This window comes from Bradyrhizobium sp. R2.2-H (genome assembly GCF_004346455.1).
Classification (GTDB): Bacteria; Pseudomonadota; Alphaproteobacteria; order Rhizobiales; family Xanthobacteraceae; genus Bradyrhizobium; species Bradyrhizobium diversitatis.
In genome coordinates, this window is sequence record NZ_SMBR01000011.1 from 168,600 (window position 1) to 223,317 (window position 54,718).

General features: G+C 64.7%; 59 protein-coding genes, 1 tRNA gene and 1 other RNA gene (2 of these 61 only partly in view). 35 read left to right on the forward strand and 26 right to left on the reverse strand.

Going from position 1 to position 54,718, the window contains the following annotated elements:
* The 3 genes from EDE08_RS26890 to EDE08_RS26900 form a co-directional block, all read right to left on the reverse strand.
* Window positions 1–90, reverse strand: the 5' portion of a protein-coding gene (locus EDE08_RS26890; protein ID WP_131871763.1) for an ABC transporter ATP-binding protein. The gene continues 738 nt to the left of window position 1, outside the view; only the first 90 of its 828 coding nucleotides appear in the window; the start codon lies at window positions 88–90; its stop codon lies off the left edge, out of view.
* On the reverse strand, window positions 87–1,130 hold the full coding sequence (locus EDE08_RS26895) for an ABC transporter substrate-binding protein (protein ID WP_131871764.1): 1,044 nt from the start codon (window positions 1,128–1,130) through the stop codon (window positions 87–89). Before EDE08_RS26895 ends, EDE08_RS26890 begins: the two co-directional genes overlap by 4 nt.
* Before the next feature lie 303 nt (window positions 1,131–1,433).
* Window positions 1,434–1,814, reverse strand: coding sequence for a transposase (locus EDE08_RS26900; RefSeq protein ID WP_165936204.1), 381 nt, complete (start codon window positions 1,812–1,814; stop codon window positions 1,434–1,436).
* Window positions 1,815–2,008: 194 nt separating this feature from the next.
* Between EDE08_RS26900 and EDE08_RS26905 the strand changes: the two genes are divergently transcribed.
* The 3 genes from EDE08_RS26905 to EDE08_RS26915 all read left to right on the forward strand — a co-directional run bounded on the left by EDE08_RS26905 (window position 2,009) and on the right by EDE08_RS26915 (window position 4,227).
* Window positions 2,009–2,947 (forward strand): acetamidase/formamidase family protein, encoded by a 939-nt coding sequence (locus tag EDE08_RS26905; RefSeq protein WP_131871766.1) that lies wholly within the window; start codon window positions 2,009–2,011, stop codon window positions 2,945–2,947.
* 111 nt (window positions 2,948–3,058) lie between these two features.
* Entirely contained in the window at window positions 3,059–3,517 is a 459-nt protein-coding gene (locus EDE08_RS26910; protein ID WP_131871767.1) for an Rrf2 family transcriptional regulator, read from the forward strand.
* A gap of 26 nt (window positions 3,518–3,543) precedes the next feature.
* Window positions 3,544–4,227, forward strand: coding sequence for a class I SAM-dependent methyltransferase (locus tag EDE08_RS26915; protein WP_131871768.1), 684 nt, complete (start codon window positions 3,544–3,546; stop codon window positions 4,225–4,227).
* 25 nt (window positions 4,228–4,252) lie between these two features.
* On the opposite strand, the gene styB is transcribed toward EDE08_RS26915, so the two are convergent.
* A complete protein-coding gene (gene styB, locus EDE08_RS26920) occupies window positions 4,253–4,738 on the reverse strand; it encodes a styrene monooxygenase NADH-dependent flavin reductase subunit StyB (RefSeq protein WP_131871769.1) in 486 nt (161 codons plus the stop codon).
* Between the two features lie 23 nt (window positions 4,739–4,761).
* The gene (styA, locus tag EDE08_RS26925) at window positions 4,762–6,012 is read right to left on the reverse strand and encodes a styrene monooxygenase subunit StyA (RefSeq protein WP_131871770.1); all 1,251 of its coding nucleotides are present in this window, start codon (window positions 6,010–6,012) and stop codon (window positions 4,762–4,764) included.
* A gap of 102 nt (window positions 6,013–6,114) precedes the next feature.
* Here styA and EDE08_RS26930 point away from each other — a divergent pair, with 102 nt between their 5' ends.
* The 4 genes from EDE08_RS26930 to EDE08_RS26945 all read left to right on the forward strand — a co-directional run bounded on the left by EDE08_RS26930 (window position 6,115) and on the right by EDE08_RS26945 (window position 9,760).
* Window positions 6,115–7,044: a LysR family transcriptional regulator gene (locus EDE08_RS26930; RefSeq protein WP_131871771.1), complete on the forward strand. Its 930-nt coding sequence runs from the start codon at window positions 6,115–6,117 to the stop codon at window positions 7,042–7,044.
* Between the two features lie 30 nt (window positions 7,045–7,074).
* Window positions 7,075–8,097 carry an LLM class flavin-dependent oxidoreductase gene (locus EDE08_RS26935; RefSeq protein ID WP_131871878.1) on the forward strand — a complete coding sequence of 341 codons (1,023 nt, stop codon included), beginning with the start codon at window positions 7,075–7,077 and terminating at the stop codon, window positions 8,095–8,097.
* Between the two features lie 99 nt (window positions 8,098–8,196).
* Window positions 8,197–8,658: a DUF2846 domain-containing protein gene (locus EDE08_RS26940; RefSeq protein ID WP_131871772.1), complete on the forward strand. Its 462-nt coding sequence runs from the start codon at window positions 8,197–8,199 to the stop codon at window positions 8,656–8,658.
* Window positions 8,659–8,686: 28 nt separating this feature from the next.
* Window positions 8,687–9,760: a M48 family metallopeptidase gene (locus EDE08_RS26945; RefSeq protein ID WP_131871773.1), complete on the forward strand. Its 1,074-nt coding sequence runs from the start codon at window positions 8,687–8,689 to the stop codon at window positions 9,758–9,760.
* A 369-nt stretch (window positions 9,761–10,129) separates the two neighbouring features.
* On the opposite strand, the gene EDE08_RS26955 is transcribed toward EDE08_RS26945, so the two are convergent.
* Both EDE08_RS26955 and EDE08_RS26960 read right to left on the reverse strand, forming a co-directional pair.
* Window positions 10,130–11,449, reverse strand: a complete 1,320-nt coding sequence (locus EDE08_RS26955; protein WP_131871775.1) for an aminotransferase class V-fold PLP-dependent enzyme — start codon at window positions 11,447–11,449, stop codon at window positions 10,130–10,132.
* Between the two features lie 346 nt (window positions 11,450–11,795).
* A complete protein-coding gene (locus tag EDE08_RS26960; RefSeq protein ID WP_131871776.1) occupies window positions 11,796–13,940 on the reverse strand; it encodes a GumC family protein in 2,145 nt (714 codons plus the stop codon).
* A gap of 167 nt (window positions 13,941–14,107) precedes the next feature.
* On the opposite strand from EDE08_RS26960, the gene EDE08_RS26965 reads away from it, so the two are divergent.
* Entirely contained in the window at window positions 14,108–15,046 is a 939-nt protein-coding gene (locus EDE08_RS26965; RefSeq protein ID WP_245524897.1) for a cobaltochelatase CobT-related protein, read from the forward strand.
* 63 nt (window positions 15,047–15,109) lie between these two features.
* Here EDE08_RS26965 and EDE08_RS26970 read toward each other — a convergent pair whose 3' ends face one another.
* Entirely contained in the window at window positions 15,110–16,732 is a 1,623-nt protein-coding gene (locus EDE08_RS26970; protein ID WP_131871777.1) for a gamma-glutamyltransferase family protein, read from the reverse strand.
* A gap of 21 nt (window positions 16,733–16,753) precedes the next feature.
* Window positions 16,754–18,064, reverse strand: coding sequence for an aspartate aminotransferase family protein (locus EDE08_RS26975; protein WP_131871778.1), 1,311 nt, complete (start codon window positions 18,062–18,064; stop codon window positions 16,754–16,756).
* Window positions 18,065–18,162: 98 nt separating this feature from the next.
* Here EDE08_RS26975 and EDE08_RS26980 point away from each other — a divergent pair, with 98 nt between their 5' ends.
* Window positions 18,163–19,026: a LysR family transcriptional regulator gene (locus tag EDE08_RS26980; RefSeq protein ID WP_131871880.1), complete on the forward strand. Its 864-nt coding sequence runs from the start codon at window positions 18,163–18,165 to the stop codon at window positions 19,024–19,026.
* A gap of 30 nt (window positions 19,027–19,056) precedes the next feature.
* Here the strand turns inward: EDE08_RS26980 and EDE08_RS26985 are convergent, their stop codons facing one another.
* Window positions 19,057–20,100, reverse strand: coding sequence for a zinc-binding dehydrogenase (locus EDE08_RS26985; RefSeq protein WP_131871779.1), 1,044 nt, complete (start codon window positions 20,098–20,100; stop codon window positions 19,057–19,059).
* A 13-nt stretch (window positions 20,101–20,113) separates the two neighbouring features.
* The gene (locus EDE08_RS26990; RefSeq protein WP_131871780.1) at window positions 20,114–20,800 is read right to left on the reverse strand and encodes a class I SAM-dependent methyltransferase; all 687 of its coding nucleotides are present in this window, start codon (window positions 20,798–20,800) and stop codon (window positions 20,114–20,116) included.
* 309 nt (window positions 20,801–21,109) lie between these two features.
* On the opposite strand from EDE08_RS26990, the gene EDE08_RS26995 reads away from it, so the two are divergent.
* From EDE08_RS26995 to EDE08_RS27005, 3 genes are all read left to right on the forward strand, one after another.
* Window positions 21,110–21,436, forward strand: a complete 327-nt coding sequence (locus EDE08_RS26995; RefSeq protein ID WP_131871781.1) for a hypothetical protein — start codon at window positions 21,110–21,112, stop codon at window positions 21,434–21,436.
* A 136-nt stretch (window positions 21,437–21,572) separates the two neighbouring features.
* The gene (locus EDE08_RS27000) at window positions 21,573–21,953 is read left to right on the forward strand and encodes a BA14K family protein (protein ID WP_207913104.1); all 381 of its coding nucleotides are present in this window, start codon (window positions 21,573–21,575) and stop codon (window positions 21,951–21,953) included.
* Window positions 21,954–22,192: 239 nt separating this feature from the next.
* On the forward strand, window positions 22,193–22,984 hold the full coding sequence (locus EDE08_RS27005) for a phytanoyl-CoA dioxygenase family protein (RefSeq protein WP_131871782.1): 792 nt from the start codon (window positions 22,193–22,195) through the stop codon (window positions 22,982–22,984).
* On the opposite strand, the gene EDE08_RS39165 is transcribed toward EDE08_RS27005, so the two are convergent.
* Window positions 22,945–23,244 (reverse strand): hypothetical protein, encoded by a 300-nt coding sequence (locus EDE08_RS39165; RefSeq protein WP_245524898.1) that lies wholly within the window; start codon window positions 23,242–23,244, stop codon window positions 22,945–22,947. The genes EDE08_RS27005 and EDE08_RS39165 overlap by 40 nt on opposite strands.
* A 47-nt stretch (window positions 23,245–23,291) precedes the next feature.
* Between EDE08_RS39165 and EDE08_RS27015 the strand changes: the two genes are divergently transcribed.
* Complete coding sequence (locus tag EDE08_RS27015; RefSeq protein ID WP_131871783.1) at window positions 23,292–24,206, forward strand: AraC family transcriptional regulator; 915 nt, start codon at window positions 23,292–23,294, stop codon at window positions 24,204–24,206.
* Window positions 24,207–24,315: 109 nt separating this feature from the next.
* Complete coding sequence (locus tag EDE08_RS27020; RefSeq protein ID WP_131871784.1) at window positions 24,316–25,065, forward strand: SDR family oxidoreductase; 750 nt, start codon at window positions 24,316–24,318, stop codon at window positions 25,063–25,065.
* A 128-nt stretch (window positions 25,066–25,193) separates the two neighbouring features.
* Here the strand turns inward: EDE08_RS27020 and queD are convergent, their stop codons facing one another.
* Window positions 25,194–25,550 carry a 6-carboxytetrahydropterin synthase QueD gene (gene queD / locus EDE08_RS27025; RefSeq protein WP_131871785.1) on the reverse strand — a complete coding sequence of 119 codons (357 nt, stop codon included), beginning with the start codon at window positions 25,548–25,550 and terminating at the stop codon, window positions 25,194–25,196.
* A gap of 272 nt (window positions 25,551–25,822) precedes the next feature.
* Window positions 25,823–26,740 (reverse strand): LysR family transcriptional regulator, encoded by a 918-nt coding sequence (locus tag EDE08_RS27030; RefSeq protein WP_131871786.1) that lies wholly within the window; start codon window positions 26,738–26,740, stop codon window positions 25,823–25,825.
* A 142-nt stretch (window positions 26,741–26,882) separates the two neighbouring features.
* On the opposite strand from EDE08_RS27030, the gene EDE08_RS27035 reads away from it, so the two are divergent.
* From EDE08_RS27035 to EDE08_RS27060, 6 genes are read left to right on the forward strand one after another with little or no spacing between them, the layout of a single operon-like run.
* A complete protein-coding gene (locus EDE08_RS27035) occupies window positions 26,883–27,893 on the forward strand; it encodes an ABC transporter substrate-binding protein (RefSeq protein ID WP_131871787.1) in 1,011 nt (336 codons plus the stop codon).
* Between the two features lie 5 nt (window positions 27,894–27,898).
* Window positions 27,899–28,633, forward strand: a complete 735-nt coding sequence (gene rutB, locus EDE08_RS27040; protein ID WP_245524899.1) for a pyrimidine utilization protein B — start codon at window positions 27,899–27,901, stop codon at window positions 28,631–28,633.
* The gene (gene rutC, locus EDE08_RS27045; RefSeq protein ID WP_131871789.1) at window positions 28,630–29,016 is read left to right on the forward strand and encodes a pyrimidine utilization protein C; all 387 of its coding nucleotides are present in this window, start codon (window positions 28,630–28,632) and stop codon (window positions 29,014–29,016) included. Before rutB ends, rutC begins: the two co-directional genes overlap by 4 nt.
* Window position 29,017: 1 nt before the next feature.
* Window positions 29,018–29,815, forward strand: a complete 798-nt coding sequence (locus tag EDE08_RS27050; protein ID WP_131871790.1) for an ABC transporter permease — start codon at window positions 29,018–29,020, stop codon at window positions 29,813–29,815.
* A 32-nt stretch (window positions 29,816–29,847) separates the two neighbouring features.
* Window positions 29,848–30,639: a pyrimidine utilization protein D gene (gene rutD / locus EDE08_RS27055; RefSeq protein WP_131871791.1), complete on the forward strand. Its 792-nt coding sequence runs from the start codon at window positions 29,848–29,850 to the stop codon at window positions 30,637–30,639.
* Entirely contained in the window at window positions 30,636–31,445 is an 810-nt protein-coding gene (locus tag EDE08_RS27060; RefSeq protein WP_131871792.1) for an ABC transporter ATP-binding protein, read from the forward strand. The genes rutD and EDE08_RS27060 overlap by 4 nt, the downstream gene beginning before the upstream one ends.
* Before the next feature lie 114 nt (window positions 31,446–31,559).
* On the opposite strand, the gene EDE08_RS27065 is transcribed toward EDE08_RS27060, so the two are convergent.
* Window positions 31,560–31,636: transfer RNA gene (locus tag EDE08_RS27065), tRNA-Arg, on the reverse strand.
* A gap of 266 nt (window positions 31,637–31,902) precedes the next feature.
* A complete protein-coding gene (locus tag EDE08_RS27070; protein WP_165936218.1) occupies window positions 31,903–33,345 on the reverse strand; it encodes a sensor histidine kinase in 1,443 nt (480 codons plus the stop codon).
* A gap of 407 nt (window positions 33,346–33,752) precedes the next feature.
* Here EDE08_RS27070 and rpmH point away from each other — a divergent pair, with 407 nt between their 5' ends.
* From rpmH to dapE, 10 genes are all read left to right on the forward strand, one after another.
* A complete protein-coding gene (gene rpmH, locus EDE08_RS27075; RefSeq protein ID WP_008542748.1) occupies window positions 33,753–33,887 on the forward strand; it encodes a 50S ribosomal protein L34 in 135 nt (44 codons plus the stop codon).
* A gap of 26 nt (window positions 33,888–33,913) precedes the next feature.
* A complete protein-coding gene (gene rnpA / locus EDE08_RS27080) occupies window positions 33,914–34,300 on the forward strand; it encodes a ribonuclease P protein component (protein WP_061879588.1) in 387 nt (128 codons plus the stop codon).
* Window positions 34,301–34,316: 16 nt separating this feature from the next.
* Window positions 34,317–36,167, forward strand: coding sequence for a membrane protein insertase YidC (gene yidC / locus EDE08_RS27085; protein ID WP_131871794.1), 1,851 nt, complete (start codon window positions 34,317–34,319; stop codon window positions 36,165–36,167).
* Window positions 36,168–36,321: 154 nt separating this feature from the next.
* Complete coding sequence (gene yihA, locus EDE08_RS27090) at window positions 36,322–36,975, forward strand: ribosome biogenesis GTP-binding protein YihA/YsxC (RefSeq protein ID WP_131871795.1); 654 nt, start codon at window positions 36,322–36,324, stop codon at window positions 36,973–36,975.
* Entirely contained in the window at window positions 36,975–37,340 is a 366-nt protein-coding gene (locus tag EDE08_RS27095) for a DUF423 domain-containing protein (protein WP_131871796.1), read from the forward strand. Before yihA ends, EDE08_RS27095 begins: the two co-directional genes overlap by 1 nt.
* 107 nt (window positions 37,341–37,447) lie before the next feature.
* Window positions 37,448–38,335 (forward strand): acetylglutamate kinase, encoded by an 888-nt coding sequence (argB, locus tag EDE08_RS27100; protein ID WP_028176345.1) that lies wholly within the window; start codon window positions 37,448–37,450, stop codon window positions 38,333–38,335.
* A gap of 155 nt (window positions 38,336–38,490) precedes the next feature.
* A complete protein-coding gene (locus EDE08_RS27110) occupies window positions 38,491–39,477 on the forward strand; it encodes a DUF1036 domain-containing protein (RefSeq protein ID WP_131871798.1) in 987 nt (328 codons plus the stop codon).
* 203 nt (window positions 39,478–39,680) lie between these two features.
* Window positions 39,681–40,373, forward strand: coding sequence for a pyrimidine 5'-nucleotidase (locus EDE08_RS27115; protein ID WP_131871799.1), 693 nt, complete (start codon window positions 39,681–39,683; stop codon window positions 40,371–40,373).
* A 263-nt stretch (window positions 40,374–40,636) separates the two neighbouring features.
* Window positions 40,637–41,482: a 2,3,4,5-tetrahydropyridine-2,6-dicarboxylate N-succinyltransferase gene (dapD, locus tag EDE08_RS27120; protein WP_131871800.1), complete on the forward strand. Its 846-nt coding sequence runs from the start codon at window positions 40,637–40,639 to the stop codon at window positions 41,480–41,482.
* 10 nt (window positions 41,483–41,492) lie between these two features.
* A complete protein-coding gene (dapE, locus tag EDE08_RS27125; RefSeq protein WP_131871801.1) occupies window positions 41,493–42,659 on the forward strand; it encodes a succinyl-diaminopimelate desuccinylase in 1,167 nt (388 codons plus the stop codon).
* 137 nt (window positions 42,660–42,796) lie between these two features.
* Here dapE and EDE08_RS27130 read toward each other — a convergent pair whose 3' ends face one another.
* The 4 genes from EDE08_RS27130 to def form a co-directional block, all read right to left on the reverse strand.
* Window positions 42,797–43,132, reverse strand: coding sequence for a GIY-YIG nuclease family protein (locus EDE08_RS27130; RefSeq protein ID WP_131871802.1), 336 nt, complete (start codon window positions 43,130–43,132; stop codon window positions 42,797–42,799).
* A 23-nt stretch (window positions 43,133–43,155) separates the two neighbouring features.
* Window positions 43,156–43,893, reverse strand: coding sequence for a tRNA pseudouridine(38-40) synthase TruA (gene truA / locus EDE08_RS27135; protein ID WP_131871803.1), 738 nt, complete (start codon window positions 43,891–43,893; stop codon window positions 43,156–43,158).
* A gap of 120 nt (window positions 43,894–44,013) precedes the next feature.
* Complete coding sequence (gene fmt / locus EDE08_RS27140) at window positions 44,014–44,937, reverse strand: methionyl-tRNA formyltransferase (protein ID WP_131871804.1); 924 nt, start codon at window positions 44,935–44,937, stop codon at window positions 44,014–44,016.
* A gap of 203 nt (window positions 44,938–45,140) precedes the next feature.
* On the reverse strand, window positions 45,141–45,668 hold the full coding sequence (def, locus tag EDE08_RS27145) for a peptide deformylase (protein ID WP_131871805.1): 528 nt from the start codon (window positions 45,666–45,668) through the stop codon (window positions 45,141–45,143).
* 171 nt (window positions 45,669–45,839) lie between these two features.
* Between def and EDE08_RS27150 the strand changes: the two genes are divergently transcribed.
* On the forward strand, window positions 45,840–47,039 hold the full coding sequence (locus EDE08_RS27150) for a DNA recombination protein RmuC (RefSeq protein ID WP_165936207.1): 1,200 nt from the start codon (window positions 45,840–45,842) through the stop codon (window positions 47,037–47,039).
* A gap of 141 nt (window positions 47,040–47,180) precedes the next feature.
* The gene (locus tag EDE08_RS27155; protein ID WP_131871807.1) at window positions 47,181–48,536 is read left to right on the forward strand and encodes an AmpG family muropeptide MFS transporter; all 1,356 of its coding nucleotides are present in this window, start codon (window positions 47,181–47,183) and stop codon (window positions 48,534–48,536) included.
* Window positions 48,537–48,538: 2 nt separating this feature from the next.
* Here the strand turns inward: EDE08_RS27155 and EDE08_RS27160 are convergent, their stop codons facing one another.
* The 6 genes from EDE08_RS27160 to ffs form a co-directional block, all read right to left on the reverse strand.
* Entirely contained in the window at window positions 48,539–48,913 is a 375-nt protein-coding gene (locus EDE08_RS27160) for a molecular chaperone DnaJ (RefSeq protein WP_131871808.1), read from the reverse strand.
* Between the two features lie 99 nt (window positions 48,914–49,012).
* Window positions 49,013–49,447 (reverse strand): hypothetical protein, encoded by a 435-nt coding sequence (locus EDE08_RS27165; protein ID WP_061879601.1) that lies wholly within the window; start codon window positions 49,445–49,447, stop codon window positions 49,013–49,015.
* Between the two features lie 27 nt (window positions 49,448–49,474).
* Window positions 49,475–50,077: a recombination mediator RecR gene (recR, locus tag EDE08_RS27170; RefSeq protein ID WP_131871809.1), complete on the reverse strand. Its 603-nt coding sequence runs from the start codon at window positions 50,075–50,077 to the stop codon at window positions 49,475–49,477.
* 242 nt (window positions 50,078–50,319) lie between these two features.
* Window positions 50,320–50,640, reverse strand: coding sequence for a YbaB/EbfC family nucleoid-associated protein (locus EDE08_RS27175; RefSeq protein ID WP_061879603.1), 321 nt, complete (start codon window positions 50,638–50,640; stop codon window positions 50,320–50,322).
* Between the two features lie 25 nt (window positions 50,641–50,665).
* Window positions 50,666–52,480: a DNA polymerase III subunit gamma/tau gene (locus tag EDE08_RS27180; RefSeq protein ID WP_131871810.1), complete on the reverse strand. Its 1,815-nt coding sequence runs from the start codon at window positions 52,478–52,480 to the stop codon at window positions 50,666–50,668.
* A gap of 94 nt (window positions 52,481–52,574) precedes the next feature.
* Window positions 52,575–52,671: signal recognition particle sRNA small type (ffs, locus tag EDE08_RS27185), an RNA gene on the reverse strand.
* Between the two features lie 187 nt (window positions 52,672–52,858).
* On the opposite strand from ffs, the gene EDE08_RS27190 reads away from it, so the two are divergent.
* The 3 genes from EDE08_RS27190 to EDE08_RS27200 form a co-directional block, all read left to right on the forward strand.
* Window positions 52,859–53,704, forward strand: coding sequence for a transporter substrate-binding domain-containing protein (locus EDE08_RS27190; RefSeq protein ID WP_131871811.1), 846 nt, complete (start codon window positions 52,859–52,861; stop codon window positions 53,702–53,704).
* A gap of 121 nt (window positions 53,705–53,825) precedes the next feature.
* Window positions 53,826–54,488, forward strand: a complete 663-nt coding sequence (locus tag EDE08_RS27195) for an amino acid ABC transporter permease (RefSeq protein ID WP_131871812.1) — start codon at window positions 53,826–53,828, stop codon at window positions 54,486–54,488.
* A protein-coding gene (locus EDE08_RS27200; protein WP_131871813.1) for an amino acid ABC transporter ATP-binding protein crosses the window boundary here: on the forward strand, window positions 54,485–54,718 show its 5' portion. It continues 573 nt past the right edge of the window; the window shows 234 of its 807 coding nt (coding positions 1–234); the start codon lies at window positions 54,485–54,487; its stop codon lies off the right edge, out of view. Before EDE08_RS27195 ends, EDE08_RS27200 begins: the two co-directional genes overlap by 4 nt.

The following is a 54,718-nucleotide window of genomic DNA, read 5'->3' on the forward strand; positions in this document are numbered from 1 at the left end:
CGCGACGTGCTCGACGACGAGCGGGGGAGCGGTGCCGTTCACGGCCTCGCCCTCACCAGGCCTTGCGTGTGTGGCAGCCTCAACGCTCATTTCAGGCTGGCAATCGCCTTTTCGGCAAACGAGTTGTCGATGATCTGATCGAACGGGACTGATCCCTTGGCGTTGCCGAGGTAGATCTGCATGTCCATCAGGTTCTTCCACTGATCCTGCTTGGTGATGACCGACTGCGCCGGGATGAGATATTTCAGCTCGGCGTCGATCGCCTTATCGACGACGTCGCCGGGAAGATCGGGGAATTCCTTGCGGGCGACCTCCTTGGCGAAGGCGGGATCGGCATAGGTCTTGCGCGAGGCCTCCTCGAAGGACGTGACCAGCGCCTGCACCATTGCAGGGTCCTTCTGGAGCGTCGAGGGCAGCACCATGATGCCGGTGTTGCAGAACGGCCCGACATAGTTCGAGAAGTCGAACACGACCTTGGCGCCTTGAGCCTCCGCGGCGGCGACGCTCGGCTGATAGGCGACCGCCATGTCGGCCTGCCCGGCCAGCATCGCCGCGATCTCGGTGCCGGGATTGACCGGAACGATCGTAGCGTCGGTGCCCAGCTTCAGGCCGGCTTTCTCCAGCATCCGCTTGGTCACGCTGAAATTGGTGTTGGGCTCCGGCGAAGTGACGATCTTGAGACCCTTGAACTCCTTCGGGTCGGTGATCGGTTTGAGCGTCTTGGACACCCCAAAATAGTGCGCACGCTGCACGACCGTACCGACCACGACGCCGGGGCCGCCGTTCTCGCGGGAGATCTGCGCCATGGTCGCATCGCCAATCGCGAAATCCGCGGAGCCGCCGAGCACCGCCGCAAAGGTCTGGGTGTCGCCGCCGGCGGCGGTCACCTTCATGTCGAGACCGTTCTTCTTGAAGATGCCGGCATGCATGCCGACGTAGAGGTTGATGTAGCCCAGATTGTGCACGGCCTCGCTGAAGCGAACGGTCTTGAGCTCGGCGGCGGAGGCAATGCGGGATCCAAGCAACGGCGCGGCGCCGATTCCAGCGGCGACAACGGAAGAGGCGGCAAGGAAGGTGCGGCGGCTGAGCGCACGGCTGCTCGGCGGAGCGGGACGAACACGGTCGGTCATGGCGCTGACTTCTCCAGGGAAATGCGGGGCAGCCCAAAGACTAGGCGCCGACTGCTCCGCATCAAGCCGAAATAAGCGACGCGATTTGCTTGCGATTTGGCGCGGCCCGTCAATATGTCACGCCATTGACGCAGAGTGCCGGTGCATGGCCTGAAGACGCGGCTTTGCTGCCCGCCGCATCATCGCGCTGCCGAATTCAGCACCGCGCGCGAATGGTTTTCGTCATTTCTGACATTTTGACTGCATAAAAGATTTGCAGGCCGCGCAGCGTATAGCCACGCCGTCCGCGACGGCCGCACGCGACTACGGATTGACGCGCACCGAGGAGAAGCGGCCAGTCAAAGCCCCTCCGCATTTTTCGGCCGCGATGCGGCTCGCCCGGGTCGGCTCGCGCGGCATCGCCGGGGACTGCAAAGGAACTTCGTCCTTCCTGACGCCGCCATCCGACTTGCGCAGAAGTTCGAAGAGATTGTTGACCAGCCCGCGCAAACGCAGATTCTCCGATTTCAGATCGTTCATCCGCTGGACGGCGGGAACATCGAGCGTGCCGAAGTTGCGACGCCACCGGTAGAAGGTACGTTCTGTGATGCCGGCGGCCTTGCAGATTTCTGCAATGGACACCCCGGAACTCGCCTCGGCGAGGAGATGAATGATCTCATTCTCGGTGAATCGGGATCGCCTCATCGTTCTCTCCATCGGCCCGTCATTTGCAGAGGCTCGAACGCCGGCCCCGCGCCGGGCCTGAGGTCAGTATAGCCGAAGGATTGCCGGCGCCTAGAATATCCGAGAACGATTTTGCCGGTCGCAGCCGTGGCGATCCGGGGCGAATTGCTCTTGGAGCCCAAAACCGTCCGAACAGCTACGCCTGGAGTCGTCCAATGCAGCGCCGCCACGAGATACCCGCCACGCCCGAAAACATGGTGTGGGGCTATTTGGACTGCAACACGCCGCCTGTGCTCGAGGTCAGTTCCGGCGACAGCGTTACGTTGCACAGCTTCCCGGCCGGCGGAAAGGAAACGCTGCCGGACGATCGGTCTTTGATCCCCGAGGACTATCTGCTCGCCCTGAATACCATGCAGCCCGGGCCGGGGCCTCACTTCATCACCGGGCCCGTCTATGTGCGCGGTGCCAATGTCGGCGATGCGCTCCAGGTCGACATCCTCGACGTGAAGGTGCGCCAGGACTGGGGCTTCGTGTCAGTCCTTCCTCTGCTCGGAACGCTGCCGGACGAGTTCACGGATTATGAAACGATCCATCCCAGGATCGACCGCAAGCGCGAGGTCTGCATCATGCCGTGGGGCACCGAGATCCCACTCGCTCCCTTTTTCGGCATCATCGCCACCGCCCCGCCACCGAGTTGGGGCCGTTGCGGCTCCCCCGTTCCGCGCGCGTTCGGCGGCAACATGGACAACAAGGAGCTGCGGGCCGGCACGACGCTGTATCTGCCGGTGTTCAACGAGGGCGCATTGTTCTTCGCCGGCGACGGCCACGGCGTGCAGGGCGACGGCGAAGTCTGCATCACCGCGCTCGAGACCGGCGTGACCGGGACATTCCGCCTGACCGTGCGCAAGGACATGGATATCAAATGGCCCTTTGCCGAGAGCGCGACGCATCTCATGTCGATCGGCCTCGACGAGGATCTCGACGATGCCGCCAAGCAAGCGGTCCGGGAAATGGTCAAGCATGTCTGCGCACGGACGAACCGAACGCGCAACGAGGCCTACATGTTGTGTTCGCTGGCCGGCAATCTGCGCGTCACCCAACTCGTCGACGGCAACAAGGGCATTCACATGCTGTTGCCGAAGGCGCTGCTATAGCGGCCCGCCCAGGCACCGAAAATCATCTTAAAGCACGGCTATCGCCGGCGTGGCCCCGCCATGCGTCGCCGGCGGCTTGACTTTTGCCGATTATGTAACATATACAGTTACATGAAACGCGACAGCCGACTATCCGGCGTGCTCCATGTGCTGCTGCACATGGCGCAGCAGCCTGGACCGTTAACGTCCGAGACCCTGGCCAAGGCGATGGACACCAACCCGGTGGTCATCCGGCGCATCATGGCGGGCCTGCGCGATCTCGGTTACGTCCGCTCCGAGAAGGGGCATGGCGGCGGCTGGACGCTGGCGTGCGACCTCTCGAAGGTATCGCTGCGCGACGTCTATGCCGCGCTCGGCAGTCCCTCGCTGCTGGCCATGGGCAACCGGACCGAGTCGCCCGGCTGCCTCGTCGAGCAGGCGGTCAATGCCGCGCTCGACCAGGCCTTTCACGATGCGGAGGCGCTGCTGCTGTCGCGGCTCGGCGAAGTGACGCTGGCGATGCTGGGCGAGGACCTTCGCAAGCGGCTCGGGTCTCGAAAGATCCACGATATCAGCGCGCATCGCGCGTGAACGGCTCCATTCACGGGGACACTATCATGACCGACATTCAAGCCGCATTCTCGGACCCGCAATTCGTGGCGAGATACACCGAAGGGCCGCGGCGCTTCGTGCCGGGCTATGAGTCCATGCAGGCCATGACGGCAATTCTCTTGGCCGAGCGCGCGCGCGACGATGCGCGGATCCTCGTCCTTGGCGCCGGCGGCGGCCTGGAACTGAGGACGTTTGCGCAGGCGCATCCCACCTGGCGCTTCGATGGCGTCGACCCGTCCGCGGCGATGCTGGCACTGGCCGGGCAGACCCTGGGAGAGTTGGCCCCGCGTGCACGCTTTCATGAAGGTTATATCGACGATGCCCCGGAAGGACCGTTCGACGGGGCCACCTGCCTCTTGACGCTGCACTTCGTCGACGTCGAAGAGCGGCGCCGCATCGCCTCGGAAGTCCGCCGCCGGCTCAAGCCGGGCGCAGCCTTCGTGATCGCGCATCTGAGCGCGCCCGATGGCGAGAGAGAACGTCCGCGATGGCTGTCGCGGTACTCCGCGTTCCTGGCGGCGTCCGGCGTCGAGCCCGAGCAGGCAGCGGCTGCGAAGGATGCTGTCACCAATCATCTGCGCATTCTGGCGCCCGCGCAGGACGAGGCGATCTTGCGCGAGGCCGGCTTCTCCGACCCGACGCTGTTCTACACCGGATTCGCCTTCCGCGGCTGGGTGGCGTACGCCTGAGCGCACGCGAAACGACGCGCGAGCGTCATCGATCCACCGGCGCCCCCGGACCGAGATGATAGCGGCTGGAGAAGAACACCAGCGGCGTGGTGTCGCGATGGTCGCAGGCCGACACTTCTGCAATGATCAGCGTATGGTCGCTGACGTCGACGTGACGCGTTACCTCGCAGGCGAACCAGGCGATGCAACCCTTCAGACGCGGCAGGCCGTCGACGATGTCGTAGTCCGGCGTGGCGCCGGTGTTCGGCTGGCTCGCGAAGTGCCGTGAGAGGTCCCGGCCATGGTCGGGCAGGACGTTGACGCAATAACGTCCGGTCGCCGAGATCGCGCGATGCGTGCGGCCGGGCATGACCGAGACCAGCACGGTCGGCGGCGACAGGCTGACGGTGACGAAGCTGTTCGCGGTCATGCCGCAGACGCGGCCGTGCTCGTCCAACGCGGTCAGCACCGCGACCCCGGTGGCAAAGCGCGAGGCGGCCTCGCGGAAGGAGGCAGGATTGGCGCGCTGCATGTCGCCTCCGGTTCGCATCGCTCTCACGCAATGGCCCTGACCGGCTCTGGCGGCGCCGACATGCGTTCGATCCAGGCCTGGATGCGCTGCGGCGTGGAGATGCGGTCCCACTGCCGGTCCGGATAGTTGAAATTCTCCGTGAACTCGTTCGCCAGCGCCGGATTCTGGCTCATCGCGCCGATCAGCATGCCCAGCGCTTCGGTCGGCGGCTGCAGCATCACATTGGTCCAGCGCGAGGCCGCCAGCACGCGATCCTGCCGCTTCAGGTCGATCTTCTCGCAGAGGCGCGCGTCCAGCGCATCGGCGTTGACAATCTCCTCGCCGAGCACGAAGGCCGCGTAGGAGGCGACATTGGCGCCCTGGCCCATCATGGGATCGACGATGGCATGGACGTCGCCGAGCGCGATCGCGCATTTGCCGTCGTCGAATTCGACCACCGTGTTGCGGACGGTCGGGACGACGCCGCCTTGCAGCAGATCCTGCGGCTGCGTGAGATCGAAGCGGGCGGTATCGATGCGGTCGTAGGTGGTCGGATGATGCTTCTCGAGCTTGCCCAGCAATACCTTCAGGAAGTGCTTCGGGTTGTCGTCGTAGCTGAGCGTCGCCAGCTCCTCCATGTCGCCACCCGGGACATTCTCCATCAGCAGCGCGTTGGCAATTCCGCCGAAGGTAATGGTCGGGATCACGATCATTTCGCCATGCCCGGGAGAGACCGAAAGCGTGACGTTCATGGGATCGGGCTGCCGCACGCCGGTGTAGAGTCCGACGCACAGCCGCCGCTGCGGCTGCGAATAGGGCGTGTGCTCAGGACGATAGGTGAAGAGCTGGCCGAGCGGCCCCTTGCCGGTGGAGACGACCAAGAGGTCGAAGCGCGCAACCAGCGGACGGATGTCGCGCTCCTCGATGCGGCGATATTCGAGCCTGCCGCCGCGCGTCGTGAAGTCCTGCATCAGGGCGGGAAGATAGATCCGGTAATCGACCGCGCGGCTCGGCTTGGAGAAATCGCCGCGAAAGCGCAGCGGCTGCGGGAAATTGAAGACGTGGTCGTGGTAGTAGTAATGGTCTTTCGGATCGGGCCAGTGATCGACGCCGAGATAGTCCTCGCGTGCGAGCGTCACGTGGTGATGCGCGACGGTGTTGAGCAGCCGGATGTTGCGGTAGTCCTCGGGCGGCCGGTCGGTGATGACCGTGGCGTCCACGCCATGCTTTTGCAGGTAGAGCGCGAGATGCAGGCCGGCGATGCCGGCGCCGACAATTCCGATATGGCGTGCCACGTGACTCCCTCCCGATTGCTTGTTTTGAGGGAGCCTAGCGGCCCGACATGTTGCGCACTACGGAATATACGGGATATCATTTATTCCGGATCGGAATGAAATATGGACCGGATCGATTGCCTGCGCGCTTTCGTTCGCACCCTCGAAGGCGGCAGCTTCTCGGCGGCGGCCAAGGAGCTCGGCATTGGCCAGCCCGCGATCAGCAAGCGCATCGCGACGCTGGAGAGCGAGTTCGGCACGCAGCTGTTCTCGCGCACGACGCGCACGCTCAAGCCGACGGCCGAGGCGCACCGCATCTATGATCTCGCGCGGCAGATCCTCGACAATTTCGACATGGCGCGGTCGAGCGTCGAGCACGCCGCGCCCCGCCCGACCGGCACGCTGCGGATCGGCGTGCCGTCATCGTTCGGGCGGCGCTACATGATGCCCGTCATCGCCGAATATGTGCGTCACTATCCTGAGGTTCGGGTCGACATCCGCTTCAGCGAGCGGTTCGTCAATCTGGTGGAGGAGGGCATCGAAATTGCCCTGAGGATCGGAAACCTGGAGGCGAGCACGCTGGTCGCCCGCCGGCTCGGCACCGTGCAGCGCTACCTGGTTGCGACGCCCACCTATCTGCACGGCCGCCCGATGCCGCGGACGCCCGACGATCTCGGCTCGCACCAGTGCATCGTCTATTCCAGGATGTCGCCGGCGCATCAATGGGCCTTCGAGTCCGAGCATGGCCGTCACGTCGCGTCCATCAACGGACCCATTCATGTCGACGATGCCGACGCGATGCAGGAGGCGACGATGCATCATCTCGGCATCGCGGTCCTGCCCGACTGGAATGCCGCGGACGGCCTTCGCAGCGGCGAGCTCGAGCACGTGCTCCCGGACTACACGATCGCGGCGCTGCCGCTGCATGCGGTCTATCCGGAGACGCAGTGGATGTCGCCACGCGCGCGAACCTTCCTGGATCTCCTCGTGGAGCGCGCCGAACATTTCGCAATGTCCTGGCCGCAGAGCGCCGGCATCCGTGCAGATGGTTGACGCCGTCCCGTGCGTCATTAAATGACGCCCATGAAAAAGATCGGATTCCTCTCCTTCGGGCACTGGACGCCCTCGCCGCAATCGCAGACCCGCTCCGCCGGCGACACCCTGCTGCAATCGATCGAACTTGCCGTTGCTGCGGAACAGCTAGGGGCAGACGGCGCCTATTTCCGCGTCCACCACTTCGCGCGGCAGCTGGCCTCGCCCTTCCCGCTGCTCGCCGCCGTCGGCGCCAAGACCAGCAGGATCGAGATCGGCACGGCCGTGATCGACATGCGCTATGAGAACCCGCTCTACATGGTGGAGGACGCAGGCAGCGCCGATCTCATCGCCGGCGGCCGGCTGCAGCTCGGCATCAGCCGCGGCTCGCCGGAGCAGGTGATCGACGGCTGGCGCTATTTCGGTTATCAGCCGACCGAGGGCCAGAGCGATGCCGACATGGGCCGGCGCCATGCCGAGGTCTTCCTCGATTTGCTCCGCGGCGAAGGTTTTGCCCAGCCCAATCCGCAGCCGATGTTTCCGAACCCGCCGGGGCTGCTGCGCCTGGAGCCGCATGCGCAGGGCCTGCGCGAACGCATCTGGTGGGGCGCCGGCTCGAATGCGACCGCGGTGTGGGCGGCGAAGCTCGGCATGAACCTGCAGAGCTCGACGCTGAAGAACGACGAGACCGGCGAGGCTTTCCATGTGCAGCAGGCTGCTCAGATCCGAAGCTTTCGCGCGGCATGGAAAGAGGCGGGGCACACCCGAGAGCCGCGCGTGTCCGTCAGCCGCAGTATCTTCGCACTGATGAACGATCGCGACCGCGCCTATTTCGGCGGAGAGCGCGGCGGCGAAGACCAGATCGGCTTCATCGACCCGCAGACCCGGGCCATCTTCGGCCGCTCCTATGCCGCCGAGCCGGATGTGCTGATCGAGCAACTCCGCCAGGACGAGGCCATCGCCCAGGCCGATACCTTGCTGCTGACGATCCCGAACCAGCTTGGCGTCGCCTATTGCACGCATGCGATCGAGGCCATCCTGGAGCATGTGGCTCCGGCGTTGGGGTGGCGGTGACATGGACCGGCACGGCACGACCAGGAGTCGCGATTGACTTCGTGCACCACCCCCGCCAATGATCCCCTGGGGACTGTTGGACTGAATCAGGGGGTTGGAATGGGCTTGCGTCCGGGGATCTTCGTTGCGGCTTTCTTGCTTGCGGGGTGTGCGTCAGGGCCGATGGGCAGCGCGGCTCTGACAGATAACGTCAAAGCAAATACCGCACGGCTGGTGGTCTATCGCTCATCCGCCCTGGGTTTCGCAGTCCAGCCAAGCTATGCGGTCGATGGGCGCGTCATTGGAGGCAGCCAGGCTGCGGGGTTCGTCGCCTGCGAGCTGCCTCCAGGCCGCCACGAGGTTGCAGTCAACAATCTTCCGCTGAGCAGCAACCTGTTCGGGCAAGGAAGTGAGAAGGTGAGCCTCGATCTGCGTGCCGGCAGCACCACCTACCTCTCCGCCCAACCGCAGATGGGAATCGTCACCCCCGGTGCAATCACGTTGATCCAGGTCACCGAGAGCCAGGGCCGTGCCGACGTCGCCAGCTTGCATCAGAGCAACAGCTCATGTGGCAAGGCTTGATCTGAGGCGCTTCGCTGCCGAAACGCGGATGAAACGCCTTATCCTGCAAATCATCTTGCGCCTTGGCCGCTATGCGATCCTTCCCGTCGTCGCGCTGGCTTGCACGATTCTCGCCATATGGCTGATGATCATGGACCGGTACACGATTGCGGCGCTGGCCACGGCACCGATTGTGTTCACAATCTTCATGGCCGCGATGGCACTCGCAATTGGGCTGCTGTTCCTGCCTTCGCGCAAGCATCGCAGCTTCGAAGCCGACGAGGAGACCGCCCCGGGGCTCTGGGCGGTATGGAAGGAGCTCGATCGCGGCTTTGTCGGATCGAACCGCACTCTGCTGGTCAACACCGATTTCAACGCTTCGATCTCGGAAGAAAGCCGGTATGCCGGAGTGTTCGGGCAGCATGTCACGATGACCGTTGGTCTGCCATTGTTGATGATCCTGGATCAGCGGGCGGTTCGTGCCGTTGTCGCTCATGAAGTGGCGCACGCCCGGCTTCGGCACACGTCGGGAGGCACCAACCTTGCGGATTTCATGACGGCCGCGGAGAACGTTTTCTTCTACGCCGATCCGGAGCACACCGTTACCGGATATATTGTCCGCATCCTCCTCCATTCCCTGCTCGAAAGGCTCGAGAAGGAATACCGCGCGTTGTCACGGGAGAACGAGCTTGCCGCCGATTTCGAAGCGGCCGAGCAAGTTGGACGCGAGGAGATGGCACGCGCGCTGGTGATGATGGAGGTTTGTGGAGCACGTCTGACCGATCTCGTATTCGCCCCGCTGCAGAAGGAGGTGCTCGGCGCAATCAAGGCGCCATTACCGCCGTTCGCGCGAATCTTAGATCAGATCGCAGCCATAAGAGCGCCCGGACCCATGACCGCCGCCGTTGCCAGTCTGAGCCGCGAGCACGATCCCGATTCGACACATCCGCCTTTTGGCCAGCGGCTGGCGAGCCTCGGGTACACCGACATACCTGACATCGGCGAGATACAAGCGTCCGCAGTTGACCAGCTTCTCTCACCGGACGCTGCCAACGAACTCACCTTCCGATTCGATGAGGAATGGCGGAAGAAGGTCCAGGCGTGGGTCAGCGTCGGCAGATGAATGTGCGGGCTGTGGATGAGCGACCCGTCATGCATGTCCAGTTGCTTCATTGCCCGATGGCGCCTGATGCCGATTGTTCGATATTTCATGTCTGCGAGCTGTATCAGCCTGGCGTCGTGCGTGCGTTCGTGAAGAAGACGCAGAAGACCCCGCGGGCGCCGGGGTGGCGGTGATGGCGAGACGATGTGCCCCAGAGGAATCACATTGGCCCTCACAAAAGGTCGTCATGCCCGGGCTTGTTCCGGACATCCACGTTCCCGGTGCGACGTGGCGAGGCGTGGATGGCCGGGACAAGCCCGGCCATGACGATGTGGGGACTATATCGTGTCAAGCTACCTCACATGCGATAGCCCGATCCCTACCCCAACCTTACCCCGTCTTCGTCCCCGTTATGACGGCCAGCGCCTCGACGAGGCGGTCGAGGTCGGCCTCGTCAGTGTAGAGGGCCGGCGTCACACGGATGCACTGTCCTTTGGCGACGCCGGCGCGGCGCACCGTCATGATCCTGTAGCTGTCCCTCAGCTTCGCCACGATAAGCTCGTTGTCGACCTTGCCGGTCTTGCCGGCGAGGCGGAAGGACGTGATCGCGCCATATGAGCCGGCTTCATCCGGCGTCAGAATCTCGATGCCCTTGAATCCGCGGACGCGGCTCACCCAGTAGTCGCGCAAATAACGCAGGCGGGCTTGCTTGGCCGCCGCGCCGATCTCTTGATGCAGCGCCACGGCCGTGGGCACCGTCAGCACCGTGGCGAAATTGACCGTGCCGGTATGCACCCGCGAACGGATGTCGCTTTCCGGAAAATCCTCGTCGCCCATGTCGCGATCGATGGCCGCAAGGCGATCCTTCCTGATGTAGAGGAAGCCGACGCCGAGCGGGGCGCCGATCCATTTGTGCAGATTGAACCCGACGAAATCGGCCTCGAGCTCGCCCACCCGGAAGTCGATCTGTCCCCAGGAATGGGCGGCGTCGACGATGACGTCGATGCCCTTGGCCTTCGCCATGCGGGCGATCTCGGCGACCGGCATGACGAAGCCGGTGCGGTGGCCGACATGCGTCAGGAGCAGAAGCCTCGTCTTCGGGTTCGCCTCGATCGCACGGGCATAGGCGTCGAGCACCGCCTGGCGGGTGGCGGGCTCCGGCACGTCGAACTTGACCACATCGACGCCGCGGCGCGCCTTCAGCGCGTTCATCGCATACTGCATCGAATCATAGTCGAGATCGGCATAGAGCACGCCGTCGCCCGGCTTCAGCCGGTTGTAGCCGCCGATGAGGAGCTGAAGCGCTTCGGTGGCGCCGCGGGTCAGCGCGATCTCCTCGGGCAGCGCGCCGACCGCCTCCGCCACCCCAGCGCGCACGGCCTCGAAATCGGTCCCCGCACGCAGCCGCGCGTAATAGGTGTTCTGATAGTTGACCATGTCGGACTGGCGGATGAACTCGCGCCTGACAGGCTCGGCCATGATGCCCCAATAGCCGTTCTCGAGATTGACGACATCAGGCGTGACGGCATAGAGCCCCTTCACGGCCGCCCAATAGGCCTTGTCGGTGGCGACAGCGGCCATTGAGCCGGTCGGCTGCGCCGGAAGGCCTTCAGCCGCCATCGCCGGTGCCGCAAGCGGCACCACGGCTGCTGCAGCGAGGCCCTTGAGGACCAGCCGGCGGTCAGCCGAAATGGTGTTGTTCAATTGCATGTCAGCTCTCCCCCAGAGGCGCTTTCGAGCGAGGCGGCGCGCGGCTCGCGTCGAGAAAACGCGTCAAGCAATCATCTGGAGCTCCGTTCCGATGTCATCGAAACGGAAGAGGCTCCGGAGCGCCGGGAAAAGAGCAATGGACGATGCAGCTAAGATGACCGGAGCATGACAATGCGATGATCGCCAGGCCAATGCCGGCCGGCTCCGCGTTGGGCCGCTCGCAGGCAGGCGCCAAATCGATCGGCGGGATCGCCGGCCCTGATCGGGTAAGGCAGGTTGCGGATAGCGTGCGGCGGATCCTGCTCGTCAGAGCGACGGCAACATTGCCGCCACCGCGCCGTCGTCGTCAAACCGCAAGGCCCAATGCGCCGCCCTCGGGCTGAGGCGCCACTGAACCGGCAGGCACGTGATTGACGACGAGGCCGGTCGGCACCGCCGCATGTTTCGACAGCGCCGCGGTCACCCTGCGCATCGCGGCCGAACCGAGCTCGCCGGCGCGCGCCACCAGGACGATCAGGTCCGCATGCGAGGCCAGGGCGATGGCGTCGGGCTGCAAAGCGAGATTGCCGGCGTGGACGATGATCAGGTCGAATTCCGAACGAATGTCGTCCTCCGGCCTCGCATCGGGCTTGCGGCCGGCACTCAGCAGCTCCTCGATCGATTGGAGGCCCGCCGTGGTCGAACCGTCGTGCCATTCGGTCACCGGCGGCTGGTGACTTGCGAATTCCGGCTGGAGCCGGATCAGCACGCTCATCATGCCCCGATTCACGGCGGCGCGATTGAGCGAGCGCGCAACCGTGTTGCCGCCGGCGCTCTTTCCGACCGACAACACCAGCGCGACCTTGCAGCCGCGCACCGGCACACGGTCGATGCGTTCGAGCAACGGCCGCAGATGGGTGCCGACATCGAGCTCGGCCGAGGTGGCAACCGGTTTTTGCCAGACGGTGCTGATCCCGGCTCCGGATGCCAGCTCGGGGATACGAACCCAGACAGGAAGGCTGGGCATCGGCTCGGCCCGGGGCACGGCGGCGGGCGGGGGCTGGACTTGCCGGTTGGGCGCCTCCTCGGCATCCACAGATGCTGGCGCCTGAACGGACGCGGGCTCGTCGGCGGACACGCTCGTCATCACCGCAACGGCGCCGGTCGACGTCAACAGCGAGCCGATCGCCAGCGCCGCGAGCAGCAGGGCGAGCGGCGGGCGCGTCGAGCGCACCGGCGGAATGGCGATCGAGGCGACCTTGGTCTGGGAGGCCTGCAGCTGACGCTGCTCGGTGGTCATCTTGAACCTCGACAGGAACTGCTCGTAGATGTTCCTGTTGGCGTCGGCGTCGCGCTGCAGCTCCTGCAGCTTCACGAGAGCCTGGCCGTCGACCAGCATCTTGGTCTCGACGGCCTTGAGCTGCTTCTCCAGCGCGTTCTGCTGCTCGCGCTGGGCCTCATATTCGGACTTGGCCGTGTCGATGTTCTTCTTCCGCTCGATCTCGATCTGCCGGTTGATGTCGGCGAGCTGGCTGTAGGAGATCGCGAGGTCGGGATGGCGATCGCCATATACCGCCTTCTTCTGTGCGATCTGGTCATTCAAGGTCGAGCGCTGCGCGCGCAGCATGCTCAGCAGATCCTGCTTCACCGGCCCTTCGACATTGGCCTTGAGGTCGCGTTGCACCTGCTCGTAGCGCGCCTTGGCCTCCTCGGTGCGCGCGCGGGCGGCGGAGACCTGCTGGGTCAGATCGGTCACCCGCAATTGCTGCGTGGTGGATTCCTTGCCGGCATTGACGATGTTGTGCTCGAGCCGGAACGCGGCAACGGCATCTTCCGAGGCGCGCAGGCGCTCGTTCAGCGCCTTCAACCGGTCCTTGAGCCAGTCGGCGGCCTCGTCGGTTGCCTCGGTGCGAACGCGGCCCTGGCTGGCAACGAATGCCGCGGCGATCGCATTGGCGTAGTAGGCGGCGCGCTCGGGGCGGTTCGAGGTGAAGGAAATCGCAATGACGTAAGTGAGCCCGCGCCGGGTGATCTCTAGGCGCTTGCGGAATCTTTCGAGCAGGCGCGTCGTGTCGGTATAACCGCCCGAGATGTCCTCGTCGTCCGCGATCTTGAGCTGCTCGATCAGGGGACGGAGAAAACCGTCGGATTTTGCAATCTCGATCTGGCTCTGAAGCGCCGCGGCATCCTGGCCGATGCCCGGCAGCACCTCCTGATCCGAGGTCACGCGCAGTTCGCGGGGATCGAGCACCACCAGGGCCGTCGCGGCGTAGCGGACCGGAAGAACCACCAGGACGACGATGCCGAGGGCGAACAGCGCCGCGGCCAGGGTCAGAATGCGCCGGCCGTTCTCGCGCAGAAAGGAGAGTGTACCGAAGACGGTCAGCGATCCCATGGTCAGGCCAGGCGAGACGCCGTCAGGCTTCACCTTCGCAGCCCACGGCGCTTCCCAGGAAGCCGCTTGCTCCGTCGGGGCGATGCTTCGCGGAGATGCGCTTCGACCGAACGCCATGGGGTTGGACTCGAAATCAACTGACAGGCCTGGAGGCTTGCCGCACCGTAAATATCCATGGTTAACCGGCGGTTACGGCTGGGCTGGCCTTGGGCGGTGAACGATTCGTTAACGAGACGCGGCCAGTCACGCGCTGTATTTGACCATCGAGATCACTGGAGGCCGGCTTGCTTTGGCGTGACGCTTTCCTGACGGCACTCGTTGCACTGATGGCGTTGAGCTTTCTGCCATCGCTGCGGAAGTTCCGGCAGACGCCGGTCCCATTCGATCCCGCCCGGCCCTATCGGGCCTATACAAGGGACTATGACCTCGAGATCAAGGCCGGCGATCTGGATGCCGTCCTGGCCGCGTTGCCCGATCGTCGCTGGGCGGAGCGATTTCCGCAAATCGACCCCGGACCGCTGTACGACCTCGAAGCGGAGCTTGCGGGACGGCGCGCGGATCTTGCCGCCACCCAGCAGCAGGACAGTTCCCCTTCGGATACGATCGTGACACTGCTCATCGACCATTCTGGATCCATGCGCGGACAGCCGATCCTGTTCGCAGCAAGGGCTGCACTGGTCGCCTCGGATTTGCTCGATAGCCTCGGCGTCACCCACGAAGTGCTCGGCTTCACGACGGCACGCTGGAAGGGCGGACAGAGCCGGGAGAAATGGCTGAACGACCGCAAGCCCTCTTATCCCGGTCGCTTGAACGATCTGCTGCATGTCGTCTATTGCAGCCCCGCAGAGAAGCTGAGCGCGCGACATTGTGCCGAGATGCTGCGGCGGGATCTCCTCAAGGAGAACATCGATGGCGAGGCGATCGAATGGGCTGCGTCGCGCTTGCGCCAGCGCGACGAAAGACAGAAATGCCTTATCGTGCTGTCCGACGGCGCGCCGGTCGACGATTCCACGTTGCACGAGAATGGCGACAGGTATCTGGACCGCCATCTGCGCCGTGTCATCGGCGAGATCGAGCAGGCCGGCGATATCAGGCTTGCCGCAATAGGTATCGGCCATCCGGTCGAGCAGTACTACAAGGAGGGCCTCACGATCAGCTCTCCTGAAGAGCTGGAAAGCACCCTGGTTCAGCTCATCAACCGGCTCTTGCATCCGTCGGCTTAGTTGCATTCAGGCCGCGGAACGCATCGGCGGCGTCTGCCCGCACTCGCCTCGATGTGCGAGCGCTCACAAGGCGATGACATACCCGTCCCGCCTCGGATCGGCGGCCCCCGTCATCACGCCGGTTACCGGATCGAGCGCGACGGCCTGCATGCCTCCGCAGAGCATGGTCCATCCGGTGTCCAAAATCTCGATCTCGTGGCCGCGGCGCTTCAGTTCGGCGATGGTCTCCGGCGCGATGCGGTTCTCTGCCTGAATGAAGCGGCCGTCCCACAGCCTTGAACGCGGCGCCTCGATCGCCTGCTGCAGCGGAAGGCCAAACTCGATGTGCTGCACATAAGCCTGGGCCTGGGTTTGCGGGATGCCGTAGCTGCCGGGCGTCCCCAGCGCGAGCACCGGACGGCTGCCACGCGTCGCAATCGACGGTGCCATCGTCACCGGCAACGCGTCGCCCGGCTTGGCGAGGTTCGGGCTTCCCGGCTGCACGTCGGCCCAATGCAGATGATTGTTGAGGCAAACGCCGGTCCCCGGCACCACGACGCCGCTGCCGAACGGGCTGCCGAGACTTTGCGTCATGCAGACCAGATTGCCTTCGGCGTCGGCGATCGAGAACGAGGTGGTGTGGCCGGGATCGGCACGATCCTGCGGCATCCATTGCTCTGTCGGGCCCGTGATCGGCCGGCGGTCGCTCACACGCTTGCGAAGCCGCGCGATCGTCGCGTCGGACATTCCTCCAGCGGCTTGATCCGGTCCCGGATTGCCTCCCAGATTGCTATGGGCGATGCGCTCGCCGGCGGCGAGACGGATCGCGCGATAGACCGTATCGAGATGATCGGCGCCGTCCTTCGGCAGACGCCCGAGGTCGAAGGCTTCAAGGATCTTGAGGGTGAGGGCGAACTGGAAGCCGCCGCATTGCTGCGCCGGGACGTGAAGCTCGAGCCCCCGATAGGACACGGTCAGGGGATCGAACCAATGCGGCTTGACGGCGATGACATCGTCCAGCGTCAGGCTGCCGCCGAGCGTGGCGAGATAGTCCACGATCCGCCGGCCGAGCTTGCCGCCGTACAGATGCTCGGGCCCCAATTCGGAGATCTCGGCAAGAGTCTGCGCGAGATCAGGCTGCGCGACGATGCTGCCGAGCTTCACCGGCATTCCATCCGGGAGATAGTTCCTGACCAGTGCGGCGTGCAGCTCCGGCCACGGTTCGAGCAGCGGCACCTGCTCGTTGATCTCATCAACACCGAAGTCCGAGAGCGCAAAGCCGCCCTGCGCCAGCGTGATCGCCGGCGCAAAGACGTCCGGAAGCGATTTGCGTCCATAGCGCGAGAGCAGCTCGCACCAGCCCGCGAGATTGCCGGGCGTCGAGGCCGCCTGCGGACCGCGCTCGAGCTCGAATCTGCTGGTGTATCTGCCGACCGGGAAGCTTGCGGCCATCGGCGGAGCGAAGTCGAGCACGCGAATGCGCTGCTCGATCGCCACCCAGATCGTGGCCAGTCCAAACCCGGCAAGCCCCGACATGAACGGCTCGACCACGTTGAGGGCGGCCGCCGTGGCGACGGCCGCATCGAACGCATTGCCGCCCTGCATCAGGATTCGTGCACCGGCCTGTGCCGCGAGCGGATGCGCGGCGGCGACCATGCCGTGCCGCGAGAACAGCGTCGGACGCCCATATGTCCTGGCGAGTTGCATCCGGAAAAGGCCTTCCGCCGGTCAGTGCGACGTCGCGGCAGCCTGGATCGCCTCCGACATGATCTCCAGACCGCGATCGATTTCGGCCTCGGACACCGTGAGCGGCGGCGCGATGCGGAATACGCCGCCCATGCTGGGCAACTTGACGATGTTCATGCTGAGACCGCGACGCATGGTCTCCTCCATGATCCGCGCGCCGAGCTCGAACCACGGCGTCTTTGACTGCCGGTCGACGACGATTTCGAGACCGAGCAGAAGCCCGCGGCCCCTGACGTCACCGACGCATTCGAACTTTTGCTGCAGCGACAGCAATCCATCCCGGAGCCTGTTGCCCCTGGCGGTTGCCTGCGCCACTAACCCGTCGCGCGCGACCACGTCGAGCACCGTGACGCCGATTGCGGCGGGCAAGGGATCGGAGACATGCGTGGTGTAGAACAGGAAGCCGCGCTCGAACGCGGTCTGCTCGATGGCCTTCGTCGTCATGACCGCGGCGAGCGGCAGACCGGCGCCGAGCGTCTTCGACAGCGTGAGAATATCAGGCACCACGCCGTCACGCTCGAAGGCAAACATGTGCCCGGTGCGGCCGATTCCGGTCTGAGCTTCGTCGAGGATCAGCAGCATGCCGCGCTGCTCGCATTTTTGCTTCAAGGCCGCGAGATAGCCGAGCGGCAGTTCCAGAATGCCGCCGCTGGAGAGGATCGGCTCGGCGATGAAGGCCGCCAGATTACCGGTCGACTGGCTGTCGATCAGTGCGAACGCATCGTCCAGCTCGGTCTGCCAGTCGTTGCTGCCGTCGGCGTTCCTGAAGCGCGGCCGATAGGCGTTCGGCGCGGGAATGACGAACGATCCGACCGCGGCCGGCCCATAACCGCGACGGCCCGCGCTGTAGGTCGCCGACGCCGCCGCGCCGGTCATGCCGTGCCAGCTTTGCGCGAAGGCGACGATTTCGTGCCTGCCGGTGACGAGCTTGGCCATCCGGATCGCCGCTTCATTGGCTTCCGCGCCTGTCGTCAGCAGCTGCACGCGGTCGAGACCGGGCGCAAGGGCTGCGAGACGCTCGGCCAGCGTCACCACCGGGCGCGAGAGCATGCCGCTGAAGAGATGAGCGACCGCACCCATTTGCCGTGCGACCGTGGCGACGATGTCCGGATGCGTATGCCCCAGCACGGCACTCATCTGACCCGAGGTGAAGTCGAGGATGGCGCGTCCGTCGGCGTCGTAGACGAAACTACCGGCCGCACGCTCGATGATGACGGGTTCGAAACTCGGCCCATAGCGGGTCAGATGCGTGTTGGCGGACGCCCAGAAATCGGGATCGGCATTCAAGGTCATGACAGCCACCTGCGCTTGGGACGTCCGACCTCTAGTCAAGAATTTGACTTCAGGCTAATTGATATAATTCAATCTGGATATCAATCTTCCTGATGTCGATGCTGGATCTCACCCTTCTGAGGAATTTCGTCGTCGTGGCCCGCACCGGCTCGATCAGCCTGGCGGCCTTGCAGATTGGCCGGACACAGTCCGCGCTCAGCATGCAGATGCAACGGCTGGAACAGACGATCACGCAGCCGCTGTTTCACCGCAGCGGATCCGGCATGAGGCTGACCGCGGCCGGCGAGAAACTGCTCGCCCACGCCGAGACGCTGCTGGCGCAGCACGACGAGATTTTGGCCGACATGAGCGGCGAGAGTCTCAAGGGGACGCTGAGCCTCGGCTGCCCCGAGGACTATTCGATCGCTTTCCTGCCGGCGCTGCTGAAGGGGTTCTGCGCGCTGCATCCCAATGTCGAGCTGCGCATGGTCTGCGCACCGACCTCCGAGCTGCGCCCGATGCTGGTACGGCGCCAGATCGACATGGCGCTGGTCTCGCTGTCCGATGCCGGAGCGCGCGAGGTGATACGCGAGGAGCGCTTCGTCTGGGTCGCGAACGAGGCCGAACCGAAAATACTGACGCAGGATGTGCTGCCGCTGGCGCTGGCGGCGCCGATGAGCCTGGACTATCGCGCCGCCTGCGCCGCGATGGAGGCGGTCAATCGGCGCTACAGGGTCGCCTACGCGAGCAACAGCCTCGCCGGCCTGATCGCGATCGCGCGGTCCGGTCATGCGATCAGCGTCCTGACACGAACCGCCGTTCCGTTCGATCTTCACGTCGTCTCGGCCGGACTGCCCCTGCTTCCGACCATCGGCATCGCGCTCGAATTCTCGGAGGCGCGGCCCTCGCTGCTGGCGACGACGCTGGCCGAGCACGTCCGCACCGTGTTGCCCGGACTGAAGACCAAGGCGGAGATCGATTAGTGACCTCTTCGTGCGCGGCGAGCGCAGCGCTCAGCTGATGTTCAGGAGAATCCGTCCCGATGTGCCGCTGCGCATCAGGTCCAGCGCGTCGTTGATGTCATCGAGCGCGAACTCGTGGGTCACGATGCCGCGGTAGCTCACCTTGCCGGCGTCGCTGAGGCGGACCAGGCGCGGGATATCGCGCGCGGGCTGGCATTGCCCGCCTTCCGAGCCCTTCAGCACCTTCTCGAAGTGCAAGGGCAGCGTGTAGATTTCGGCCTTCTCGCGGGGAACACCGACGAGGATGCAGCGGCCTTTCTTGGCCGTGATCTCGTAGGCGAGCTCGATCAGATTCTTGACGCCGGTGGTCTCGACGACCTTGTCGGGTCCGTCGGCCCCCGTGATGGAGCGAACCTCGGCGGCGACATCCTTCACCGCCTCGGAGTTGATGGTGTGAGTGGCGCCGAAATCCCTCGCCATCGCCAGCTTGTTGTCGAGGCGGTCGATGGCAATGACCGGCCAGGCGCCGACCATCGCGGCAAATTGCACGATGTTCAATCCGACGCCGCCGACGCCGAACACGACGACCGCTTCGCCGATGGCGATCTGCGCATCGTTGTTGACGACGCCGAGCGCGGTCGTGACCGCGCAGCCGAGCAGCGGCGCGCTGGTGCGATCGATCGAGGCGGGAACGGGCGTGACGCGATTCTCCGAGACCACGGCATATTCATTGAAGGTGGTAACCCACCCCGCATTGAGACGTTTGCCGCGCCAGGAATAGACCGGTGTGTTGGACTGGATGCCCTTGCCGGGCCGCCAATGCATGACGACGGTATCGCCCTGCTTACAGGAGACGACGCCGGGCCCGGTCTCGACGATCGTTGCCAGCGCTTCGTGTCCCAACAGATGCGGCAGGAACTTGTCGGCGCCCTTGACGGCGTCGATCTCGTTGATCTGCGCACCGCAGATGCTCGAGGTGTGCACATGCGCAAGCACCTGGCCGTGCTCGAGCGTATCAGGCAGGGTGAACTCGTCGACGACTAGCGGCTTGCCGGATTCGACGAGGATTGCCGCCTTGGCAGTCTTGATATCCATCAGCAGCGCCCGGTCACTCGAAATAGATGAATTCGTAATCGCCGGTGTAGCCGAGCTTGCCGTACAGCCAGATCCATTCCGACGTGTGCAGGATGGACTCCGCCGTCAGCGCCCAGCATTCGAGATTGTGCAGTTCGGCGACGGTCCGGTAGCCCTCGACCATGATGTACTTGTTCTTCCCGACCCGCTCGATCTCCTTGACCGCCGCCTCGAGCTCATACAGCCTGAGATTGTGCAGGGTGCCGAGCGAGATGACGAGATCGAAACTGTCGTCGCCATAGGGATAGACGTCCTGGGCGCGATAGTTGAAGAGGTACGGCTTCACCTGCTCGTGCGCGTTCGCAAGACCGTGCCGGGAGATATCGAAGCCGACGACCTTCAAGCCGGGCAGGATCTTCTGCATCTCGTAGAGCAGGAAGCCCTTGCCGCAGCCGACATCGAGCACGCTCGACCCATCCTTCAGACCGTACGTCTCGATCAGCGCCTTGGCGACCGGCGCCCAGCGCCCCTCGATGAAGCGATAGCCGCCATAGCCGAAGCGGCGGTCGCCATCCCAGTAATCAGCCTCGTATTCCCGCGCTTTCAGCGAGCAGGCGATCTTCTCGTCGTTCATGCGGGCCATGTAATCGCGCTTGGTCGCCGTGTGCAGCGGCGTCACAATATTCAGTAGTCGTCCCATCGAGCCCTCGGATTCCATCACGCGCGGAGATTGTCTTGTACTGGCCTAGGGAGCCTTGCGCCGTGATCTGCGACTCGCCCTAGCATCTGGCCCGCGCGCCGTCATTGTTTCAGATCAATGACCGGCGAATCATGCCGCGGCGGCGCCGCCGATCCGCCGCCGAACACGGAGTGGCTGCGGCACATCGCGGGCGACCGGCACTAGGCTCTCGGTGCGGCCGCCGGAAAACATGACGTCGAAGCGCATGCAACCAGAATGCGAACATCGCGTTCTTGCTGAAGAGAAGGTCCCGCGCTCAGGATATTTGTCATTGCCGCAAGGGAGCCCACCATGCCGACCAAACCGACCATCGCCCGCATCTGGCGCGGCCGGACCCGCCGCGACCTCGCTGACGCCTACCAGGCCTATCTGCAGGCCGAGGGCATTCCGCCGCTGTTGAAGACCGCGCTCGGCGTGCAGCAGTTGCGCGAGGACCGTGCCGAGGAGACCTGGTTCACCACCATCTCCTATTGGCCGGACATCGAGGCCATGACGGCCTTCACCGGGGGCGAGCCGACCGAGGTCCATCATCTCGCGCGCGACGCGGAATTCCTGATCGAGCTGCCGGAACGCATCGAGATCCACCGCATTCTGATCGATGAGCGGGGCCTGCGGTGAAAGGCTCAGTTCCATATTGTTCCGCCTGCATCTTCGGGAGAGCTCATTTTCCGCGGCCTGCTGGCGCTCGCCTTGCGCGGATGGAACCAAGCGGGCAACCCGCCGTTGCTCTACCTTCGACAATATGGAGCGCGACATGACAATGCGTAAGACTTTCGTCGTCCTTGCGGCCGCCGGAGCGATGCTCTCGACGGCTGCCTCGCCGGTGCTCGCGGCGCCGCTGCCGATCGCCAATCCCGGTCCCGACTCAGGCGTGCAGCAGGTGCAGTACCGGCATGGGTACGGACGTGGATACGGATATAGGCATGGCTACGGCCACAGGCACCATCACGGCCATTACGGCACCGGCGCAGCCGTACTCGGCGGCCTCGCAGCGGGCGCGATCATCGGCGGCGCAATCGCCAACAGCCAGGCTCAATCCAATGCCGTCTCCTACTGCGCGCAGCGCTATCGCTCCTACGATCCCGGCTCGGGGACCTATCTGGGCAACGACGGTCTGCGTCACCCTTGCCCGTGACGCGCGCATGAGCTTGCGGCAGCCTCATCGCACAGCGAGAGGCTGCCGACACTCGGCATGCACTCGCCAAGCGGCGGACGTGTCTTGATTCCGCACTCCGCCGCGCTATACGTGTCGATCATGATGTTCACGTCCACATTCTTCCCGCTGATCTGAACGGCAAAGAGTCGTTCCGGCGCATCTGCGCCAATCGGATCAACCGGCTGCGCTTGATGCGGTAGCCGAGCGGAGAATGTGCAATGCCCAAGACCGAACAGGTTGGCCTGACGCCCCGTCAGGTCCAGAACTTCATCAACGACGGTTTCGTCAAGATCGAGAATGCCTTCAGCACCCGGCTTGCAGAGCAATGCAGGGACGAGCTGTGGGCGGATATTGGCCTGTCGCCGGACCACCCCGAAAACTGGGCGCAGCCCGTTGTCCGGGTGGGATCCAAGGCTTCGCCCCCATTCGTTGAAGCCGCGAATGCGCCGCCCCTGCACCGAGCCTACGATCAACTCGTGGGCGAAGGGCGCTGGCTTGCGCCGAGCGGCCTCGGGACCTTTCCGATCCGCTTCCCCTCGGCCGAATCCCCTGGTGATGATGGCTGGCACGTGGACATGAGCTTCGGCACCACCGATCCGGATTTCATGGAATGGCGTGCCAATGTGAAGAGCAGCAGACGCGCATTGCTGATGCTCTTCCTGTTCTCGGATGTTGGCCCGGACGATGCACCCACGAGGATCCGGAAAGGCTCGCATGCTGCAATCGCGCGGGAGCTGCTGCCCTACGGCGAGGCAGGCGCGACGCTGCGGCAGCTCTCCGCCGAGAACTACGCCTCGACGGCGGATTGCGAGGTTGAACTGGCGACCGGCGCGGCAGGCAGCGTCTATCTGTGCCATCCGTTCCTGGTTCATGCCGCGCAACCTCATCGCGGGAAGCGGCCGCGCTTCATGGCACAGCCTCCGCTGTTGCCGAAGGGCGAATTTGATCCGGCGTTGCCACCTTCCCCGGTTCAGATCGCGATCCGGCAAGCCTGCGGGCTGACGGTGTAGGTGGAGGACATCCAGCCGCGGCCGTCCTGACCTGAAATCAACGACCATTTGAGCGCCGGCATCGCAGCGGCGAGCTCTTTCGCGCTGATGAACGGGCAGGTTTCGGCCCCGCGTGCGGGAAGCACCGGGGCGGCTGCGATGGCAAGGAAGAGGGCGAGGCAGGAGAACAGGCGGCCGATCGTGCGCGTGGACGTACCTACCCGAATTGGCGCGCCGCGCCGGACGTTTTCGTCGTCAGTTCGAGAACTGTACTTAATCATCTGGACGATTGATAATAGGAAAGCCGAACAATCTACGGATCGTCCAAGTGGACCCACTCAGCGATGTAATTGCCCTGCTTCGGCCAAGCACGGCCATTTCCAAACCCATATCTGGCCGGGGTGCTTGGGCCGTGCGCTATGCCGCCCACGACGCCCCCGGCTTTACGATCATTCTGAGAGGTGAGTGCTGGATTGCATTTGCCGGTGAGCCCCCGTTGAAGCTCGAGACAGGGGCCTTCCTGCTTCTGCCCACCACGCCAGCCTTCACCCTTAGCAGTCATCCCGGCATGGCCGGGACGCCGCGAGATCCGATGGATGTACCTGTTCGTCATGGCGAGCAGGAGGGTGAAGCGCATTTCGAGGCGCTGGGCGGCACGTTTTGCATCGAGACGGCGAATGCGCCGCTGCTGCTCGCCTTGTTGCCGCGCATGATCCATGTGCCGCCGCCCGAGGGGCGATCGGTGCGGCTCGGCCGGCTGATTAATCTCATCGCAGAGGAATGCCGTGGCAATGAGCCCGGCAAGGACATGATCCTCCAGCGCATGTTGGAAGTTCTTCTCATCGAGGCCCTTCGCTCGCATGGCACGACGATGGATGAGGACCGCGCCGGTCTTCTGCATGGCATGCGCGATCCGGCTTTGGCACGGGTCCTTGCGGCCATGCATGCTGATGTGCGCGCCGATTGGACGGTCGCCAGCCTTGCCCGCATCGCCGGCCAATCGCGTTCCGCCTTTGCCGCGCGGTTTGGCGCGGTGCTCAGCTGCGGCCCGATCGAATATCTCGCCCGATGGCGGATGGCGCTGGCGAAAGACGCGCTATTGCGCGGGGCAAAGACGCTCGACCGGATCGCCGACGACATCGGCTACGAATCCGCTAGCGCCTTCAGCACCGCCTTTCGCAAGCGGCTCGGCTGTCCGCCGGGGCAATTTGCCCGGATCAACGGCCGCAGCGATCACGCCTGAGACCACAGCACCAATCTGGACGATTGAACAATACAAATGGACCATGGATTATAGATCGTCTCGAAGACCAAACCTATCAAAGGACCATCCGAAATGAATGATGGTCCCCATGCAAACGATCCTGATTACCGGCACATCCTCTGGCTACGGCCTGGAAACAGCGCTGCATTTCCTCGACAAGGGCTGGAATGTCATCGCCACGATGCGGCGCCCCGACGCCAGTCTTTTTCCTGCGTCACCGAGGCTGTGTCTCCTGCCGCTCGACGTGACGAACGACGAAAGCATCGCGGCAACCGTCGCAGCGGCCGGGCCGATCGACGTGCTGGTCAATAATGCCGGCATCGGCGTTGTCGGCGCATTCGAGGCGACGCCAATGGCGCATATCCGCAAGGTCTTCGCCACCAATACGTTCGGCGTCATGGCGATGTGCCAGGGCGTGATTCCGCAGATGCGCGAACGCCGGTCCGGCATGATCGTCAACGTGACCTCGAGCGTGACGTTGGCCGCCATGCCGCTAGCGGCCGCTTATACGGCCAGCAAGCAGGCGATCGAGGGCTTCACCGGCTCGCTCGCGCATGAGCTTGGCTATTTCAACGTCCGCGCCAGGCTGGTGGAACCAGGTTATGCCCCGACGACCCGCTTCGCGCAGAATACGGACGTACGGATCGAGGATCTGATTCCACCTGCCTATGCTGGTTTTGCGGCCCCCATCTTCGAGGCCTTCGCCCACCCTGCCATGACGACAAAGGAAACCGATGTCGCCGAGGCCATCTGGGCGGCCGTTCACGACACGTCCAACCGGCTCCAGTTTCCGGGCGGTGCCGACGCGGTGGCGCTCTATGAAGCCCGTCAGGGGTAAGCTCAACGGCCCGTCGATTACACATGCCAGTCGCAGCGCGGCATTGGTTCTCACGCCGGTGCCGGCTGTTCTCGATCATCGTTTCCATTCGGAGACGCGAACTTGCCGGATGCAACGCAGGGCCGTCGTCACTGCCCGTTATATTCGGCCCAACAATCCGCCGTTTCATAGACGCGGACCGCCCACAGTTGCTGAAGGCTCGGCTTCAGCCGGTCCCAGATCCAGACCGCGATATTCTCGGCGGTCGGGTTCTCGAGGCCTTCGACCTCGTTCAGGCATTGGTGGTCCAGCGTGCCCATGATGTCGGCGAAGCACTTTTCGATATCGAAGAAGTCTGCAACGAAGCCGGTGTGCGGGTCTACGGGACCGTCCAGCTGGACCTCGACCCGATAGGAATGGCCATGCAGCCGGCTGCACCGGTGCGTCTCGGGCACGTTTGGCAGCCGATGCGCCGCCTCGAATTTGAACGCCTGCGATATCCTCATCAGCTCCTCACACGGCGTGACCATCCGGTCTCGGCCCGGTCTGGCGACCAGATGCTGCCTTGCCTGACCTTCCGTCGAAGAATGGCGCACCCGGAACGATCCGAACGTCCGCCCCTCAGATACGCGATCTGAGGCTAAATCATTGATTTTGCATCGACTCGTCACCGTCAGAAAGGACTAAGCACATAAGCGTTCGGCTTTTCAACCTCTTTGGATTCGGCGGTTACCGTGGAGGAAGGAAGAGCGTCGACCGATGTTGTTCGTGACTGTCATCAGCCGGAGACCGTACGCTCGCGAATCTCCTGAGCCCCGGAGAGAATGCCGCGCTGGAGCGCGCGCGCGGCGGGCGAGAGATCGCGGCCGATGCGCCAGATCAGATAGAGCTCGCGCTCGATCACGGGCTCGACCAGCTTGCGCCAGGTGAGCACGGGATGGCTGGCCTCGGGCCAAGCGAGACTCGGCAACGGTGCGACGCCGACGCCGGCCTCGACCAGCGCCAGCAGCGTCGCCGGATGCTCGGCCTCGTGGATCGGCATGCCCTGACCGAGATCGGCAACGCCGCGCTCGATCTCGAGCCGGATTCCGGTGCCTGATGCCATCACAACGAGGCCGGCCTTCGAGGCTTCCGCCCAGCTTACCGCGTCCCGCGCGGCGAGCGGATGGTCGCGGCGCATCACCAGCGCGAAATTGTCGACGAGCAGTCGTGAAGCATCGAGCTCGGGATCGTCGCCCGGGACGTTGGCAATGCCAAGATCGACGTCGCCGCCGCGCAGCGCAGCGAAGATCTGATGCCGCGAGATCTCCTTCAACGTCACCGCGACCATCGGATGCTCGCGCTGGAACGCGGCGAGCACGCGCGGCATCAGCCGCAGCGCGACCGACGGCACGCAGGCCACCGTGACGTGACCGCGGCGATGTTCGCGCAAATCGCGCAGATCCTGAAGCTGTCGATCGAGATCGGCGAGCAGGCGCTGAATGCCCGGCATGAAGTCCGCGCCGACCTTGCTGAGCTGAAGCCTTCGCGTGGTGCGGTCGAGCAGCCGCACGCGCAGGCCGTCTTCCAGCTGGCGCACCAACTGGCTGACAGCGGATTGCGACATGCCGAGCGACCGTGCCGCGGCACTGAAGCTGCCGGTCTCGACAACGCGGACGAAAACGCGGAGCTGCTTCAGGTCGAGCTGATCTATCATGTTTGCTTATAAATATATCTCTCTATTCCTGATTGCTAATGAAAATCTCCAATGCAAGGATTTTGTGCGAAGACCGGGAACGATCAGAAATTGGGCACAATGGGAACTAACCCACTGTTCCAACAAGCAAAAGGATTGGGACGTGATCAACCGACGCGACCTCATGAAATACTCGCTGCTGGGCGCGGCAACGGCGCCGCTGGCCGGCCTCTCCACCCCGACCTTCGCAGCCGGCAAAGTGGCAATCGCCGAAGCGCTGCGGCTCGGCATGTACAACTCGCTTTATGTCGCGGCTGACAAGGGACTGTTCGCCAAGCATGGCCTCGATGCCGACCTCTCCACCGCCGGCGGCATCGCGCTGCCGGTGCCGATTCTGCTTTCAGGGCGCGGTCAAATCGGGGTGACCAGCCCGGGCATGTCGGTGAATGCAGTGCGCGAGGGCGGCAAGATCAAGAACATCGCCAAGATCGTCGGCGGCGTGTCGATGTGGGGCATTGCGAAACCCGACAGCAAGATCAGGACGATCGAGGATCTCCGCGGCAAGACCATCGCGACGCTGAAATTCCCCTCTTCGACGATCCAGGTGCCGACCTATGCGATCAAGACCATCGGCAAGTTCGATCCGAAGGAGGCCGGCGTCACGTTCCTCGAACTGCCGCCGGGCGCGCAGGCCGCCGCGGTGAAGGACGGCCGCGCCGACATCGCTACCGCCTTCGAATGGGACGTCAGCATCGCCGCCGAGCAGTTCGGCCTCGTGCCGGTGCTGTCCTTTGCCGATGCGCTGGGATCGCTCTGCTTTACCACCGCGATGGCGACGGAAGAGACGATCGCGAGCAACCCGGCCGCCATCCAAGGCTTTTGCAATGCGATCGCAGAAGCGCAGAAGCTGATGCACGAGAACAACGCTGTTTTCACCGAGGTCGCCGAAAAATACTTCCCGAAGGTCACACCATCCGTCGTCGCCAGCGCAACGAAGAACTTCTTCGGCTCGAAGACCGCGATCCCGCGCAACCCGACCATCTCCGCCGACGAATGGGACCGCGCGATGCGGCTCGAACAAGGCGGCGGCGCAGTGCAATCCGCACTCCCGTATGCGCAGATGGTCGACAACCGTTTCGCCGAGCAGGCGACCAGGCAGTTCGGTCTCGCGTGATGATCGTGAACACCTCCGACGCGCGCGAGCAGCGCTTTGTCACGCTCCCGGCGCGGCCCGAGCCGCTCCGGCTCGCGGTCGACGAGACGGCCGTGGTCGTCGTCGACATGCAGAACGCCTATGCCTCGCCGAACGGCTATCTCGACCTCGCCGGCTTCGACATCTCCGGCGCCAAGGCCGCGATCACGGCGATCCAGGACGTGGTGGCGGTCGCGCGGGGCGCCGGCGTTCCCGTGATCTTCTTCCAGAACGGCTGGGACGCCGACTATGTCGAGGCCGGTGGGCCGGGCTCGCCGAACTGGCACAAGTCGAACGCGCTGAAGACGATGCGCAAACGGCCCGAGCTGCAAGGCAGGCTGCTCGCCAAGGGCGGCTGGGACTATGCGCTGGTCGACGAGTTGCAGCCCAAGCCCGGCGACATCGTGGTGCCGAAGACGCGCTACAGCGGCTTTTTCAACAGCCAGTTCGACAGCATTTTGCGCGCCCGCGGCATCCGCAATCTCGTGTTCTGCGGCATCGCCACCAATGTCTGCGTGGAATCGACCCTGCGCGACGGCTTCCATCTCGAATATTTCGGCGTGATGCTGGAGGACGCAACGCACCAGGCCGGTCCCGACTACATCCAGAAAGCCTCAATCTTCAACATCGAGACCTTCTTCGGCTGGGTCTCGTCCGCGAGCGATTTCCGCCGCGCCTTTGCCCAGACCGAAGCTATTCCAGCACAAGAGGATACGCCATGACCGACCGCGCCATCATTCCGCCGGGCACACACGCGCCCATCGCCCCGTACTCGCCGGGCATGATGGCCGACAACGTCATCTACGTCTCGGGCACGCTGGCGTTCGATTCGAACAACGACGTCGTCCATGAAGGCGATGCCGCCGGCCAGACCCGGCACATCCTCGAGACCATCAAGCGCGTGCTCGAGACGGCGGGGTCGAGCCTTGCAGACGTTACCTTCAACTCGATCTTCATCACTGATTGGGCGAACTATGCGGCGGTCAACAAGGTCTATGCCGAATATTTTCCCGGCGAGAAGCCGGCGCGGTACTGCATCCAGTGCGGCCTCGTGAAGCCCGCCTGCCTCGTCGAGATCGCCTCGATCGCGCACAAGAGGGCGTGAGGTGGCCGTGCTCGATGCAGGCCAGGCCGCAGTGACGGGCGCGCGGTTCAAGCTGCCCACCGCAGCCCGGATCGCGCTGCTCCAGATCGCACTATTGGTCGCACTGCTGGCGGCGTGGGAGCTTGCGATCCGCCTCGGCTTCATCGCCGTCTATCTCTACGGCCAGCCGAGCGGCATCATCGCGAAAGCGGGCAAGCTCATCGCCAGTGGCGAGTTGCTCCGCGACGCCGGGCTCACCGCATGGGAAGCCATCGCCGGTTTCCTGATCGGCACGGTGCTCGGCAGCGCTGCGGGATTGTCGCTATGGCTGTTCCCGACCGGCGCGGCGGTGCTGCGGCCGTATCTGATCGCGCTCAACGGCCTGCCGAAAATCGCGCTGGCACCGCTGATCATCGTCTGGTTCGGCATCGGCCTCTCCTCGAAGATCGCGATCGCGGCGATCATCACCTTCATCGTCGCGGTCATCACCGCACTCCAGGGCGCCAAGGAGGTCGACGCCGATCTCGTCAAGCTGCTGCGCTCGCTCGGCGCTTCGCGCTGGAAGACCTGGCGCACCGTGATCGTGCCCGGCGCGATGCCGTGGATCGTCGCGGCCTTCCGCCTCAATGTCGGCTTTGCCCTGATCGGCGCCGTCGTCGGCGAGTACATCGCCTCGAAAGAGGGCCTCGGTTACATGATCTACTATGCCGGCGTGCTCTACGACCTCAACGCGGTGTGGGTGGGCATCGCGGCGCTGATGGCGGTGGCGCTGCTGATGTACTCCGCGATCGACCTGATCGAGCGGCGCCTGCTGTCCTGATCCGAAACTCATCACTCAATAGCTGGGACGTCATGGCTTTTGCACGCGGCAAGGATGCCGAGATCTATTACGAAGTTCACGGGCACGGTACGCCGGTTTTGCTCTCGGCCGGCATGGGCGGCAGCGGCTCGTTCTGGGCGCCGCAGCTGGATGCGCTCACCGAGCGCCACCAGGTCATTCTCTACGATCACGTCGGCACCGGCCGCAGCGCACGAAGCGATCGCAGCATCGCCGGCATGGCCGACGACATCGCCAGCGTGCTCGACCATGCGGACGTCGACGCCGCGCATGTCGTCGGCCACGCCATCGGCGGCATTGTCGGCATCGAGCTGGCGCTGCGTCATCCGAAACGCCTGCGCAGCCTCACCATCGTCAACGGCTGGGGCCGCGCCGATCCGTTCCTGCGGCGCTGCTTCGAGATCCGGAAAGCGCTGCTCAACCGGTCCGGACCGCAAGCCTATGTGCGCGCGCAGCCGCTGTTCCTCTATCCGCCGCAATGGATCTCCGAGAACATCGCCCATCTCGACGCGGAGGAAGAACGCATCCTGAAACACTTCCCCTCCGTCGCGACGATGAACCAGCGCATCGACATGTTCCTGGCATTCGAGGGCGGCCGGCGCCTCGAGGAGATCAACGTACCCACGCTGCTGTCGTCCGCAAAGGACGACGCGCTGGTGCCGGCCTATCTCACCCGCGAGCTCGCCGCTTCCATTCCCGGTGCGCGCGTGCACGAGGTGGGTTGGGGGGCGCATGCCTTCAGCGTGGTCACACCGAATATCTTCAACGACACGCTGCTCGACTTCTGCAGGGAGGTGGACCGATGAACGTGCTCGCGCAGAATATTGCAGGCTCGGAGCCGATCGTGCTGCGCGCCGAGAATGTCGGCGTCACCTTCGAAGGCGAAGGCCGTCCGGTCGAGGCGATCCGCAAGGTGGATTTCGAGCTGCGCCGCGGCGAGACGCTCGCGATCGTCGGCCCCTCCGGCTGCGGCAAGTCCACGCTGTTCAACGCCATCGCCGGCCTGCTGCGGCCGACCCGAGGCCATGTCGAGGTCGGTGGCCGCCGCGTCGACGACGCCGCGGGCCATGTCGGCTACATGCTGCAGAAGGATCTGTTGCTGCCGTGGCGCAGCGTGCTCGACAACGTCATGCTCGGGCTGGAGGTCCGCAAAACGCCGAAGTCGCGCGCGCGAGAGATCGCACTGGAGCTGATCAAGGCTTATGGCCTCGCCGGCTTCGAACAGGCCAAGCCCGCGGCGCTCTCCGGCGGCATGCGCCAACGCGTCGCCATCATGCGCACGCTCGCCTTCGATCCCGAAGTGATCCTGCTCGACGAGCCGTTCTCGGCGCTCGACTTCCAGACGCGCCTGCTCATGCAGGCCGACGTCTCCCGCATCATCGCCGAGCGCGGCAAGAGCGCGATCCTCGTCACTCACGATATCGGCGAAGCCATCGCCATGGCCGACCGCGTGCTGGTGCTGAGCGCACGGCCCGCCACGGTGCGCGCGCTCCACGTGATCGAGTTGCCGCGGGAGGGCCGCGATCCCGCCGCGCTGCGCATCGATCCAGCGTTCCAGCATTATTTTGCGAAGATCTGGGCCGACCTGGAGAAGCCTGCCGGCGTCGCGTGAGGCCCACCCCTGTGTCGGGCCGGGCCACTCGGGCCTTGAACGGGTGTGGCCTTCAATCGGGCAAAAGGCTCAGCGCGAGGAATTGTACGCTGTTCTGCACTGAATGGCCGAAAATGGCGCGCCCGGAACGATTCGAACGTCCGACCCTCAGATTCGTAGTCTGATGCTCTATCCAGCTGAGCTACGGGCGCATTTTCGCAAACAGCGATAGCGGGCATGACCCGCGACGCAGCTCCCGGAGGGCCGGGAGGGGTGCGAAAGAGCGCTCTGACTAACCGCTCTTGTCCCGATTGGCAAGGTCCGGGAGGGGGAGATTTTGCAGGGTGATGACGGCTTCGCTCGGCCCATGCCGGGCTCGATCACCGAGAAATGCGGAATCTCGCCCCCATGACCTTCCGGACTCCGGTTTCGGCTTCGCGCGGTCCCGGAATGACTGGCTCACTCGGCCGCTGGCCGACTACGCCCTGGCCCGCTCGTTGCGGATGGAGAGCAGTTCCACGGGGCGATCGGGGATGACGATCCGGAAGGTGGCGCCGATGGTGCCTTCGACCAGGTGGATGTCGCCGCCATGGGCGCGCACCAGCTCGGCGGCGATGGCGAGGCCAAGGCCGCTGCCGCCGGGGCGGCCGGAGGTCTGGAAGGCCTCGAACAGGTGGTCCCGGGTCTTCTGGGGGACGCCGGGGCCGGTATCGGAGACCTCGATGATCGCGACGGCGCCTTCGCGCTTTCCGGTGATCCGGATCTGCTGGACGCGGCCCTCACCCGACGCGTGGCTTTCGAGCGCCTGGGCAGCGTTGCGGACGAGGTTGAGCAAGACGCGGAACAGCTGGTCGGGATCGGCATCGATCGCAAGCCCGCGCTCGATCGCGGCGACCCAGGCGATCGAGGCATCGTTGGCGAGCCCAGCGGTCTCGCGCACCTCGAGCACGACCGGCTCGATCAGGATCATGCGGCGGTCGGGCGCGGCCTCCTGGGCGCGGCCGTAGGACAACGTCGACTGGCAGAAGGCGATGGCGCGCTCGAGCGAGCGCACGAGCTTGGGCGCAAAGCGCTGCACCCGCGGATCCGGCACGCTGGCGAGCTGGTCCGACAGCAGCTGCGCCGAGGCCAGCAGATTGCGCAGATCGTGATTGATCTTGGAGACGGCGAGGCCGAGGGCGGCGAGCCGGCTCTTCTGATGCAGCATCGACATCAGGTCGCGCTGCATGTCCGACAATTCGCGCTCGGCCACCCCGATCTCATCGCTGCGCTGGCTCGGCACGATGATCCCGGCCGAACTCTCGGGGTTCTCATGGAAGCCGACCAGGCTCGCCGTCAGCCGCCGCATCGGCCGCACGAAGAGATAATGGAGCGCGAGATAGACGAGGCCCGCCGTCAGCACCGCGATGATCAGCGCGACCACCACGAGGTTGCGGGAGAAGCGGTACATCTGCTGCCGCAGCGGCAGCTCGTCGGTGACGATCTCGATGAACTGGGCATTGCCGACCCCGGGTCCGACGATGCGGATGGCCTGGTTCCCGGTCTCCAGCATCATCCGGAACGAGCCGGTGATCGCCTCCCAGGCCGTCATGTCGCGCAGGTCGATGTCATGCTCGAGGGCGGACGGGATGTTGTCGCTGGCGAGCAGACGGCGCTGCTGGCCCATCTTGATGGCGACGGCACGGGCATTGATGCTTTTCAGGATCTGGCGCGACAGCGAATCGGGAACCATGCCGAGCGGCGCCGCATCCAGCACCAGCGCCGCCGTATTGGCCGCCGCAACGCGGTCGTTCAGCCGGTTGACCCAGAAATTGGCGATGGCCGGCACGTAGAGCAGCACCGCGGCGATCATCACCAGGGGAATGGTCAGCAGCAGCAGCTTGCCAGACAGCCCGAGCCCGCGCGTCCCACGCGGGCGCATCGCCGGCTGCTCCGGCTGATCCAGATCCTGGATCGGCTGGCGATCTGTGGCTACCACGAAATTCGCCCCTGTTGGCCTTGGCTTATGGAGGATGCGGCCCGCCCGGAGTCCGGTCAAATTACGGATCGCTAATCTACCAAGGTGGGATGTATGTGCTGATATCGCGAGTCGCCACCTCAAGGGTTAAAAACCCCGCACGAACAGCGATATTCACCGGAATCGCGCGCTTGTGCGGCGTTGACGAAAAGAAGACGCTCCCTTATAAGCCGCGCAAATTGTCCGCGATGACCCGGTGCGACACCGGGAGCGGCTCTCTTGGGGCCGGAAAAAGGCCCGTTTGGGGCCGCATCTTCCGGACTTTACCATCAATTCTACAGGCAAATTGCCCGGTCAGCGGAGAAAAACCCGTGAAGCGGACTTATCAACCCAGCAAACTGGTGCGCAAGCGCCGTCACGGCTTCCGCGCCCGCCTCGCCACTGCCGGCGGTCGCAAGGTCCTCGCCGCCCGCCGCGCCCGCGGCCGCAAGCGTCTGAGCGCCTGAGCCGGACCCCCTTTTGGGATTTCATCATGGATCGGCTGAGGCAGCGGGCGGATTTCCTCGCCGTTGCCAATGGCGCGCGGGTGAATAGTCCCGCGTTCGTCCTGCAAAGCCGTCGCCGCGATGACTTTGGTCCGATCCGGATCGGCTTCACCGTCACCAAAAAGAACGGCAACGCCCCCGAGCGCAATCGCATCCGGCGCCGGCTTCGCGAATTGGTGAAGCGGCTCGATCCGGTGTCAATGCAGCCTCATCATGATTATGTGCTGGTCGGACGAAGGGACGCGCTCTCGCGCGACTTCGCCACCATGCTCGACGATCTGCGCATAGCGTTCACGAAGCCCGCGCGGCATACGGCCAAAGCGCGCGGCCAGAGGCCCGGCCCCGCTCCCGCTGCCAGCCGCAAACCGGATTGATGACGAGACATTCGAGATGACCGATAATCGCAATACCATCCTCGCCGTCATTCTGTCCGGCCTCGTGCTGATCGCCTGGCAGTATTTCTACAACGTGCCGCAGATGGAGAAGCAGCGCGCCCAGCAGCAGGCGCAGACCGAGCTTCAGAAATCCACGCCGCAGCCGACGGCCTCGGCGACTCCCGGCACCGCGCCGCAGCCTGGCAGCGTGACCCAGCCGGCGACGCCGGGCGCGAGCCAGCAGGGCCAGCCGGTCGTCACCCGCGAGGCCGCCATTGCAGCCGGCCCGCGCGTGAAGATCGAGACCCCGCGCATCGCCGGCAGCATTTCGCTGAAGGGCGGCCGGATCGACGACATCGCGCTGGTGCAATTCCGCGAAACGGTCGACCCGAAGTCGCCGCCGATCATCCTCTATTCGCCCTCGGGCACGGCGGAGCCCTATTACGCCGAGTTCGGCTGGGTGGCGGCGACGGGCGTGACGGCGAAGATGCCCGATGCCCAGACCGTCTGGCAGCAGGACGGCAGCGGCAGCCTGACGCCGACGACGCCGGTGGTCCTGAAGTGGGACAACGGCGAGGGCCTCACCTTCCGCCGCACCATTGCGGTCGACGACCATTATCTCTTCACCGTCAAGGACGAGGTGAGCAATGTCGGCAACGCGCCGGTCACGCTCTATCCGTTCGCGCTGATCTCGCGCCACGGCGCGCCGCAGGTGTCGGGCTATTACATCCTGCATGAAGGCCTGATCGGCTATCTCGGCGACCACGGCCTGCAGGAATACGCCTACAAGAAGATCGACGAAGCCAAGGCGGTGAACTTCAAGGCCACCAATGGCTGGCTCGGCATCACCGACAAGTACTGGGCCTCGGCGCTGCTGCCGGACACCAATGCCCAGCTCCAGGCGCGCTTCTCGTCGAACCCGGTCGGCAACGTCCACACCTACCAGACCGACTACCTGCTCGATCCCGTCACCGTCCCGATCGGCGGCACCGGCACGGCGAACGCGCGGCTGTTCGCCGGCGCCAAGGAAGCCGGCGTCGTCGGCGTGTTCCCGTTCGCCGGGCTCGGCGGCTACAACAAGGAGCTCGGCCTGAACCATTTCGATCTGCTGATCGACTGGGGCTGGTTCTACTTCCTCACCAAGCCGATGTTCCTCGGCCTCGACTTCTTCTTCCGCTTCTTCGGCAATTTCGGCATCTCGATCCTGCTCGTCACCGTGATCGTGAAGCTGCTGTTCTTCCCGCTGGCGAACAAATCCTACGCCTCGATGGCAAAGATGAAGTCGATCCAGCCGCAGCTTCTGGCGCTGAAGGAGCGCTATCCCGACGACAAGGTGAAGCAGCAGCAGGAGATGATGGAGATCTACCGCAAGGAGAAGATCAATCCGGTCGCCGGCTGTCTTCCCGTGCTGATCCAGATCCCGGTGTTCTTCTCGCTCTACAAGGTGCTGTTCGTCACCATCGAGATGCGGCACGCGCCGTTCTACGGCTGGATCAAGGACCTCTCGGCGCCGGATCCGACCAATTTGTTCAACCTGTTCGGGCTGCTCCCGTTCGATCCGACCACGATCCCGGTGTTCGGCCACTACCTCGCGCTGGGCATCTGGCCGATCATCATGGGCATCACGATGTGGTTCCAGATGAAGCTGAACCCGACGCCGCCGGATCCGACGCAGCAGCTCATCTTCAACTGGATGCCGCTGATCTTCACCTTCATGCTGGCGGGCTTCCCGGCGGGCCTCGTGATCTACTGGGCCTGGAACAATCTGCTCTCGGTGATCCAGCAGAGCTACATCATGCGCCGCAACGGCGTGAAGGTGGAGCTGTTCGACAATCTCAAGGCGACGTTCGCGCGGAAGGCGACGTAGTTTGCGCACGAGCGTGCCCGGTCATGCGGGCACACATGCCTCCACATCGTCATGCCCGGGCTTGTCCCGGGCATCCACGTTTTGGAGGGTACCACGAGGACAGACGTGGATGGCCGGGACGAGCCCGGCCATGACGAGAGGATAGATCCTTCTCATGGAAGAGAAGAAAGACGACAAGCTGATCGAGGCCGGGCGAAAGCTGTTTGCCCGCGACTGGCAGTTCATCTGGGCCTCGCCCTCGATCGCCACGCTGCCGCCGATGGCGGGGCTGGAGATCGCCTTTGCCGGCCGCTCCAATGTCGGCAAGTCCAGCCTGATCAACGCGCTGACGGGGCGCAACGGCCTGGCGCGCACCTCGCATACGCCGGGCCGCACCCAGGAGCTGATCTTCTTCGAGGTGCCCGGGAAAAGCGACCTGCGCCTCGTCGACATGCCCGGCTACGGCTACGCCAAGGCGCCGAAGAGCCAGGTCGCGTCCTGGACCGAGCTGATCCACAAATTCCTGCTCGGCCGCGCCTCGCTGGCGCGCGTCTACGTGCTGGTCGACGCGCGGCACGGCCTCAAGGACGTCGATCTCGACGTGCTTGGGACGCTCGACCGTTCCGCCGTCAGCTACCAGATCGTGCTGACCAAGACAGACCAGGTGAAGGCCGCCGAGCTGCAGGCGCGCATCGCCGAGACCGAGGCCGCGCTGGCCAAGCATCCGGCCGCGTTTCCGACCGTGCTCGCGACCTCGTCACGCAGTTCGACCGGCATGGAGAGCTTGCGCGCCGCGATGGCGAAGCTCCTGGAAGAGCGGAGCAAGTAATGGTGGCCCATCGCCTCCTGATCGGGCTTGCCGGATTGATGGGCGCCGCCGGCGTCGCGCTGGCCGCCGCCTCCGCCCACGGCGCGGATGCGAGCCGGCTGGCGTCGGCGAGCGCCATGCTACTGTTTCATGCAACGGCCATACTCGCCGCCGGCGCGCTGCTCGCGCGCGGCCTTCTGCACGGCGGAATTGGACTCGTTGCGGCGTTCGGCTTCGTGATCGGCACCGCGCTGTTCGCGGGCGACCTCACCTTGCGGCAATACGCGGGTCACGCGCTGTTTCCCTACGCGGCGCCGACGGGTGGAATGGTGATGATCGCGAGCTGGCTGGCAGTGACGTTGGCAGCGGTGGTGGCGAACAGGTAGCGCGCCTCTTACCCTCCCCTGGAGGGTAAAAAGGAACGCCACACTTTGCGCCGCGCCCGGCAATCGGATAGAACGCGCACCGACCGTCCCGCCAGCGAGACCGCGACATGACCGACATCTCTCCGCTCGACCAGGCCCGCATCCTGTCCGAAGCGCTGCCGCACATGCAGCAATATGACGAGGAAACCATCGTCATCAAATATGGCGGCCATGCCATGGGCGACGAGGCAACCGCGAAGAACTTTGCCCGCGACATCGTGCTCTTGGAGCAGACTGCGATCAATCCGGTGGTGGTGCATGGCGGCGGCCCGCAGATCGCGACCATGCTCAAGCGCCTCGGCATCGTCTCGGAATTCGCCGCCGGCCTGCGCATCACCGATGCCGCGACCATCGAGATCGTCGAGATGGTGCTGGCCGGCTCCGTCAACAAGCAGATCGTCGGCTACATCAACGAAGCGGGCGGCAAGGCCGTCGGGCTGTCCGGCAAGGACGGCAACATGGTGAAGGCGTCGAAGACGACGCGCACCATCGTCGATCCGGGCTCGAACATCGAGAAGGCGATCGATCTCGGTTTCGTCGGCGACCCGGAGAAGGTCGACCTCACGCTGCTCAACCAGCTGATCGGCTACGAGCTGATCCCGGTGCTGGCACCGCTCGCGACCTCGCAGGACGGCCAGACGCTGAACATCAACGCCGACACTTTCGCCGGCGCCGTCGCGGGCGCGCTGAAGGCCAAGCGCCTGCTGCTGCTCACCGACGTGCCGGGGGTGCTCGACAAGTCGAAGAAGCTGATTCCGCAGCTCTCCGTCAAGGACGCGCGAAAGCTGATCGCCGACGGCACCATTTCGGGCGGCATGATCCCGAAGGTCGAGACCTGCATCTACGCGCTGGAGCAGGGCGTGCAGGGCGTCGTCATCATCGACGGCAAGATGCCACACGCGGTGCTGCTCGAGCTCTTCACCAACCAGGGCACGGGCACGCTGATCCACAAGTGATGCGGGAGCGGACCAAGGGAGCCGTCATGGCCGGGCTTGTCCCGGCCATCCACGATCTTTCCTGCCGCGCCAAGAACGTGGATGCCCGGCACAAGGCCGGGCATGACGAACCAAGGCCGAGGCCACACCGCCGCTCCCCACTTACCCGCCTCCTGATGACGCTGCCGGCAGCGATCGTCTCGTTCCTGTTCTCCTCCGCGCCGGCCTTTGCCGACCTCAAGATCTGCAACCGCATGTCCTATGTCGTGGAGGCCGCGATCGGCATCGACGACAAGGCGGCGACCGCAACGCGCGGCTGGTTCAGGATCGATCCCGCCACCTGCCGCGTGGTGGTGCAGGGCACGTTGACGGCCGACCGCATCCTGCTCAATGCCCGCGCGCTCGGCGTCTACGGTGCTTCCCCGATCCCGCAAAGCGGCCGCGACATGCTGTGCGTGGCGCAGGACAATTTCGTCATCGCCGCGGCGCGACAATGCCGCAGTGGCCAGACCCAGGCCCCATTCACGCAAGTGACTCCGACGCAAGGCGCGGATGGCAACCTCGTTGCCTATCTCGCCGAGGATTCCGAATATGACGACGAGCAGGCGCGCCTTGCCGGCATCCAGCGGCTGCTGGTGATCGCAGGCTACGACGCAGCGCCGATCGATGGCGTCGACGGGCCGAAGACGCAGGCCGCGCTGGCCGCCTTCCTGAAGAGCCGCGGATTGTCGTCCGACGTCGTGGCCTCGCCGAACCTGTTCAAGACCATGGTCGACGCCGTCCAGACGCCCTCTGCGACCGGCCTCACCTGGTGCAACGACACGCCGCACAAGGTGATGGCCGCGATCGCGACCGATGACGGCAAGTCCGTGACGAGCCGCGGCTGGTATCGCATCGATCCCAAGACCTGCCTGCACCCGGATGTATCAGGACAGCCCAAGCAGATCTTCAGCTTCGCGGAAGCGGTCGACGCCGACAACCGAATCGTCAAGCTGAAGGATCGGCCGCTGAACTGGGGCGGCGACAGGCAGCTCTGCACGCGCGAGACCAAGTTCGAGACGAGCGAGCAGACCGATTGCGGCGCGCGCGGATTTGCGCCGACGGGCTTTGGCGCCGTGGACATGTCGAGCGGCGGCAAGACGCTGCGGTTCGCGGTGCCGTGATGGTGACGCCTCACATTTCGCCGTCGTCCCCGCGAACGCGGGGACCCATAACAACAGGATTTGGTTATGGCACGAGATGGTGGTTATCAGCCTTAACAACTCCCTGGGGTTATGGGTCCCGGATCGGCGCTCACTTCGTTCGCTTGTCCGGGACGACCGCGGAGAATGAGGCTGCGTCCGCTGGCAAGACTTAGAGATCTGCAATGACCCTGCCCCGCACCTTCGCGCATGTCGACACCTGGGTGTTCGACCTCGACAACACGCTCTATCCGCATCACGTCAATCTGTGGCAGCAGGTCGATGCGCGGATCGGGGAGTTCGTCTGCAACTGGCTGAATGTCGGCCCGGAGGAAGCGCGGGCGATCCAGAAGGACTATTACCGGCGCTTCGGCACCACGATGCGGGGCATGATGACCCTGCATGGCGTCTCCGCCGACGACTATCTCGCCTACGTCCACAAGATCGACCACTCGCCGCTGGAGCCGAATCCGGCGCTCGGCGCTGCCATCGCAAAGCTGCCGGGCCGCAAGCTGATCCTGACCAATGGCTCGGTCGACCATGTCGACGCGGTGCTGGCGCGGCTCGGCTTCGCCTCGCATTTCGACGGTGTATTCGACATCATCGCCGCCGAATTCGAGCCCAAGCCTTCGCCGCAGACCTACCAGAAATTCCTCAGCCAGCGTGCGGTCGATCCGACCCGCGCCGCCATGTTCGAGGACCTCGCCCGCAACCTCACCGTCCCGCACCAGCTCGGCATGACCACGGTGCTGGTGGTGCCGGATGGGACGAAAGAGGTGGTGCGGGAGGACTGGGAACTGGAGGGCCGTGACGCCGCCCATGTCGACCACGTCACGGATGATCTGGCGAGGTTCTTGGGCAGGTTGTCGCCGCGCTAACCGCTGTCGTCCCGGGCAAGCGTAAGCGCAGACCCGGGACCCATAACCACAGGGAGTGGTTGTGGCGCGAGATCGATAACTCCGAGTCCTCGCCAAGCGACTCCCTGTGGTTATGGGTCCCGGATCTGCGCGCGCCTGAGGGCGCGCTTGTCCGGGACGACAGCGGAGCATGGGTAACGGCCGAGTATGCCTTGACTCCGTCGCCCAAATCCCGAAAAAGCGCCCCAATCCATCAAAATTCCCGCTGCCTAGAGGAAATCCCGATGTCGCTTGCAACCCTCGAATCCACCATCAACAGCGCCTTCGAGGCGCGCGACGGCATCTCGACCACGACCAAGGGCGAGGTGCGCGAGGCCGTGAACCAGTCGCTGGAGATCCTGGACAAGGGCGAGGCGCGCGTTGCCGAGCGCGGCACTGATGGCAAGTGGAAGGTCAATCAGTGGCTGAAGAAGGCCGTGCTGCTGTCCTTCCGCCTCAACGACATGGGCGTCATTCCCGGCGGCCCCGGCAAGGCGACCTGGTGGGACAAGGTGCCGTCGAAGTTCGAGGGCTGGGGCGAGAACCGTTTTCGCGACGCCGGTTTTCGCGCGGTGCCGGGCGCCATCGTCCGCCGCTCGGCCTTCATTGCCAAGAACGTCGTCTTGATGCCGTCCTTCGTCAATCTCGGCGCTTATGTCGATGAGAGCACCATGGTCGACACCTGGGCCACCGTCGGCTCCTGCGCGCAGATCGGCAAGCGCGTGCACATCTCCGGCGGCGCCGGCATCGGCGGCGTGCTCGAGCCGCTGCAGGCCGAACCCGTGATCATCGAGGACGATTGCTTCATCGGCGCGCGCTCCGAGGTCGCCGAAGGCGTGATCGTGCGCAAGGGCGCGGTGCTGGCGATGGGCGTGTTCCTGGGCGCCTCGACGAAGATCGTCGACCGCGAGACCGGCGAGATCTTCATGGGCGAAGTGCCGGAGTATTCCGTCGTGGTGCCCGGCGCGCTGCCCGGCAAGCCGATGAAGAACGGCCAGATCGGCCCGAGCACGGCATGCGCCGTGATCGTCAAGCGCGTCGACGAACGCACGCGGTCCAAGACCAGCATCAACGAGCTGCTGCGGGATTGATCCGACGCGCATGACCGATGCTCTCTCCATTGCCCGCGATCTCATCCGCTGTCCCTCGGTGACCCCGGCCGATGCCGGCGCGCTGGGGGTGCTCGAGAAGGCCCTCAACGCGGCCGGCTTCACCTGCCACCGCGTCACCTTCAGCGAGCCGGGCACCGCCGACGTCGACAATCTCTACGCGCGGATCGGCACGGAAGCTCCGCACATCACCTTTGCGGGCCACACCGACGTGGTGCCGCCGGGTGACGAGAGTGCCTGGAGCGTCGGCGCATTCTCCGGCGAGGTGAAGGACGGTGTCCTGCACGGCCGCGGCGCCGTCGACATGAAGGGCGGCATCGCCTGCTCGGTGGCCGCGGTACTGGAGCATCTCGCGGCCAATGGCGGCAAGCCGCGTGTGGACGGAAATGGTTCGATCTCGTTCCTGATCACGGGCGACGAGGAAGACGTCTCCGTCAACGGCACCGTCAAGCTGTTGAAATGGGCCGCCGAGCGCGGCGAAAAATTCGATCATTGCGTGCTCGGCGAGCCCTCCAATGTCGAGACGCTCGGCGACACCATCAAGGTCGGCCGCCGCGGCTCGCAGTCCGGCACGCTCGTCGTCGACGGCGTGCAGGGCCATGTCGCCTACCCGCACCGCGCATCAAATCCGGTGCCTGACATTTCGCGGCTGATCGTGGCGATCTCCGACGAGCCGCTCGACCATGGCAGCGCGCAGTTCCAGGCCTCCAATCTCGAATTTACATCAGTGGACGTCGGCAACAAGGCGTTCAACGTCATCCCCGGCGAGGCCCGCGCAAGATTCAACATCCGCTACAACGACAACCACACCCAGGCGAGCCTGCGCGAGCTGGTCGAGGCCCGCCTCGCCAAGGCCTGCGGCAACCGCATCAAGGCCCGCATCGTCTGGGAGCCGTCGAACTCCAACGTGTTCGTGACCAAGCCCGGTCCGTTCACCGATCTCGCGGTGTCCGCGATCGAGGAGGTGACGGGGCGCAAGCCGGAGCTATCGACGTCGGGCGGCACCTCGGATGCGCGGTTCATCGCGAGCTATTGCCCGGTGATCGAGTTCGGGCTTGTCGGGCAGACCATGCACCAGGTCGACGAGCGCGTGCCGGTGGCGGATCTGGATAAGCTGACGAAAGTGTATCGCGGGATTCTGGCAAGGTATTTTGGGTGAGGCGCAATTCCCGCCAAACACTCCGCCGTCATGCCCGGGCTTGTCCCGGGCATCCACGTTCTTTGCTGCGGCTGGCAGGAAAGAACGTGGATGGCCGGGACAAGCCCGGCCATGACGATGTGAGAGCTTGGCTTACCTCACTGGACAATCGTGTCGTAGAGATCCTTCCATTCGGGATTGTCCCTCAGGATCAGCCGGACCTTCCACGTCCGTGACCAGTGCTTGATGTTGTGCTCGCGCTGGATCGCCGTTTGGATATCCTCATAGCGCTCAAAATAGACCAGCAGCTTGACTCCGCATCTTTTCGTGAAGCCAGGCACGAGTCCATTTCGATGCTCGTAGATGCGACGAATGAGGTCGCTAGTCACACCGACATACAGAATGCCGTTAGGCGCGCTCGCCAGGATATAGACCCATCCACCATGCATGATCGCATGTTGACGCACGTAGATAGCCGGGACAAGCCCGGCCATGACGGCAGTGGCGGCTTCAGCCGCTAATAATCCACCTTCATCAGATACAGTCCCTCCGGCGGGGCGACGATGCCGCAGGCGGCGCGGTTGCGGGCTGCCAACGCGGCGGAGAGATCGTCGGCGGTCCAGCGGCCCTCGCCGACCCAGACCAGCGAGCCCACCATCGAGCGCACCTGGCTGTGCAGGAACGAGCGCGCCGAGGTGAGAATCGTGATCTCGCGGCCGTCGCGCAGCACGTCGAGCTGGTCGAGCGTCTTCTCCGGCGACTTGGCCTGGCACTCGGTGTCGCGGAAGGTGGTGAAATCGTGCTTGCCGAGCAGGCGCTGGGCTGCCGCATGCATCGCCTCGGCATCGAGCTTGCGCGGCACGCGCCAGGCGTGGCCGGCGTCGAGCGCGAGGTTTGCGCGGGTGTTGACGATGCGATAGCGGTAGTGGCGCTTGACCGCCGAGAAGCGCGCCTCGAAATCGTCGGGCACGATCTCGGCCTCGAGCACCGCGATCGGATGCGGGCGCAGATGCGCGTTGAGCCCGTCGCGAAAACGGCCAGGTGGAAACTGCTTGTCGACGTCGACATGCGCGACCTGTCCGCGCGCATGCACGCCGGCGTCGGTGCGGCCGGCGCCGTGCACGCGCAAATCCGCCCCGGTCATCGCCTTCACCGCAGTCTGCAGCGCGCCCTGCACCGACGGCAGCGTGTCCTGCACCTGCCAGCCGAAGAACGGCGCGCCGTCATATTCGATGGTGAGCTTGTAGCGGGGCATTCTCGATCCGGGTGGTGTCATCGCCCGGCTTGACCGGGCGATCCAGTACGCCGAGGCCTATCCGGTCAACCGAAAGGTCTCGGCGTACTGGATACCCCGCCTTCGCGGGGTATGACAGCGTCAGTTGAATTTGGCGCCCACCCTCAACGGTGCGCCCCGCAAAAAGTCCGCGGCCTGCATCCGGCCCTTGCCCTCGCGCTGGAGCTCGATGATGCGGATCGCGCCGTCGCCGCAGGCGACGGTGAGCTGATCGTCGAGCACCTCGCCGGCGGCGCCGGAGCCTTTCGCCAATTCGCAGCGCAGGATCTTGACGCGCGCATTCTCGAGCTCGGCCCAGGCGCCGGGGAACGGCGACAGGCCATGAATGTGGCGCAGCACCGCGCGCGCCGGCCTGGTCCAGTCGATCCGCGCCTCGGCCTTGTCGATCTTGGCGGCATAGGTGACGCCGTCCTCGTCCTGCTTCCTGAGCTGGAGCCCGCCGCGTTCGAGCGCGGCCATCGCGCGCACCATCAGGTCGGCACCCAACCGGGACAGGCGATCGTGCAGATCGAGCGCGGTCATGCTGTCTGATATCGCGATGCGCTCGGCCATGGCGACGTCGCCGGTGTCGAGGCCGACATCCATCTTCATCACCATCACGCCGCTCTCGGCGTCGCCGGCCATGATCGCACGGTTGATGGGCGCGGCCCCGCGCCAGCGCGGCAACAGCGAAGCGTGCAGATTGTAGCAGCCGAGCCTGGGGGCATCGAGGATCGCCTGCGGCAGGATCATGCCGTAGGCGACGACGACGGCGGCATCGGCCTCGAACGCGCGAAACTCTTGCAGCGCTTCCGGTGTCTTCAGCGTCTTCGGCGTCAGCACGGGAATGCCGAGTTTTCGCGCGGCCTCCTCGACCGGCGTCGGCTGCAATTGCAGGCCGCGCCGCCCGCCCGGCTTCGGGGCGCGGGTGTAGACCGCCACCATCTCGTGGCCGTGCGCGACGAGTTCGAGCAGCGTCGGCACGGAGAAATCGGGCGTGCCCATGAAGATCAGGCGAAGGGGCATCAACAGACTCGCTGCGTTCCCTCCCCCCTTGCGGGGGAGGGTTAGGGAGAGGGGTGCCACACGACGCGCTCTTGCGGCGTGAGCGCGGATTGGTTCATTGCCCCGGTCAGACCATTTGCTGGGCTACCCCTCTCCCCCACCCTCTCCCCCACAAGGGGGGAGGGAGCGCAGGGGAGTTCTCGGCAACACCAGTTGTTTACAACTTACTCGCCGGCGCGCTTGGCGGCTTTCTCGAATTTCTTCATCACGCGGTCGCGCTTGAGCTTCGACAAATAGTCGACGAACAGCACGCCGTTGAGATGGTCGATCTCGTGCTGGATGCAGGTGGCGAAGAGGCCTTCGGCGTCCTCCTCGTGCACCTTGCCGTCGAGATCGGTGAAGCGCACGCGCACCTTCGCGGGGCGCTCGACCTCCTCGTAATATTCGGGAATCGACAGGCAGCCTTCCTCGTAAACCGACAGTTCCTCGGACGAGGCGATGATCTCGGGATTGATGAAGACGCGTGGGAGCGGCTTGGTCTCGCCGTTCTCGTCGCGCTTGGCGAGGTCCATGGTGATCAGCCGCAAGGGCTGCGCGACCTGGATCGCCGCGAGGCCAATGCCGGGCGCGTCATACATGGTCTCGAACATGTCGTCGGCAAGCTTGCGGATCTCCGACGTGACCTTCTCGATCGGCTTGGAGACCAGGCGCAGCTGCTTGTCCGGCAGGATGATGATTTCTCGTAGGGCCATGGCGGCGATTTAAGCCGCGCGCCGGATGCGGTCAATGCAGCCAGGAACCCCGTTAACCCTCCGCTAACCATAAAACTTCAGGTTTCGTTAACCGTAAAAATTAACGGAGCATTCACCATAAATGTTCGCTATTCGTTCGTGCGCCCCGGCGAATCGGCTAGAAGGGTCGGCATGAACGACATCATCTTCATGCTCGGCGAATGGCCGGTGCGCGTCGTGGACGCGTTGATCGGCTTCGGTGCCCTGGTTCTCGTCCTGCTTGTGGTGATTGCGGTCGTGATCGCGCGGTCCGGGCGGCGCGGCGCGGAACTCGCCATGGCCCATGCGATCCGGGCCGACGAGCTCGAGGAACGTCTGAGCGAGGTGCTGCGGGCGCAGAGCGAGTCGTCGGGCCGGGTCGATGCCATGACCCAGGCGCTGGCCGGCCGTCAGGCCGAGATGGCGCGGGCGGTGAACGAGCGGCTGGATTCGGTGACCCACCGCGTCGGCCAGTCCATGGAACACTCCACCCGCAACACCATGGAGAGCCTGCGCGCCCTGCACGAGCGGCTCGGCATCATCGACAGCGCGCACAGGAACCTCACCGATCTCACCACGCAGGTAACCACCTTGCGCGACGTGCTCGCCAACAAGCAGTCGCGCGGCGCCTTCGGCCAGGCGCGGATGGAGGCGATCGTCCAGGACGGGCTGCCGAAGGGGGCCTACGAGTTCCAGTTCACGCTCTCCACCGGCAAGCGCCCGGACTGCGTCGTGTTCCTGCCCGATCAGCGGCCGCTTTGCATCGACGCGAAATTCCCGCTGGAAGCGATGACGGCGCTGCACGACGCCCGCACCGACGAGGAGCGGCGAGTCGCCACGCAACGACTGCGCGGCGACGTGATGAAGCATGTCAGCGACATCGCGGAGAAATACCTCGTCGCCGGCGAGACCCAGGAGATGGCGCTGATGTTCGTGCCGTCGGAATCCGTCTACGCCGAGATCCATGACGGTTTCGACGACGTGATCCAGAAGGCCTATCGCGCCCGCGTCGTGCTGGTGTCGCCCTCGCTCTTGATGCTCGCGATCCAGGTGATGCAGCAGATCATGAAGGACGCGCGCATGCGCGATGCCGCCGACCAGATCCGCACCGAAGTGATCAAGCTCGGCGACGACCTCGGCCGCCTGCGCGACCGCGTGCTGAAGCTGCAGAAGCACTTCGCCGACGTGAACGAGGACGTCCGCCAGGTGCTGATCTCCGCCGACAAGATCGAAAAGCGCGCGGGCCGAATCGAGGAGCTGGATTTCAGCAAGACCGATGCGCCGGAGGCTCCGCGGCTGGTTGCGACAGCTGCGGGCGAGCTGTTTCCGAGGCAGCTCCAGGCGGGAGAGTAGAGCCCACGCCGTCATGGCCGGGCTTGTCCCGGCCATCCACGACCTTTGAACGGCGCCAAGAACGTGGATGCCCGGGACAAGCCCGGGCATGACGAGTTTTGTAGCAGAGGCAGCGCCCCCAGAATCTGCTAACACCCCCCCATGACCGCACCCGACGCGACTTCCTCCGCTGGCGCTCCCGCCGCCTCCTGGCGCGACGGCCTTGCCGTTTACCTGCAGCCGCGGGTGCTGATCGTGCTGTTCCTCGGCTTCTCCTCGGGGCTGCCGCTGGCGCTGTCGGGCTCGACGCTGCTGGTGTGGATGGCCGAGGCGGGGGTCGATCTCGGAACGATCGGGCTCTTTGCGCTGGTTGGAACGCCGTACACGCTCAAATTCCTGTGGGCGCCGCTGGTTGACGCGCTGCATGTGCCGTTCTTCACCCGCGCCTTCGGCCGCCGGCGTGGGTGGCTGGTGTTTTCGCAGCTGCTGCTGATCGGCGCGATCCTGCTGTTGGCGCTGACCGATCCGGCGCGCTCGCCGCTGTTCGTCGCGCTTGGTGCGCTCCTGGTCGCGACGATGTCCTCGACGCAGGACATCGTCGTCGATGCATTCCGCGTCGAGAGCCTGCCTGAAAGCGAGCAGGCGGCCGGCATGGCCGCCTATGTCGCGGCCTATCGCATCGGCATGCTGATATCGACTGCGGGCGCCTTGTTCATCGTCACCGGCTTCGAGACGATCGTCCCGCGTGGCGCCGCCTGGATGTGGGGCTATGTGGTGATGGCGGCTCTGGTGCTGATCGGCACGGTGACGGCGCTGGCCGCCACCGAGCCCGCACAATCCAAGCGCGCCGAGGCTGCCACGCAGAACGAGGACGCGCTCATGCGGGTGTTCCATGCCGCGATGGGCGCGTTCTCGGAATTCCTGAGCCGCAAGGAAGCGTGGGCGGCACTTGCCTTCGTCGTGCTGTTCAAGTTCACCGACGCGTTCTCCGGCAACATGACCGTTCCGTTCGTGATCGACATCGGCTTCACGCGGAACGACTACGCGGTGATCGTGAAGGGCGTCGGCATCGCAGCGACCCTGGCCGGCGGTTTTGCGGGCGGCTTCGTGGCACGGCGCTATTCGCTCGCAACGAGCCTGTGGATCGGCGGCATCGTACAGGCAATCTCAAACCTGTCGTTCTCGTGGCTGGCACTCGTCGGCGTCAATGAATGGGCGCTGACCCTCGCAATCACTTCCGACAATTTCTGCAACGCCATCGGCACCGTGATCTTCGTCGCCTATCTCTCCGCACTGTGCCAGAACCCGTTGCACACCGCGACCCAATATGCGCTGCTGACGGCGCTCGCCGCAGTGGGACGCACCTATTTGTCATCGGGCGCGGGCTATCTGGCGAAAGCGACGGGCTGGCCGATGTTCTTCGCGATCTCCGTCCTCGTCGCCATCCCGAGCCTAATGCTGCTGGCTTACTTGCAGAAGCGTGACCATTTCGACACGTTGGAGCCGACGCGGGTGTAAGCCTAGCGCTGCATCTCTTTCTGAACACGTCCGTTGAGCACCTCGAAATCGGCTACCAACGCATCGCAAGCGGCCTTGGACGCTTCGCAAAGGACGTTCATTCGGATGACGAGCTCGCTTCCTTCCTGCACGACGCGGCGCTGAACGGCTGCGGGATAGGCCGGATGTCCCGTCGGCGGAAACGACCACAGGCTCAGAGTGGCCGCATCCTCGATCAAGGTCCATCCTGATTGAATCGACGTCTTCACCCCCGGCTTGGCGCGCAGCGAGGCAAGCGCAGCCGCGGCAGTCGGATAAGACGCGGCATCCGGGGCGGCCGAGACCGCCGATGTCGCGCCGGCAAGGACCAGCAGGACGGCAAGGACTATTCCACGCACAGCTTAGCGACCTCTCACAACACAATCGCTTGCACTATGCTCGACGCACAACCGGAGATCAAGGTACCGTGCTCGTCACCCGGCCGGGCGATATCGCCCTTACTGCTTCTTGATCAGGCTCCACTTCGTGATCACGGCCTCGCTCATCTGGCCGGCATCGCTGGCGCAGGCGATCTCGTCGACCTTGACCGAGATCTCCTTGCCGACGAACGATTTCAGCTGCGTGGCCTGCGCATCGGTGGAGGTGACGAGCTGGAAGGTCTCCGGGCCGGTCTCGAGATTGCACAGCCCGTTCGGCGGCGGCAGGCGCCGCGGCTCGGAGGTGATCTGGTAGGTGGCGACGCGCTTGCCGTTCTTGACGTCGCGGACCTTCATCGCGTTCAGTTCGCCCGAGAGCACGTCGCCGGTGTTGATCGGCTTGCCGGGCTTGGACGGCGGCGGCATCTCGTCGCCCTGCTGCGCGGACATGGCCGGGGTCACCAGCATCATCATCGTCGCGACCAAAGCCGATCGTGTGGCGAAAAGTTTCGTCATGTCGTCCGTTCCGTGAAGTCTGGATGGCTAGAACAGGGTGCGCTGCCGCATCGCAGCCGATAGCGTACCTTCATCGAGATAATCAAGCTCGCCGCCGACAGGAACTCCGTGGGCGAGCCGCGTCACCTTCACATTGGCGTCCTGAAGCAGGTCGGTGATGTAATGCGCGGTGGTCTGGCCGTCGACCGTCGCGTTCAGCGCCAGGATGATCTCGTGCACCTGCGAATCATGCGCGCGTGCCACCAGCGAATCGATGGTGAGATCCTGCGGACCGACGCCGTCGAGCGGCGACAACGTCGCGCCCAGCACGTGATAGCGCCCCTGGGTGGCATTGGCCCGCTCCAGCGCCCAGAGGTCGGCAACATCGGCGACGACGACGATGATGGAGGGATCGCGCTTCGGATCGGTACAGACCGTGCAGGGATTTTGCGTGTCGATATTGCCGCAGGTCTTGCAGACCTCGACCTTGTCGAGCGCGACCTGGAGAGCCGAAGTCAGCGGCATCATCAGCGCTTCGCGCTTCTTGATCAGATGCAGCGCGGCGCGCCGCGCCGAGCGCGGACCGAGGCCCGGCAGCCGCGCGAGAAGCTGGACCAGCCGCTCGATCTCAGGACCTGCAACCGCGCCCATCTGCTCCAAGCCATGCCGAAATAGGGTTACCTCGCCGCGGCAACGACGGCGGCAAACCTCTCCCATAGGGAGAGGTCGCGCCGAAGGCGCGGGTGAGGGGTTCCGCACCATCATGGGACGTAAGCCCCCTCACCCGATTTGCACTGGACGATGCTTCGCATCGCCAGGAGCAAATCGACCTCTCCCCGTTGGGGAGAGGTGGGACGAAACCGCGGACGAATTCCAACAACGAGAAAATCCTATTATTGGCCGAACAACCCCGGCGGCAGGCCGAGCCCGCCCGTGAGGGCCTGCATCTTCTCCTGCATGGCGGTCTCTGCCTTGCGGCGGGCATCACTGAGCGCGGTGACGAGCAGGTCTTCCAGCACCTCGCGCTCTTCCGCCTTCATCAGCGAGGGATCGATCTTGATGCCCTTCACGTCCATCTTCGCGGTCATGCGCACGGCGACGAGGCCGCCGCCGGAGATGCCTTCGACCTCGACGTTGGCGAGTTGGTCCTGCATCTCCTGCATCTTGGATTGCAGCTGTGCCGCCTGCTTCATCATGCCGAGAAAATCAGCCATGGGTGCTCGTCCTTGAATGAATGGCTCAGAGATCGTCGTCGCCGTCGGAACCGTCGGGCGGATCGTCACTGCCATAGTCGGCATTGATATTGGTCTCCGGGGCCTCGGGGGCAAGCCTGCGGACCTCGACGACCTTGGCGCCGGGGAAGCGCGACAGCACCTCCTGCACGCGCGGATCGGCTTCCGCGGTACGGGCATGCTCCTGCTTGGCCGCCTGGTTCACCGAGCGCAGCGTCGGTTGGCCCTGCTCGTTGGAGACGATCACAGTCCAGCGCCGGCCGGTCCACAGCTCGAACTTCTTCGCAAGCTCCGAGATCATGGTCTTGGAAGCGTTGGGCTCGAGCGCGACTTCCAGCCGGCCCTCCTCGAAGCGGACGAGGCGCATGTCGCCTTCGAGCGCGCTCTTGGTCATGATGTCGCGCTTCTGCCCTGCGAGCGCGACGAGCTGGGTGAAGCTCGTGACGCGCAGTTGCGGTGCCGCGGCTTGCGGATCCGGCGCCGGGGCCGCCATCTGCGGCCGGGCCGCGCCACCGCCGAACGAAGAGGGCGAGGCGGTCGGCATGCGAACAGGCGCCGCGGACGCAACCGGCGCGGAAGGCGCGCTGCGCGCCGCACTGCCGCCGCTCACGACCGGGGAGCCGCCGCCGTTCTGCTCCAGCATCCTGATCGCTTCGTCCGGCGTCGGTAGATCGGCGACATAGGCAATGCGGACCAGAACCATTTCCGCCGCGGCTGCGGGGCGCGTTGCGGCCTGCACCTCGGTAATGCCCTTGAGCAGCATCTGCCACATCCGCGACAACACGCGCATCGAGATCTTCGAGGCGAAATCCCGCGCCCGAACCCGCTCGGTCTCGCCATAGGCGACGTTATCGGCGGTCGCCGGCACGATCTTCACGCGGGTGACGAAATTGACGAATTCGGCGAGGTCCGAGAGCACGACGATGGGATCGGCGCCGACGTCGTATTGCTCGCGGAACTCCTTGAATGCCGCGGCGATGTCGCCGCGCACCAGCGAATCGAAGAGATCGATGACGCGGGTGCGGTCGGCGAGGCCCAGCATCTGCCGGACGGCATCGGCCTTGACGGTGCCGGCCGCGTGGGCGATCGCCTGGTCGAGCAGCGAGAGAGAATCGCGCACGGAGCCTTCGGCGGCGCGCGCGATGATGCCGAGCGCCTCCGGCTCGATCTCGACGTTTTCCCTGGCCGCGATGTTGGCGAGGTGCTTCATCAGCACGTCCGCCTCGACCCGGCGCAGGTCGAAGCGCTGGCAGCGCGACAGCACGGTGACCGGAACCTTGCGGATCTCCGTCGTCGCGAACACGAACTTGGCGTGCTCCGGCGGCTCCTCCAGCGTCTTCAGGAAGGCGTTGAACGCTGCCGTCGACAGCATGTGGACTTCGTCGATGATGTAGACCTTGTAGCGGGCGCTGGCGGGGGCATAGCGCACGCTGTCATTGATCTGTCGGACGTCGTCGACGCCGGTGTGCGAGGCGGCGTCCATCTCCAGCACGTCCATGTGCCGGCTTTCCATGATCGCCTGGCAGTGCACGCCCAAGGTCGGCATGTGGATGGTCGGGCCCTTCACCGAACCATCAGGCATCTCGTAGTTGAGCGCGCGGGCGAGGATGCGCGCGGTGGTGGTCTTGCCGACACCGCGGACGCCGGTGAGGATCCAGGCCTGCGGAATGCGCCCGGTCTCGAACGCGTTGGAGACGGTGCGGACCACCGCCTCCTGTCCGATCAGATCGTCAAAAGAGGAAGGGCGGTATTTGCGCGCCAAAACCCGGTAGGGTGCGTTGCCGGCGCTATCGGGATTGGGAGGGGCGCCAGCGTCGGTCATCGGTCGATCCGCAATGAAATGTCTCTTGGCCGGCTCTTGCGGAAAGGAGCGCGCTGGCGGGGCGACCGCCGGCGCAATTCGCTCGAAAAAACAGGTAGGAGACTGACGAGCGACCCGATCCGGACCTCGTTAGGGCTGCTTCCTTCCGGACCTGACCCGGTTGGCGAGTGGCTCGTCCACCGCCAATCTCCCGGTCCCTATTTGGGGCCAAAGGGAGCGGAAAGCAAGCGGGTATCGGATTGAACTAGATCGAGCTTGCCCAGTATCCGGGCAATTCCCGGCCTGCCCAGCCGACAGGCTGTGCTTTCACCGTGCGGACCACCTTGCTAAGAACGCCCTACCCGGAACTCCATCCAACCAGAAAAGCGATTGATCCTAATGGTTACACGTCGTGATGTTGCATCGATTGTCGGATTGGGCGCGGTGACAGCGGCCGCGCTGGCTTCGCCGGCCGTGGCCCAGACAGCCGATCCGAACGAATCGACCTTCGCCCGCATCCGCCGGACCAAGAAGATGCGGATCGGCGCGGTCGGCGGCGGCGCACCCTATTACATGAAGGACCTCGCCTCCGGCCAGTGGAAGGGCTTCTACATCGACATCGCCAAGGGCCTCGCCGACGACATGGAGGCCGAGCTCGAGATCACCGAGACCACCTGGGGCAATTCGGTGCTCGACCTGCAGGCCAACAAGATCGACATCTTCTTCGGCCTCAACCCGACTCCGAAGCGCGCACTGGTGGTGGACTTCTCGGTGCCGGTCTTCAACAACGCGTTCGCCATCCTCTGCAAGAAGGACTTCAAGCCGAAGAGCTGGGCCGAATTGAACTCGCCCGACATCAAGATCGCGGTCGACCAGGGCTCCTCGCACGACCAGGTGGTCAGCCGCCTCACGCCGAAGGCGCAGATCACGCGGCTCAAGACCGCCGACGATGCCACCGCCGCGCTCCAGACCGGCCGCGTCGATGCGCAGTGCCTGATCACCATGCTGTCGCTGACCGTGCTGAAGAAGAATCCATCGCTCGGCCAGCTCGTGCTTCCGACGCCGATCTTCGCCACCACGTCGAATGCCGGCTTCCGCCGCGAGACCGACAAGACCTGGCGCGACTACGTCAACACCTGGATCGACTTCAACAAGGGCCTCGGCTTCATCCGCAACGCGATCATCACCAACATGGAGCTGGTGGGCGTGACCGAGGCGGACATTCCGCCGGGCGTTTCGTTGTAATTCTCCACTGCCATTCCGGGGCTCGCGCAGCGAGAACCCGGAATCTCGAGCTTCCGGGTTCGCCCTTCGGGCGTCCCGGAATGACGGTGCCAACGGCACCCACGACGAGTAAGACACACGCATGTATCAGTGGGACTTCGGCATCCTCTGGAGCTATCGCTGGCTCTTTCTCAACGGGCTCGGCGTCACCGTCGGCTTCACCATCGTCATCGTCGTATGCGGATTGCTGTTCGGCCTATTGGGAGCGTTCGGCAGCCTGTCTCGCTTCAAGGCGTTGCGCCTGCTCGCCCTCACCTTCATCGAGGCGTTCCGCTGCACGCCGATCCTGGTGCAGCTGATCTGGTTCTACTACGCGCTGCCGATCCTCGCCGGCGTCGAGATGACGCCGATTGCCGCCTCGGCGCTGGCGCTCTCGCTCTATGGCGGCTCATTCTATTCGGAGATCATCCGCGGCGGCATCGTCTCGATCGACAAGGGTCAGTCGGAGGCCGGCGCCGCGCTCGGCATGACGCCCAGCCAGAGCATGCGGCGCATCGTGCTGCCGCAGGCGATTAAGCGCATGATCCCGGCACTGATGAACCAGTCCATCATCCAGTTCAAGAACACCTCGCTGGTCTCGGTGCTGGCGGTGCCCGACCTCGTCTACCAGAGCCAGGTCGCCGCCCATGACAGCTACCGGCCGCTGGAGACCTACACCGCGGTTGCGGTCGCCTATGCGGCGATCCTGATTCCGCTCACCATCCTCGTTCGCCGCGGCGAGAAGCGACTGGCGGTCGGCGAATGAGCGAGCCTTCCAATAGCACTTCGAAAATCGAGATCCGGGCCTTGCGCAAGCGCTTCGGCAGCAACGAGGTCCTCAAGAACATCAATCTCGACGTCGCCAAGGGCGGCGTCGTGGCGCTGATCGGCCCGTCGGGCTCGGGCAAATCGACCCTGCTCCGCTGCATCAATCTGCTGGTGGTGCCCGACGGTGGCAGCGTCCGCGTCGGCGACACCCGCTTCGTGTTCGGTGAT

Bases quoted from the DNA above. Each gene is read 5' to 3' on its own strand.
- EDE08_RS26895 (WP_131871764.1), bottom strand. From the start codon at position 1,130: ATGACCGACCGTGTTCGTCCCGCTCCGCCGAGCAGCCGTGCGCTCAGC.
- EDE08_RS26900 (WP_165936204.1), bottom strand. From the start codon at position 1,814: ATGAGGCGATCCCGATTCACCGAGAATGAGATCATTCATCTCCTCGCC.
- EDE08_RS26905 (WP_131871766.1), top strand. From the start codon at position 2,009: ATGCAGCGCCGCCACGAGATACCCGCCACGCCCGAAAACATGGTGTGG.
- EDE08_RS26910 (WP_131871767.1), top strand. From the start codon at position 3,059: ATGAAACGCGACAGCCGACTATCCGGCGTGCTCCATGTGCTGCTGCAC.
- EDE08_RS26915 (WP_131871768.1), top strand. From the start codon at position 3,544: ATGACCGACATTCAAGCCGCATTCTCGGACCCGCAATTCGTGGCGAGA.
- styB (WP_131871769.1), bottom strand. From the start codon at position 4,738: ATGCAGCGCGCCAATCCTGCCTCCTTCCGCGAGGCCGCCTCGCGCTTT.
- EDE08_RS26930 (WP_131871771.1), top strand. From the start codon at position 6,115: ATGGACCGGATCGATTGCCTGCGCGCTTTCGTTCGCACCCTCGAAGGC.
- EDE08_RS26935 (WP_131871878.1), top strand. From the start codon at position 7,075: ATGAAAAAGATCGGATTCCTCTCCTTCGGGCACTGGACGCCCTCGCCG.
- EDE08_RS26940 (WP_131871772.1), top strand. From the start codon at position 8,197: ATGGGCTTGCGTCCGGGGATCTTCGTTGCGGCTTTCTTGCTTGCGGGG.
- EDE08_RS26945 (WP_131871773.1), top strand. From the start codon at position 8,687: ATGAAACGCCTTATCCTGCAAATCATCTTGCGCCTTGGCCGCTATGCG.
- EDE08_RS26955 (WP_131871775.1), bottom strand. From the start codon at position 11,449: ATGCAATTGAACAACACCATTTCGGCTGACCGCCGGCTGGTCCTCAAG.
- EDE08_RS26960 (WP_131871776.1), bottom strand. From the start codon at position 13,940: ATGGCGTTCGGTCGAAGCGCATCTCCGCGAAGCATCGCCCCGACGGAG.
- EDE08_RS26970 (WP_131871777.1), bottom strand. From the start codon at position 16,732: ATGCAACTCGCCAGGACATATGGGCGTCCGACGCTGTTCTCGCGGCAC.
- EDE08_RS26975 (WP_131871778.1), bottom strand. From the start codon at position 18,064: ATGACCTTGAATGCCGATCCCGATTTCTGGGCGTCCGCCAACACGCAT.
- EDE08_RS26980 (WP_131871880.1), top strand. From the start codon at position 18,163: ATGCTGGATCTCACCCTTCTGAGGAATTTCGTCGTCGTGGCCCGCACC.
- EDE08_RS26985 (WP_131871779.1), bottom strand. From the start codon at position 20,100: ATGGATATCAAGACTGCCAAGGCGGCAATCCTCGTCGAATCCGGCAAG.
- EDE08_RS26995 (WP_131871781.1), top strand. From the start codon at position 21,110: ATGCCGACCAAACCGACCATCGCCCGCATCTGGCGCGGCCGGACCCGC.
- EDE08_RS27000 (WP_207913104.1), top strand. From the start codon at position 21,573: ATGACAATGCGTAAGACTTTCGTCGTCCTTGCGGCCGCCGGAGCGATG.
- EDE08_RS27005 (WP_131871782.1), top strand. From the start codon at position 22,193: ATGCCCAAGACCGAACAGGTTGGCCTGACGCCCCGTCAGGTCCAGAAC.
- EDE08_RS39165 (WP_245524898.1), bottom strand. From the start codon at position 23,244: ATGATTAAGTACAGTTCTCGAACTGACGACGAAAACGTCCGGCGCGGC.
- EDE08_RS27020 (WP_131871784.1), top strand. From the start codon at position 24,316: ATGCAAACGATCCTGATTACCGGCACATCCTCTGGCTACGGCCTGGAA.
- queD (WP_131871785.1), bottom strand. From the start codon at position 25,550: ATGAGGATATCGCAGGCGTTCAAATTCGAGGCGGCGCATCGGCTGCCA.
- EDE08_RS27030 (WP_131871786.1), bottom strand. From the start codon at position 26,740: ATGATAGATCAGCTCGACCTGAAGCAGCTCCGCGTTTTCGTCCGCGTT.
- rutC (WP_131871789.1), top strand. From the start codon at position 28,630: ATGACCGACCGCGCCATCATTCCGCCGGGCACACACGCGCCCATCGCC.
- rutD (WP_131871791.1), top strand. From the start codon at position 29,848: ATGGCTTTTGCACGCGGCAAGGATGCCGAGATCTATTACGAAGTTCAC.
- EDE08_RS27060 (WP_131871792.1), top strand. From the start codon at position 30,636: ATGAACGTGCTCGCGCAGAATATTGCAGGCTCGGAGCCGATCGTGCTG.
- EDE08_RS27070 (WP_165936218.1), bottom strand. From the start codon at position 33,345: ATGCGCCCGCGTGGGACGCGCGGGCTCGGGCTGTCTGGCAAGCTGCTG.
- rnpA (WP_061879588.1), top strand. From the start codon at position 33,914: ATGGATCGGCTGAGGCAGCGGGCGGATTTCCTCGCCGTTGCCAATGGC.
- yidC (WP_131871794.1), top strand. From the start codon at position 34,317: ATGACCGATAATCGCAATACCATCCTCGCCGTCATTCTGTCCGGCCTC.
- yihA (WP_131871795.1), top strand. From the start codon at position 36,322: ATGGAAGAGAAGAAAGACGACAAGCTGATCGAGGCCGGGCGAAAGCTG.
- EDE08_RS27095 (WP_131871796.1), top strand. From the start codon at position 36,975: ATGGTGGCCCATCGCCTCCTGATCGGGCTTGCCGGATTGATGGGCGCC.
- argB (WP_028176345.1), top strand. From the start codon at position 37,448: ATGACCGACATCTCTCCGCTCGACCAGGCCCGCATCCTGTCCGAAGCG.
- EDE08_RS27110 (WP_131871798.1), top strand. From the start codon at position 38,491: ATGACGCTGCCGGCAGCGATCGTCTCGTTCCTGTTCTCCTCCGCGCCG.
- EDE08_RS27115 (WP_131871799.1), top strand. From the start codon at position 39,681: ATGACCCTGCCCCGCACCTTCGCGCATGTCGACACCTGGGTGTTCGAC.
- dapD (WP_131871800.1), top strand. From the start codon at position 40,637: ATGTCGCTTGCAACCCTCGAATCCACCATCAACAGCGCCTTCGAGGCG.
- dapE (WP_131871801.1), top strand. From the start codon at position 41,493: ATGACCGATGCTCTCTCCATTGCCCGCGATCTCATCCGCTGTCCCTCG.
- EDE08_RS27130 (WP_131871802.1), bottom strand. From the start codon at position 43,132: ATGGCCGGGCTTGTCCCGGCTATCTACGTGCGTCAACATGCGATCATG.
- truA (WP_131871803.1), bottom strand. From the start codon at position 43,893: ATGCCCCGCTACAAGCTCACCATCGAATATGACGGCGCGCCGTTCTTC.
- fmt (WP_131871804.1), bottom strand. From the start codon at position 44,937: ATGCCCCTTCGCCTGATCTTCATGGGCACGCCCGATTTCTCCGTGCCG.
- def (WP_131871805.1), bottom strand. From the start codon at position 45,668: ATGGCCCTACGAGAAATCATCATCCTGCCGGACAAGCAGCTGCGCCTG.
- EDE08_RS27150 (WP_165936207.1), top strand. From the start codon at position 45,840: ATGAACGACATCATCTTCATGCTCGGCGAATGGCCGGTGCGCGTCGTG.
- EDE08_RS27155 (WP_131871807.1), top strand. From the start codon at position 47,181: ATGACCGCACCCGACGCGACTTCCTCCGCTGGCGCTCCCGCCGCCTCC.
- EDE08_RS27165 (WP_061879601.1), bottom strand. From the start codon at position 49,447: ATGACGAAACTTTTCGCCACACGATCGGCTTTGGTCGCGACGATGATG.
- recR (WP_131871809.1), bottom strand. From the start codon at position 50,077: ATGGGCGCGGTTGCAGGTCCTGAGATCGAGCGGCTGGTCCAGCTTCTC.
- EDE08_RS27175 (WP_061879603.1), bottom strand. From the start codon at position 50,640: ATGGCTGATTTTCTCGGCATGATGAAGCAGGCGGCACAGCTGCAATCC.
- EDE08_RS27180 (WP_131871810.1), bottom strand. From the start codon at position 52,480: ATGACCGACGCTGGCGCCCCTCCCAATCCCGATAGCGCCGGCAACGCA.
- EDE08_RS27190 (WP_131871811.1), top strand. From the start codon at position 52,859: ATGGTTACACGTCGTGATGTTGCATCGATTGTCGGATTGGGCGCGGTG.
- EDE08_RS27195 (WP_131871812.1), top strand. From the start codon at position 53,826: ATGTATCAGTGGGACTTCGGCATCCTCTGGAGCTATCGCTGGCTCTTT.